The sequence below is a fragment of the Micromonospora zhanjiangensis genome, from assembly GCF_042650605.1.
Classification (GTDB): domain Bacteria; phylum Actinomycetota; class Actinomycetes; order Mycobacteriales; family Micromonosporaceae; genus Micromonospora_J; species Micromonospora_J zhanjiangensis.
Genome location: NZ_JBHSBN010000016.1, coordinates 1 through 57,671, shown reverse-complemented (window position 1 = coordinate 57,671; position 57,671 = coordinate 1). Strand labels below are relative to the sequence as shown.

Here is a 57,671-nt window from a genome sequence, read left to right as displayed (position 1 = left end):
CATCGGAGCATGCGTGTGCGGTGCCCGGATCCGGACACGGCGGAACGTTACGCCGCCGCTCCGCCGATCGGACTTGAGGTTGGTCACTTCTCCCGCCGGGCCCGGCCGCGGCGCGGTGCGCCGCCGGTGGGCATCGACGGATGGTGAGCCTTGGGTATCCTCCGTCTTCGTGACGCACCCCGAACCGCCACCCAACCTGCCCTTCGCCGACCTCGAGTTGGTGCGGGCGGACCCGTCCGTCGAGATCTACCACGGCGTCGGGCAGGACGGCCGGCCGGTCACGGTCGCGGCGTTGACGCCGGCGGCGGCGACCGATCCGGCGGTCCGGTCGGTCTTCTTGGACCTCGCCGGCCGCAGCTCGTTCCCGACCGCACCGGGCCAGGCGCCGGTGCACGCGGCGGACCTCGCCGCCGCGCGGCCGTGGGTGGCGAACCACCGACTCCCCGAGCACACCGGGGTGGAGGCGTGGCCGGACCGGCTACCGGCGCCGGCGGCGACGGCCGACCAGCCGGGCGCGCCGGCGCCCACCGCCCCGCCCACCGCCCCGGGCGCGCCGGCGCCCACCGCCCCGGGCGCGACGACCGGCGGCGACCCGGGTCCGGGGACGACCGCCCGGTCGGAACCGGCCGGACCGGACCGGACCGCCGGCGCGAGCGACGGCGGCGCCGACAGGGACGAATTGGACGCGCCGTCCGAACCGATCGGTGGTGACGCCGTCCCGTGGGGTCCGCCGCCGATGCCGCCGCCCGTCGCCCCGTGGGGCGCCCCGGCGCCCGCGCCGCCGCAGCCGGCCACCCCGTGGGCCGCGCCGCCCGTACCGCCGCCGGCCACCCCGTGGGCGGCGAGCCAGCCGCCGCCCGGGTCGCGGTCCGGCCCCGGGCCGCTCGCGGTGGTCATCGCCGGGGTCTGCGCGGTGGTTCTGCTGCTCGGCACCGCCGCGGTGGTCGCCTACTGGGCCTTCGGCCGGGGTACGCCGCAGGCCGGCCCGACCGGTGCGCCCACGGCGAGCCGCAGCGCCGGTCCCGGTCTCCCGGTCCCGTCCGACGAGCCCTCCGGCGGCGACCCGTCGGCGGCACCGGGCGGCCCCGGCGACCCGGACGCGCGGAAGCCGAAGCTGCGGCAGGTGGCGGCGCGTTCCGTCGTCGGCCCGACGTACGCGGCCGGGGACGACACCTACACGATGGCCTTCAACGGCTGGCCGTTCGCGTTCCGAGCCGGCGGGACCTGGGGGTGCATGGCGGGAAAGGTGCCGGACAAGCTGGCCGGTGCCAAGGTCTGGGTCTGCATCGACGAGCAGAACCCGACCTCCCGGCAGAAGGCGAACGTGTTGCTGCGCCCCTGCCCGACCACCTGCACCCCGGCCGAGCGCAAGGCCCTGGAAGGGGCCTGGTTCGACCAGCCGGCCAAGGCGAAGCCGGTGCTGGACGACCGCACCGTGATGGTGGAGACCGCGCGGGACGCCGACGGCTTCTACACCGTCGACCTGAGCCACTACAGCCCGGCGACCGCGGGCGGGCCGTTGAAGTGGCAGGTGGGGGTGTTCGTCAAGTCGCCGCCGGAGACCCGCGGGGTGGTCCAGAAACTGCTCAACGACGTCGTCACGCAGGCCGGCTGAACCGGCCCGCGCGGCCGGTCAGGCGGGTCGGTCGGGTTCGCGGTCCCGGGGCCGGGCCAGGTCCTCGACGTACGCCCGCCAGTCGGCCAGGGCGGCGGACCGTGGCCCGGTCAGGTCGGCCGGGCCGGTCTGGCTGACGACCAGCCGGGCGCCGTGCCCGGTGCCCTGGACCAGTTGCCAGCGGACCCGGCCCGCGGTCCGGCCGTCGTGCTGCCAGGCGTACTCGACCAGGGTCGGCGGGTCGACCACGGTGACCGCGCCGGCCGGGGCGGAGCCGGTGGTGAAGGCGGCCGGCGGGGGACCACCGACCCGGGGCACGCCGCCGGCCGTGCGTTCCGTCCAGACCGCCTCGGCCGGCCGGGTCAGTTGCCGTTCGAAGCGCACCCGCCACCCGTCGGCGGTCTCCTCCAGCACGCCCTCGTCGAGGCCGAACGCGCGGACGTACCGTTCGTGCAGCTCGGCCGTCGGGGCGGGCACGTCGACCGGCGCGCCGGCCAGGTCGCCGGTCAGCGCGTCCAGGCAGACCCGCCACCCGGCGGCGAAGCTGGCCGCGCCGGCCCGGTCGTCGAAGGTGTGCGTGAAGACCAGCAGGCAGCCGGTCCCGGCCGGGTGCAGCTCGAACCGCAGCAGGTCGTCGCCCCAGGTGAAGGCGAACAGCCGGGGCGGCTCGTACGCGGTGACCGTGCCCTCGGACGCGGGCACGTCCGGCCGGTCCGGCGGGTAGAAGCGGATCGTCCCGCCGTTGGCCGGTTCGAGCCGGACGGTGAACGGGAACCACCGGGCGAGGTGGTCCGGTTCGGTGACGGCCCGCCAGACCTTGGTCGGCGGGTGGTCGAAACGACGCTCGACCCGCAGGGTCGGCCGGCCGTCGACGGTCTCCAGCGTCTCGTTCACCGAAAGTCCTCCTCCTGGTTGTCGGCCGTGGGCCGCGCCGGGCCGCTCCCGGCGGCCGGGTCGGGCCGCTCGTCGGGCATCGCGTCGAGGTGCCCGCCGAGCCGGTCGAACCGGTCGCGCCAGAGCCACCGGTACGGGGCGAGCCAGTCGTCCAGCACCATCAACGGCTCGGGGCGCAGTTCGTACCAGCGGCGTTGGGCGTCGACCCGGACCCGGACCAGGCCGGCCTCGCGCAGCACCCGCAGGTGCTTGGAGGTGCCCGGTTGGCTGAGTCCGAGTTCCCGGGTCAGCTCGCCGACCGACCGGGGACGCTCCCGCAGCAGATCGAGGATCCGGCGCCGGGTCGGTTCGGTCAGCGCGTCGAACGGCGAGGTCACGAGGCCAACATAACCGATCGGTTATTTACCGGAAAGGGCATATAGGGGTCCGTCACGGTCGATCGGCGGGCCGCCCGCCGCAACCGGACGTTCCGGCGCCGGTCGTCTCGCCGAGATGTTCATGTCGGTCCGGGGTGATAGGAATGCGAAACGCCGCGCCCACGGCTGATCCCGCCGGTCCGGTTACAACGGGACCAGCCGGGTATCCAGGGGCACGGCCCGGAGCGGAGGGAGTAGACCTGCCGTGCTGTCGCCAGAAGTGGACAGCCCCGCCGTGCTGCGGGAGCTGTCCGACGCCGAGGGGCACCTGACCACGATCTGCTTCAAGACCGGTCCACCGGAGCTGACCGGAGTCGAACTGGAATGGACCGTCCACGACGCGTCCGATCCGAGCCGCCCGGTCGACCCCGACCGGTTGCGCCGGGCCCTCGGGCCGTACGCCCCGACCACTCTCGACCCCGCCGGCGCTCACCTGGCGCTGGCCCACCAGGGCACGATCACCGTCGAGCCCGGCGGACAGGTGGAGATCTCCACCGTCCCGCACCACTCTCTCGCCGCGCTGTTCGCGGCCACCGGGGACGACACCGACCGGCTGCGCGACCTGCTCCGCACCGCCGGGCTCGTCCTCGGCACCAGCGGCATCGACCCGTACCGGCCGCCGCGTCCCTGTGTCGACACCCCTCGCTACCGCGCCATGCGGCACGCCTTCGACCGGCGTGGCGCGGCCGGCCGGACCATGATGTTCAGCACCGCGGGCCTGCAGCTCTGCCTGGACGCCGGTCGCCCGGACGAGGTCGTCGGGCGCTGGGTGGCGTTGCACGCGTTCGGCCCGCCGCTGCTGGCGACCTTCGCGACGGCCCGCCGGCACGCCGGCCGGGACACCGGCTGGGCGTCGGCCCGGATGGTCGCCTGGCAGGACATCGACCCGGCCCGCACCCGGCCGGTGTGGTCGTCGGCGACCCGGGCGACCGACCCGGTCGCCGCCTGGTCGGCGTACGCGCTGTCGGCGCCGCTGCTCTGCGTCCGCCGCTCCGGCGACGACTGGACGGTCCCGCCCGGGCTCACCTTCGCCGACTGGATGGCCGGAGCGCTGCCCGAGCCGCCCACCGTGGACGACCTGGAATACCACCTCAGCACCCTGTTCCCGCCGGTCCGTCCGCGCGGCTACCTGGAGGTCCGCTACCTGGACGCCCAGCCCGCCGACGAGTGGATCGCGCCGGTCGGGGTGCTCGCCGCGCTGCTGGCCGATCCGACGGCGCTGGACGCGGCCCGGGCCGCCTGCGAACCGGTCGCCGACCGGTGGGCCGAGGCGGCCCGGTGCGGTCTGGCCGACCCGCCGCTGGCCCGGGCCGCCACCGCGGTGCTGGACCTCGCGGTACGGGCGCTGGACCGCACCGACCTCGGACCGACCACCCGCACGGAGATCGGCCGGATCGTGGAACGGCGGCTCGCCGCCGGGAAAGGGGAACACCGGTGACCGACCTCGACCAACAGGACGCCACGGGCGAGCGGCTGCGCGGCCGGATCGCCGCCGAACTGGAGCGCACCCGGGACCGCACCCGCCTGCTCACCGACGCCGTCGACGACGGCGACCTGATGCGCCAGCACTCCACGATCATGTCGCCGCTGGTCTGGGACCTCGCGCACGTCGGTAACCAGGAGGAACTCTGGCTGGTACGCGACGTCGGCGGCCGCCCACCGGTCCGCCAGGACATCGACGACCTGTACGACGCGTTCAAGCAACCCCGCAAGGACCGGCCGTCGTTGCCGCTGCTGCGCCCCGACGAGGCCCGGGCCTACCTGCACACCGTCCGGGACAAGGTGTTCGACCTGCTCGACCACGTCCGGTTCGACCGCCGGCGGTTGGTCACCGACGGGTTCGCCTTCGGCATGATCGTCCAGCACGAGCAGCAGCACGACGAGACGATGCTCGCCACCCACCAGCTGCGGGTCGGCCCGCCGGTGCTGTCCGGCGAACCGACCCCGCCGGCGGTCGTACCGGTCGGGGGTGAGGTGCTGGTGCCCGGCGGGCCGTTCACCATGGGCACCTCCACCGACCCGTGGGCGTTGGACAACGAACGCCCCGGGCACGTGGTGGATCTGCCGCCGTACCTCCTGGACGCCGCGCCGGTGACCAACGACGCCTACCTGGCGTTCGTCGACGCGGGCGGCTACCACGACCCGCGCTGGTGGAGCGAGGCCGGTTGGCGGCACCGGTGCGAGGTGGACCTGAGCGCGCCGATGCACTGGCGCCGGGACGGCTCGGGCTGGGGCTACCTGCGGTTCGGCCGGTTCTCGCCGCTGGTCGGCGCCGAGCCGGTGGTGCACGTCAGCTACTACGAGGCCGAGGCGTACGCGGCCTGGGCCGGCAAGCGGCTGCCGACCGAGGCGGAGTGGGAGAAGGCCGCCCGGTGGGACCCGGCGACCGGCCGGTCCCGCCGCTACCCCTGGGGCGACGAGGACCCCACCGTCGAGCGGGCCAACCTCGGCCAGCGGCACCTCTCGCCGGCGCCGGTCGGCGCCTACCCGGCCGGCGCCTCGCCGCTGGGCGTGCACCAGCTCGTCGGGGACGTGTGGGAGTGGACCTCGACCACCTTCCACGGCTACCCGGGCTTCGCCGCCTTCCCGTACCGGGAGTATTCGGAGGTGTTCTTCGGCGACGCCTACCGGGTGCTGCGCGGCGGCTCGTTCGGCACCGACCGGTCCGCCTGCCGGGGCACGTTCCGCAACTGGGACCTGCCGATCCGCCGACAGATCTTCGCCGGCTTCCGCTGCGCCCGGGACGTTCCCGCCGGGGAGCGCGCCGCGTGAGCCGTACCGCCGCGAGGGCCGCCTGATGTGCCGGCACCTGGCCTATCTGGGGCCCCCGCTGTCCCTGGCCGCCCTGTTGTACGACCCGCCGCACGCGCTGGCCCGGCAGTCCTGGGCGCCGGTGGACATGCGCGGCGGCGGGACGGTCAACGCCGACGGATTCGGCGTCGGCTGGTACCCGGCCGACGGTGGGCCGGTGCGCTACCGCCGGGACGTACCGCTGTGGGCGGACGCGACGCTGCCCGCGCTCGCCGCGGCGACCGTGTCCGGCGCGGTGCTCGCGGCGGTGCGGTCGGCCACCGTGGGCATGCCGGTGGTGGAGACGGCGGCCGCGCCGTTCGTCGAGGGGCGGTGGCTGTTCAGCCACAACGGCGTGGTCCGGGGCTGGCCGGACTCGGTCGTCCCGCTGGCCCGCGGGCTGCCCACCCGGGACCTGCTCACCCTGGACGCGCCCACCGACTCGGCGTTGCTCTGGGCGCTGGTGCGGCACCGGCTGCGGGCCGGCGCCGCGCCCGCCGCGGCGGTCGGCGACACCGTCCGGGCGGTCGGCGAACTCGCCCCGGACTCCCGGCTGAACCTGCTGCTCACCGACGGGCGTACGGCGGTGGCCACCGCCCGCGGGCACGCCCTGTCCACCCGGACCGACGGCCGGAGCGTGCTGATCGCCTCCGAGCCGCTGGACGACGACCCCGCCTGGAAACCGGTGCCGGCCGACCATCTGGTGGTCGCCACCGCCGACGACCTCCGCATCGAACCGATCGAAGGGACCAGTGCCGCATGAGCGAGCGAAGCGAGCGAATCATCAGGCTCGGTGCCCCGGTGCCTCATGACAGCCCGGAGCGCAGCGGAGGGCTGGCATGAGCGTCGAACCGTTGGAGATCTACCTGGAGGAGCGGGAGGTCGCGCGCGGACTGCGGCACGACGTACGGGTGGGGCTGACCGCCCACCCGAAGTGGCTGCCGCCGAAGTGGTTCTACGACGCCCGGGGCAGTGAACTCTTCGAGGAGATCACCCGGTTGCCGGAGTACTACCCGACCCGGGCCGAGCGGGCGGTGCTCGCCGCGCGCGCCGACGAGATCGCCGCGACGTCCGGCGCCAAGACGTTGATCGAACTCGGCTCGGGGTCGTCGGAGAAGACGCGGTTGCTGCTCGACGCCTTCGCCCGCCGCGGTGACCTGGGCACCTTCGTCCCGCTGGACGTGTCGGTCAGCGCGCTGCGCCAGTCCACCGCCGAGATCGCGGCCGACTACCCGGCCCTGCGGGTACGCGGCATCGTCGGCGACTTCACCCGCCAGCTCGACCGGCTGCCGACCGGCGGACGCCGGCTGGTGGTCTTCCTGGGCGGCACGATCGGCAACCTGGCGCCCGACGAGCGGGCCGGCTTCCTCGCGGCGATGCGGGCCGCCCTGGAACCCGGCGACTGGCTGCTGATCGGCACCGACCTGGTCAAGGACCCGGCGGTGCTGGTTCCCGCGTACGACGACGAGGCCGGGGTCACCGCGGAGTTCAACCGCAACGTGCTGCGGGTGATCAACCGGGAGCTGGGCGCGGACTTCGACCCGGAGGCGTTCCGGCACGTGGCGATCTGGGACGCCGAGCGGGAGTGGATCGAGATGCGGTTGCGGGCCACCCGCCCGATGCGGGTCCGGGTGCTCGACCTGGTGGTGGACTTCGCCGAGGGCGAGGAGTTGCGCACCGAGATCTCGGCGAAGTTCCGCCGGGCGGGGATCGAGGCGGAGCTCGGCGCGGCCGGATTCGTCACCCGGCACCTGTGGACCGACGACGACGGCCTGTTCGCCGTGACGTTGGCCCAGGCCGGGTGACCACCGACGGGCCGCACCGGACCCCGACCGGTCCGGGCGGGCGGGCCCGGGTCGGCGGGGTCCGGAAGATCGGTTATGCTCGGTCACGCGAAGGGGAGTAGCCCCCAACGGCGTGGTCGACATACTGGTGCGTTCCGCATCCGGCCACCCGGCCCCACCTCCGGTGGGGCGGGCGAGACCTTCGACTCAGGCTGTCACAGCCGGGTCGAGGTCCCCCGTGCCCTTGCCCGGCCTTGATCGGGAAGGGTCCCATGAACGGTTTTCTCACCGCACTCGCGGTCAGCTTCGGCGTCATCTTCGTGGCCGAGTTGGGCGACAAGTCGCAGTTGATGGCGTTGACCTTCGCCACCCGGTTCCGGCCGTTGCCGGTGCTGATCGGCATCAGCGCGGCCACCGCGGTGGTCCACCTGGCCTCGGTGGCGATCGGCGCGGGTATCGGCGCCGCGCTGCCCACCGGCTGGATCGCCCTGGTCGCCGGGCTGGCCTTCCTCGGCTTCGGCGCCTGGACGCTGCGCGGCGACAAGCTGACCGAGGAGGAGAAACGCAAGGCCGAGCGGACCAGCCGCTCGGCGATCATCGCCGTGTCGGTGGCGTTCTTCCTGGCCGAGCTGGGCGACAAGACCATGCTGGCCACGATCACCCTGGCCACCCGGTACGGCTGGTTCGGCACCTGGCTCGGGTCGACGCTGGGCATGGTCGCGGCGGACGCGCTGGCCATCCTGGTCGGTCGGGCGTTGGGTCGCCGGCTGCCGGAACGGACCATCCGGTACGGCGCGGCGGTGCTGTTCGCCATCTGCGGCCTGTGGCTGATCCTGGACGCGGTCGGGCAGCTGACCTGATCCGGCGCGCCGCGCCCGGAAGGGGCGGGAGCGGAAATGCCGCGAAGCTCCCCGCGTCCGGGTCCGGGCCACCTACGGTGATCCTGCCGAACGGATCCGCCGACCGGCCGGAGGACGGGTGGTTGCGCCAGATGTCCAGACATGACGAGCCGAACGAGTACGGCTTCGCCGGTGAGGGGACCGCTCCGGAGCCGACGAAGCGGGAGCGGCCCGATCCGCGCGCGGCCGCCGAGGAGATCGCGATCCCGGGCGACGACGTGACGGACGAACTGTCCGAGGCGCTCGCGGACGACCACGACGGCCGGAACGAGGACGAGGACCCGGACGTCGGACCCCGTTGACGTCACCGCCCGCCTGTCGGGTCACCGTCAGCCGTCCGCCGGCCGGGTCACCGTCCGCCCTCCACGCCGGTCGCCGTCCCCCGCGACCCGCTCGGCGGCTCGGCGGTGCACGACGTTGCGCCGGGTCAGTACGGCGGCGGCCAGCAGGGCGGCGAGCACCGAGCCGCCCAGTACGGCCGCCTTGACGTGCCCGTCGGCCACGCTGCCGGTGCCGAACGCCAGTTCACCGATCAGCAGCGAGACGGTGAACCCGATCCCGCCGAGCAGTGATACGCCGAGCAGGTCCCGCCAGCTGATCCCGCTGTCGAGCCGGGCCCGGGTGAACCGGGCGACCAGATAGGTGGAGCCGAGGATCCCGACGCTCTTGCCGATCACCAGACCGGCCACCACGCCGAGCACGATCGGGTCGGTCAGCAGTCGTCCGACGTCGGTGCCGCGCAGCGGGACGCCGGCGGCGAAGAACGCGAACACCGGCACCGCGAGGCCGGCCGAGATCGGGCGCCAGCGGTGTTCGAGGTGTTCGGCCAGGTGCGGATGGCTTCCCCGGTTCGTGTGCACCGGGACGGTGAAGCCGAGCAGCACCCCGGCGACGGTGGCGTGCACCCCGGAGGCGTGCATCATGGCCCAGGCCACCGCGGCCAGCGGCAGCAGCGCCCACCACCGGGTCCGGCCGGAGCGGACCAGCGCGCCGAAGGCGACGACCGCCGCCACCGCGCCGAGCAGCGGCAGCGGGTGGACCTGTTCCGAGTAGAAGACCGCGATGATGGTGATGGCGATCAGGTCGTCCACCACGGCGAGGGTGAGCAGGAAGGCCCGCAGCCCCTGCGGCAGGTGCGAGTTGATCACCGCCAGCACGGCGAGGGCGAAGGCGATGTCGGTGGCCGTGGGGATCGCCCAGCCCCGCGGCGCTCCGCCGGATGAGGTGAGGTTGACCGCCGCGTAGACCAGCGCCGGCAGGGCGACCCCGCCGACCGCCGCGACGACGGGCAGTACCGCCTGTCGCGGGTCGTGCAGGTCGCCGGCGACGAACTCCCGCTTGAGTTCCAGCCCGACCACGAAGAAGAAGATCGCCAACAGCCCGTCGGCGGCCCACTGGCCCAGCGTCAGGTCGAGGTGCAGCGAACCGCCACCGGGCCACGGCACGAACCGGCCCAGCTCGACGTACGCCTGTTGCCAGGGCGAGTTCGCCCAGGCCAGCGCCAGGACGGAGGCGACCAGCAGGATTGCTCCGCCGACGGTCTCGGTGCGCAACACGGAGGCGAGGAAGGCGGTGTCCGGCCAACCCGCCGGGGTGAACAGCCGGCGCGCGGGACGCTGTCCGGGTGGGCGCGGGGTCATCGGTGGCGTCGTCCTTCGGGTCGGCGATGGCGAGGGACCTGCTTGCCGACCAGACTTCCCGGCGCTCCGTCGATCACCCTACCAGGGGACTCGTTCCTGGCCGGGGCCGAAACCGGGTCAAGATCCGATCGTTGTAACGGCGACGTCCACAGGATTGCCGTCACTGTGAGTTCCCGATCCTTTACAGTCAGCTAGTGGTGCTGGGTCGACCCCGGTCGACGCTCCGCATCATCGGGGTTGCCGCCGCGGCCCGGCGATCTCGACGGTGATCGGTCGGTCAGCGCCCGAGAAGGGACCCGCTTCATGAACCTGCAGAGCCAACTGACCGCGGTGCGCCGCCGGTGGTGGATCGTCCTCGCCTCGGTGATGGTCGGACTCGCCGCGGCCGGGCTGATCACCGTGAACACCCAGCCGCGCTACGACGCCTCGGTCACCTTCTTCTTCGTGACGACTCCGGCTGACGGCCTGCTGGCCGCGGCTCAGGGCAGCGCCTACGTCCAGCAGCGCACCAAGTCGTACGCGGCGCTGTTGACCAGCGACCGGCTGGCGCAGAGCGTGGCGGCCGAACCGGGGCTCGGAGTCACCGCGGGTGAGGTGCAGGCGCGGCTGACGGCACTGACCCCGGTCAGCAGCGTGCTCGTCGACGCGAGCTTCAGCGACCGGAACCAGGCCCGGGCGCTGCGGGTGGTGGAGGTGGTCGCCGTCCAGTTCGTCAAGCTGGTCCAGTCGATCGAGACGCCCACCGGCGCCAAGAACTCACTGGTCAAGGTCGAAGTGATGAACGGACCCCGGGTCACCCCGGAGCCGGTGGCGCCCGATCCGGCGCGCAATCTCGTCCTCGGCGGCCTGCTCGGGCTGTTCGCCGGTGTCGCGGCGGCGATCGTGCGGGCCATGGTCGACCGGGCCGTGCGGACCGCCGAGGTGCTGTCCCGACTCACCTCGGCGCCCGTCATCGGGGAGATCCCGTACGACAAGTCGATGAAGTCGGCCAAACTGATCGTCGGCGCGTCGGCGAAGTCGCCCCGGGCCGAGGCGATGCGCAAGCTGCGTACCAACCTGCGCTTCGTCGACCTGCAGGAGCCGGCCCGGGTGGTCGCCGTGACCAGCGCCGTGCAGGGCGAGGGGAAGACCACCGCCGCGTGCAACCTCGCGATCGCGCTCTGCGAGGCGGGCTGGCAGGTCCTGCTGGTCGACGCGGACCTGCGCCGCCCGCAGGTGACCGAGTACCTCGGGTTGACCGGCCGGCCGGGGCTCACGGACGTCCTGCTCGGTGAGGTCGAACTGACCGACGCGGTGCAGAGTTGGGGGGACCGGTCGCTGTTGGTGCTGCCCGCCGGGCCGCCCCCGCCGAACCCCAGCGAACTGCTCGGCTCCAAGGGCATGGCCGACCTGCTCGCCTCGCTCCGGGAGTCGGCGGACATCGTCCTCATCGACACGGCCCCGCTGCTCGCCGTCACCGACGGGGTGGTGGTGTCGGTGCAGGCCGACGGCGCGCTGCTGGTGGCGCGGTACGGCTCGACGTCACAGGCCCAACTCACCGCGGCGACCCAGGCGCTACGAGCGGTGGACGCCCGGCTGCTCGGCTGCGTGCTCAACGGTGCTCGCCGGAGCGTGGCCGAGGGGCGCTACTACCCGAGCTACCTGGAGGTCCCGGCCCAACACGCCGTACCCGGGCGGCGGCGGGCGGGCGTCGGGCCGGAAGCGACCGACGTGCCGGCGCAGAACGGCGCCGGCGCCGTCGCGGCGGCGCCGACCGACGCGACGCAGGAATTCAGCCAGGTGACGAAGTGAACCCCCGTCAACCCGCGTTCGCGCGGCCCTCGGCCGGCATCGCCGTCGGACCGCACGGGAAGGTCGAGATGGTTCGATGAGCATGCGGATCGGTATCCTGTCGTACTTCTATCCGCCGGAGCCGGCGTTCATCCCGGGCAGCCTGGCGGAGGAGTTGGCGGCGCGCGGCCACGAGGTCCGGGTGCTGACCGGTTTCCCCAGCTACCCCGCCGGCCGGGTCTACCCCGGCTACCGCCAGCGGTGGAGCGAGGAGATCACCACCGGCGGGCTCACCGTCCGTCGGGTGGCCCGCTATCCGAGCCACGACGCGTCGACCGTACGGCGGATGGCCAGCCATGCCAGCTTCGCGGCCAGCACGTCGCTCGCCGCGCCGCGCTATTTCGCCGGGATCGACGCGCTCTACGTGTACGACGCCCCGGCGACCGCCGTCGCGGCCAACGCGCTGCTGCGGCTGTCCCGGCGTGTACCCACCGTGGTGCACGTGCAGGACGCCTGGCCCCGGTCGATGCAGACGCCGCCGACCAGTGCGACCGCGCCGCCCGGCCGGCTGGCCACCAGCGGGTTCGCCGGCGCGCTGCGGCGCTTCTACCGGTCGACTCACGGGATCGCGGTGAGCGCCCCGTCCATGCGCGAACTGGTGGTCGAGCGGGGGGCCGACGAGCAACGGGTCCGGCTGGTACTCAACTGGACCGACGAGCGGATCTTCCGGCCGGCACGGGCCAGCCGGGAGGCGCGCCGGGCCATCGGCCACCGTGGCCGGTGCACCATCATGTACGCCGGCAACATGGGCCCGTACCAGCGGATCGAGACGGCCCTGCGGGCGGCGGCCACCACCCACTCGCTGTTCGACCTGGTCCTCGTCGGCTCCGGCACGGAGGAGAAGCGCGCCCGCCGGCTGTGCGCGGAACTCGGCGCGACCAACGTGCGGTTCATCGGCCGGCGCCCGGCGGACGAGATGGCCGACCTCTACAACGCGGCCGACTACCAACTGGTCACGATGCGGGACCTGCCGGTGCTGCACGGCACGGTGCCGTCCAAGGTGCCGGCCGCCCTGTCGGCCGGTTCGCCGGTGGTGGCGTCGGCCGGTGGTGACACCGCCGACCTGATCGAGCGGGGTCGGGCCGGACTGTCCTGCCGGCCGGAGGACTGGCGCGCCCTGGCCGACCGGTTCGCGCTGGCCTCGGCCATCCCCGCCCGGGCCCGGCAGGAGATGTCCGAGCGGGCCCGGGAGACCTATCTGCGGGCGATGTCACTGCGGTCCGGGGTGGACCAGATCGAGCAGATGCTCACCGAGGCGGCCCACAGCCGCAGGTGAGGATATGTCGCTTTCATCCCTGTAATTCACTCGGTCGTACCAAATACGACAAACTACGGCTTCCGCGTGCTATATCTATGGTTGTACCAAAGTCAGCACGCCGAGTGACGCTTGACAGGAAGCAGTGGAATGCGACTTGGTCGACTCATTCCCGTTCGTCCGGCCCGAGCCCGCCGCACCCGGCGGACCCGGCGGACCCGGATGCGGCGCGCCCTGCTGACCGCGCTCGTGCTCGTCTCGGCGCTGCTGCTCGGCACCGGCTGGGTCGGGATACGCGGCTGGCAGGCCCGTAACCATCTCGGCAACGCCGTCGGGCTGGCCCGCGCGCTGGCCGAGCAGGTGCTGGCCGGCGACACCGGCCAGGCCCGCCGGACCCTGGCCGCCCTGCAGAGCCAGACCGCCGCGGCGCGGTCCGGGACGGGCGACCCGGGCTGGTGGCTCGGCACCCGTACGCCGCTGGTCGGCGACAGCCTCACCGCCGTACGCCAGGTCGCGGTCGCCGTCGACGACCTGGCCCGGCAGGTCTTCCCGGAGTTGCTCGGGGTGGACTTCGGCGCGCTGCTGCCCCGCGCCGACCGGGTGGACCTCGCGGCGCTGCGTCGGGCCGCCCCCCGGCTGACCGAGGCGGACGGCGCGGTCCGCGCGGTCCGCGACCGGTTCCGGGGTACGCCCTCGGCGGACCTGCTGCCGCAGGTCCGGTCGGCGGTGACCGAACTGCGCCGCCAGATCGACCTGCTGTCGACGCTGACCTCGGCGGCCCGGCGGGGCGCGGCCCTGCTGCCCACGATGCTCGCCGCCAGCGGCTCGCGGACCTATCTGCTCGCCTTCCAGAACCTCGCCGAGAAGCGGGCCACCGGCGGCATGCTCGGCGCCTACGTGACGCTGCGGGTCTCGGACGGTCGGGTCACGGTGCTCCGGCAGGGCAACGCCATCGATCTGCTCGTGACGGGCGTGGTGCCGGTCCTGCCACTGGACCGCGCCACCAGGGCGCTCTACGGCGATCTGATCGGCATCTATCCCGCCGACGTGAACCTCAGCCCGCACTTTCCCACCGCGGCCACCATGTACCGGGAGATGTACCGCAGGCGGTTCGGCGTCGCCGTCGACGGGGTGCTGGCCACCGATCCGGTGGCGGTGTCCTACCTGCTGCGGGCCACCGGGCCGGTACCCGTGCGGGGCGCCGCACCGCTGGCCGCGACCACGGTGGTCCGCACCCTGCTCTCGGACGCCTACCGGTTCCTCCCGGCGTCCACACAGGACGCCTACTACGCCAGTTCGGCGCGGGCCGTCCTCGACGTGCTGCTGAGCCGGACGGTCGACCCGAGGCTGCTGCTGCCCGCGCTGGACCAGGCGCTCACCGAGCGGCGGCTCCTGTTCTGGAGCGCCCACCCCGACGAGCAGGCGGCCATCGCGGAAACCCGGCTGGCCGGGATCCTGCCGGAGCGGGAGGACACCTCCACGGTGGGGGTGTTCCTCAACGACGGCAGCGGCGCGAAACTCGGTTACTACCTCACCCACACGGCCGAGCTGACCGTCGGCGACTGCCGCCCCGACGGCCGGCGCGAACTGCGGCTGCGGGTCACCCTGGGCTCCACCGCACCGCGGTCCGGCCTGTCCCCGTCGGTCCTGGGACTGCGAATGGCCGGGAACCCGTACACGGCGCGGACCCTGGTGAACGTCTTCAGCCCGGCCGGCGGGTCGGTGCTCGACGCCCGCCTCGACGGCGCACCCGTCGGGGTCGGCGGCGGTACGGAACGGGGTCGCCGGGTGGCCGTCGCGACCGTCGACGTACCGGCCGGCCAGGCCCGTGTCCTGGACGTCACGCTGCTCACCCCGGTCACCACGTCCGGGCTCGCCGATCTGCGGGTCACCCCCGGCGTGCAGTCGTGGCCGACCCGGATCACCACCGCGCGAACCTGTGATCGATAGAGAGGACCCACCATGCGGCCAACCCGCATCATCATCATCACCGCCCTCGCGGTCGGCCTGGCCGTACTCGGCGGACCGGCGGCGGGCGCCGCCGCGTCGACCGCCCGATCGTCGGCGAGCGGGCTGGCGCTCCGGGCGGCGCCGGTCACCCCCACCCAGCCGACCGGTACGCCCAGCGTGAGCCCGCCACCGCCGGTGACGTACTCGCCGCAGCCGACGCAGTACGTACCGCTGTCACCGTCGTTGACCGCGGACCGGCTGACCGCGGAACCGGGTCAGCCGGTGACGTTGTCCGGCACGAACTGGCCGGGCAACGGTGCGGTCCGGTTGGCGTTCACGCTGAACCCGGCGTTGTTGCGGCTGCCGGCACCGGCGCCGGCCCCGCCCGGCGGCACCGGTGCGATGGTGCCGGCCGCCGTGCGGTTGCCGGAGCGTGTCGCGGCAGCCATTCCCCCGATCTCGGTCACCGCCGACGGTGCCGGCCGGTTCGCCAAGCCGGTCACCTTCGCCGACGCCGGTACGGTGTTGGTCACCGCCACCAGCCTGGTCGACTCGCGGCAGGCGTCGTTGACCTTGACCATCGTCGACACGTCGGAGCCACCGTCCGGGCCGGGCGGCATGCCGGTCACCGGTAGCCGGCTCGGCCCGCAGTTGGCCGTCGGCGTGGCGGCCATCCTCGCCGGTGCGCTGCTGCTCTGGCTCGCCGTGATCCGCCGGCACCGCGCCACCCGCTCCCGCACCGACCGCTGACCCGGCGCCGCGACGGAGTACCCGGCCCGCCCGACGACGGGCACCGGGTACTCCGTCGGGGGCCGCGCTCGCCGACGGCGGAACGCGGCCGGGTCGGGAGCCGCGCGCCCCGACGCGGCCGACGCCCGTCAGGTTGCCCGCATCCCGTGTGACATGGGAAACGGTCGCCGGGGCCGTCCCGGGCAGCAGCGAGGCGCTACGGTCATGCCGTGCGCGTAGACCTGAGTCGGGCCGGCCAGTCGACGACCCGGCCGGTCCCCCGACCCGACCGGGCGACCTCCTCCCAGCGGTCGCTCAGCCTGATCGCAGGCACTTTCCGGCCGGTGGTGACAGCCTGGCCCGGGGTGGCCGGCGCGCCCCCGTCGCCCGCCTGCCCCGGCCGGCGTACCTCCGCCGAAACGGCTGGTCGATGGAGCTGACGAGTCTGCCGCTGCTGATCGTCGTCTGGTGCGTCACGATCGGTGCGGTCACGGCGCTGGTGCTGTACTGGCGCCGGTTGCGCGGCCGGCTGCTGCCGGTCCGGGTCGTCGCGCTGCTGCTCAGCGAGATCCTGTTGATCTTCGGGGTCGCCCTGGTGGTCAACCGGTCCGGCGAGTTCTATCCGACCTGGTCGGCGCTGCTGAGTTCGGGCGGCGCCGACGACCACTCGACCGAGCGGCACGCCAACCTGGCGCCCTGGCTGCAGAGCAAGGCGGGGGAGGGGTCGCGCTACGGACTGGCCTTCCCGTGGCGGCCGGAGGGCGACGCGGCCTGGGCGCTGGACCGACCGCCGACGATCTTCCTGCCGCCGGCCTACTTCCGGTCGCCGACGCTGAATCTGCCGGTCGTCGTCGTCATCGCGCCGCCCGGCGTCGGCGCCACCCGGGACGGCTGGAACGACCAGGACGTCGCCGCCTTCGGCCGGGCCACCGCCATCCCGGCGGTGCTGGTGTTCATCCGGGCCGACACCCGGATGAAGGTCAAGCGACTGACCGGTGAGCTGCCCACCCGGCTCGCCGCCGACCTGCGGATCGCCCAGCACGGCTGGGGCATGGCCGCGATCGGCGGGGCCGTACCGGACGGCCTGCGGATCTTCGAGGGCGACCCGGACCGGTTCGGCCCGCTCGCGCTGCTGCCGGCCGGTACGCCGCTGGCCGACGGCCAGGTCCAGCGGGCCCAACGGGACGCCGGCAGCCAACTGTTCGTCCCGGGCCGCACGGACCCCACCGGCATCCCGTCGCCGGCCACCACCTCCGGGAAGGCCGCCGCCCCGGGTAAGGCGGCACCGCCGGCGCACCCGGGCACCCACCCGAAGGCCCCGCCCGGCGCCACCCATCCCTCGGCCACCCTCCGGCCCGGCCCGACCACGGCGGCTCCCTCCACGGCCGGGGGAACGCACCACACGTTGACCCCGTTCGGCACCGGCGCGCCGACGCCGAACGGCACCGGATCACCGGAACCGACCGGGAGCCCGGCGTCCCCGCAGCCGGCCGGCGGGCTCGCCACCGCGCTGCGCTGGTTGTTCCAGCACCTGCCGCCGGCGCTCGCCGAACCGCGCGAGTTGCAGCCGCTGCCACTGCCCAGCGCCACCCCCTCCGGATCCGGTGGGGCCGGCCGGCCCGCGTCGCCGCCCCCACGGCAGCGGGGTGCCGCCCGAAACGTCGGCTCCTGACCGGGGAAGGGAACTCGTCCATGGCTCCGGACAGCATCGGTACGCAGATCACCACGATCGTCGTCGCCGTCGTCCTCGTCGTCCTGACCGCCACGCTCTGGGAACGGCCCCGCGGCTGGCTCGCCTGGGTGCTGCGGCCGCTCGCGCTGACCCTCTGCCTGCTCACCGCGCTGGCCGCCGGCGGGGTCGCGGTGAACCGGGAGGTGGAGGTCTACACCACCTGGTCCGCGCTGTTCGGCAAGGCGCCGGGCGAGGCCGCGACACCGACCGACGAGCAGGCGCCCGGTGACGCGCTGCAGCCGGTGCTCGACGCGCCGCGCAGCGCCTCCGGCAGCCGGGTGGTGTCCTTCACCGTCACCGGCAAGGCCAGCGGCATCACCCTGCAGGCGTTCGCCTACCTGCCGCCCGGCTACGACCAGGAGCCGCTGAACGGGCAGCGGTTGCCGGTGATCGAGGCGCTGTCCGGGTTCCCGGGCTCGCCGCAGACCTGGCTGAAGGCGCTGGAGGCGCCCAAGATCCTGGACGAGGAGATCACCTCGGGCCGGATGGCTCCGACCGTCGTGGTGTTCCCGTACCAGGTGTTGTCGAACACCCACGACACCGAGTGCGTCAACGAGGTGAACGGCATCCAGATGGACACCTTCCTCACCACCGACGTACCGGAGGCCGTGCGGCGGCTGTTCCGGGTCCGTACCGATCCCGGCGGGTGGGGTCTGATCGGCTACTCGGCCGGCGCGTTCTGCGCGGTCAACCTGGCCCTGCGGCACCCGGACAAGTACTCGGCGGCGGCCAGCCTGTCCGGGTACTTCCGGGCCATCACCGACAAGACCACCGGCGACCTCTACAAGGGCAACCAGGACGCGCGTAACCAGAACTCACCACTGTGGCGGGTGCAGAACCTGCCGATCCCGCGGGTGGCGCTGTATCTCGCGGCGGCCAAGGACGACACCTTCGAGTACAAGGAACTCGAACAGTTCGTCGCCGTCACCCGGTCGCCGCTGCGGGTGACCACCCAGAGCCTGCCCCAGGGCGGACATACCCGGAAGGTGTGGAAGGCGTTGGAGGCGCCCGCCTTCGACTGGCTCTCCTCCTGGCTGTCCGCCCCGGTCCCGATCAGCTGACCCACCGATCGGGGGGGGGTGACCCGGGACGGCCCCTGCCCGCCGACCGTCGGGACGGATCCGCGCCGCCGCAGGCATGAACCCGGGCCGCGCGGGGTATTGGCGGCCGACGACATCCGGAGGGTGGGCGGACAGATGGACGTGACGGTGGACGAGCGCGGCTGGCCGCTGGTCGTCGGTGCGGACCCGGACACCCGGGCCGCCGTACGCACGGCGTTGCGCGACGGTCGGACCGACGACCCCCGGGTCGACGCCCTGGTCCGCGACTGGCAGTACCGCTGGCGGATCCGCCGCTGGCTGCTGCCGGTGTCGGTGCTCTGCTGCCTCGCCGCGGTGGCCTGGGCCGACGACCCTGGCCTGCAGGCGCTGCTCACCGTCGGCGGGGTGGCCATCGGGTTGGCCGTCTGGCGGGCCGAACGCACCCACCGTCGGCTGTCGCGCTACCAGGGTCTGGACGCCGCCGACCCCGCCGAGACGGAGGCGTAGCCCCGCTCCCGTATGGTCGTCCGATGTCGACGACCACGACGGTCCAGCCGGACTTCTGCCGGCGACAGTGGGCCCGGCTGCGCCCCCGGCTGCCGTACCGGGAACTGGCCGGCCACGACGACGTGCGGGCGGTGGCGGCGGTGCCGCTGCCGGACGGCCGGACGCTGCTCGCCACCGGCGGCGACGACCGGCGGGTCCGGCTCTGGGACCCGACCACCGGCGACCCGTACGGCGATCCGCTCCGGCACCGGGGCAAGGTCACCGCGCTGGCTGCGCTGCCGGTCCCGGACGGTCGCGTGCTGCTCGCCGTCGCCGCCGGCCGGTCGGTCCGGCTCTGGGACCCGGGCACCGGCTCGGCCGTCGGCGCCCTGCTGGCCGGGCACGCCGACACGGTGACGGCCGTCGGGGCCGTCCCACTGCCCGACGGTACGACCCTGCTGGCCACCGGCGGCGCCGCGAAGGACCCCACGGTACGGCTGTGGAATCCCCTCGACGGCTCCCTCGTACGGGAGTTGACCGGTCACCGGGACGGGATGTCCGCGCTGCTGCCGTGGTCGACCAGCGACGGCCGGACCCTGCTGGTCAGCGTCAGCCGTGGCTGGCACGGCTCGATGCGGTGGTGGGACCCGGCCACCGGCGGGTGTCTCGCCGAGGTCGGGGCGGTGACCCACGTGGCGACCGTGCCGCTGCCGGACGGTCGCAGCCTGCTCGCGGCCGAGGGCGGCGGCCGGGTCGTGGACGGCCGGTGGCACACCGTCCTGCGGCTGCACTCGCCGGACACCGGGCAGGTGCACCGCGAACTGTTCGACGGCCCGGACAACGACGCGCACGCGCTGACCGCCCTGCCGCTGCCCGACGGCCGGACCCTGCTGGCCGCCGCCACCGGCCGGTCGGTACGGCTGTGGGACCCGGCCACCGGGGAACGCGCCGGCGAGTTCACGGCCCACCGACACCTGGTCATGGCGCTCACCACGGTCCCGGCGCCGGACGGCCGCGCGCTGCTGGTGTCCGGCGCGGGGCAGCCGACGGTACGACTCTGGGACCTGTCCGACGGGGTGCCGCAACCGTCCGACGATCCGGCCCACCCGGTGGCCGCCATGGTCTTCCTGCCCCGACCGGACGGGTCCGTCCTGCTCGCGAGCGCTGGCGAACGGACGGGTGTGCACCTGTGGGACGCGGACACCGGAGCACCCGCGGGCCGGCTGGCCGACGGCGCCGGCGCGGTCGGCACGTTGGCCGCCGTGCCACTGCCGGACGGTCGCACCCTGCTGGCCGTCGGCGACGAGGCCGACCACTCGGTACGGCTGCACGACCCGACGACCGGCCTGCTCGTGGCCCGGTTCACCGGCCACACCGTCCCGGTCCGGTCGGTCGCCACCGTGCCGCTGCCGAACGGCGGAACGCTGGTCGCCACCGGCAGTCCCCGGGACCGGGACCGTGATCCGGTGCGGTTGTGGGACCCGCTGACCGGGACGCAGGTCGGTGCACCCCTGCACGCGGCCGTCGGACCGGTGGCCGCTCTGCCCATGCCCGACGGTCGTACCCTGCTCGCCGCGCCCGATCAGGACGGCGCGCTGCGGTTGTGGGACCCGGTCGCCCGTGCCGTGGACGGGCGGGCGCTGGACGCACGCCCCGAAGCGGGGCTGGTCCTGGTCCCGGTGCCATCGCCGGACGGCCGCGCACTGCTGGCCGGCCATTCGTACTGGAGCGTCCGGCTGTGGGACGCGGACGCGCGGATGCCGCTCGGCCCGGCCCTGGTCGAGCGGAAGTTGTCGGTGCTGGCGCTGGCGGCCCTGCCCGGACCCGACGGGTCGGCCATGGTCGTCACCGGTGCTGTCGACGGCACTGTGCGGTTCCAGGACGCCGGATCCGGGGCGCTCCGACACCTGCTCCCGGCGGACGAGGAGCCCGTCCTGGCCCTCGCCGCGCACGACGGACGGCTTGCCGTGGGACGTGCGGACGGCATCGCCGTGTACGCGCTGTCGGCCCCGGACGGTCCGACGGTGTCGCCGCCGAACGGTCCGGTACAAGAGAACTGGAAAGAGTAAAAAAATCGTCGTCGGATTGATCCGGGCGCCCGGTTCGCTCGTACTTAACAGTCGGACCGGCGAACGTGACGAGGAGGTCGAGTGGCGGAACGGTCATCCCCGGACGAGCGGGACGCCTCCGCTCGGAGCGGGGCGCCCGGCCCGGTGGTGACGCCCGCGACCGGTCGCCCGCGGGCGGAAGTCACCGGCGACGACGAGAACGGGTCTGCGGCGATCTACCTGGTCATCGAGCCGTCCGCCGAACGGGAACCGGCCTCGGCCGACCTGCCGCGCGCCACGCCACCGCCACCGCCCCCGGCCACGCCACCGTCCCCGTCCCCGTCCCCGGCAACAAGACCATCACCGGCCGAGTCCGCGCCGCCGCCCGCGTTCCGGCCGGCCGGTGTGGTCCCGGACAGCCCGCCGCCGTGGACCGGCCCCGCAACCGCCGCTGCGGGCCGGCGGCGGTTCCCGGGAGAGCCGGACGACCCGTCCGGCGCCGCGTCGTCCGTCGCCGTGGGCGCTCCCGGCCGGGTCCGGACACCCCGGTTCGACGTGCAGGTCGTCGGCACCGAGGCGGTCCGCCGGTTGGTCGAGGCGGCGGCCGGCCACGAACGCGATCCGGAGTTCGAGGGGCCGGTGGCCGGCACCGAGGCGGTCCGCCGGCTGGTCGAGGCGGCCGACCACGAGGAGCCCGCGCCGGATCCGACCCCGCCGACGCCCGCGGCCGAACCGGCTCCGGCGGGCACCGCCCGCGACGCCGACGACGTCCGGGTCGCCGGCCCCGCCGACCGGGTCGCACCCCCGCCGGTACGCCACGAGCCGGTCGTGCCCCCAATCGGACCGCGCCCCGGTCCGGCCGACCGCGTCGAGGCGGGCGAACCGTCGCCGGCCGGCGCGGCAGGGTCAGAAGCGCAGCCGCCGCCGGAAGCCCCGGCCGAGCCGGCACGGGCCGGCTCGGCGGACGGGCCGACGACGCAGGCCGGTTCGCTTGATGCCGCCCCCCGCCCGTCCGGTGACTCCGTGCAGAACGGGCGGGACACGACGGTCTCCGGTGAGCGCCCGAGCCTCTCGGAGCGCATCGCGCTCAGTCGCGAGGTCCCGAAACTGACGGACCTCTGGCCGGATGCCGTGGCGGAGGACGCGCAGTCGAGCGCTCCGTACCCGGTTCGTGAGGAGTCCTCCGCCGGGCAGGACGAGCCGTCCACCGGCCGGGAGCCGGAGCGGGCGGAACCCGCCGCGGACCGCCTCGGACCGGGCGTACCCGTACAACCGGCACCGGGGGTGCCCGACCGGTCGCCCACGACCGGATCGCCGGACCCGGCCGCCGAGGCCGAACTGTGGTTCGGCAGCCCGGCCCGGCCGTCCCAACCCTCGCCGACCCCGTCCGCCCCGACCCCGTCCGCCCCGACCTCGTCCGCCCCGACCCCGCCCGCTCCGACGGCCTCGCCCACGTTCGCCCAGACTGAGCCCACTCCGGTCCGGCCCACGCCAGGCCACCCGGTGGACGAGCCGGCGTCGGCGGCGTCGATGGTGGACGCACCGCGCGTACCGCCGGTGGTACGGCCCGCACCCACGGAGCCGGCCGATAAGCGGCAGCCCGTGGTGGCGAAGATGGAACCCGCTCCCGTCCAGCCCGTGCCGCCGGTCCACCCGCAGCCGGAGGCGTCGGCCGCGCCCCGGTCGGGCCCGTCGGTGGCCGGACCGCCGCAGGCGACGGAGGAACCGCCACGTGCGGTGACCCCGGAACCGCTCGCGCGGCGCACTCCGCGCACGCCGCCCGCCGGACAGGACCCGTCGCCCCCCGTCCGGTACGACGCGACGCCGTCCGCCCGGCCGGATGGACCGTCGTCCGCGCGTCTGGACGGGCCGTCGGTCGCCCGTCAGGACGCGGCGTCGTTCGTGCGTCAGTCCGTGCGGTCGTCCGCGCGCCAGGACGGGCCGTCGTCCGCCGACCAGGAGTCGTCATCGTCGGTCGGGCCGGACACGTCGCCGCCCCCGGCCCGGCCAGATCCGGTGCTCGACCCGGATGGACCGACCGCGGCTGTGCCCGATGCACCGGTCGCCGATCCGCCGGGCGCGGGAGAGTCCAGCCCGGAGCGGGACGATCGGCCGACCGGCCGGCAGAAGGAGGCGGCTGCCGAACCGGAGGAGCCGCGTCGTGGCCGCCGGTGGTTCTTCGGGCGCAAGTCGCGTCGCGAGCGTGCGGCGGTTGACGCCGCCGAGTCGTCGCAGGCGGAGCGGACCCGGGCCGAGCGGGACCAGACCGAACAGCCCCACACCAAGCAGGACCACACCGAGCAAGACGGCACCGAGCAAGACGGCACCAGGCAAGGCCGCACCGAGCAAGGCGGCGCCGAGCAGGCCCGGACCGCGCAGCCCGGCGCCGAATCAGTTGTTGTCGAGCGCGTCCGGGAGGAAAAACCCCGCCAGGAGCAGTCCCCCGCGGAGCGAACCCGGGAGGAGCAAGCCCGTGCGGAGCAGGCGCGGGTAGAGCAGGCGCGGGTGGAGCAGGCGCGGGTGGAGCAGGCGCGCGCCGAGCGGGCCCGGGAGGAACAGGCCCTGGCCGAACGCGCCCGGGCCGAGCAGGCGCGGCTGGAGCAGTTGCGGGCGGAACGGATCCGGGAAGAGCGGCTCCTCGCGGAGCAGGCCCGGGCTGAGCAGGCGCGCCTGGAGCAGTTGCGGGCGGAACGGATCCGCGAGGAGCAGCTCCGGGCCGAGCGAATCCGGGAAGAACAACTGCGAGCGGAACGCGCCCGCGCGGAGCAGGCCCGGGCCGAGCAGGAGCGGTTGGCGCGGGAGCGGGCCGAGCAGGAGCGCTTGGCGCGGGAACGGGCCGAACGGGAGCGGGCCGAACAGCTTCGGGCGGAGCAGCTTCGGGTCGAACAGCTCCGGGCCGAGCAGCTTCGGGCCGAGCGGGAGCGCGCGGAACTGGCCCGTGCGGAGCAGGAGCGGCTGGAACGGGTACGTGCGGAGCAGTTCCGGGCCGACCAGCAGCGCGCGGAGGAGTTCCGGGCCGAGAAGGCCCGCCTGGAGGAGCTTCGCGCCGAGCGGCTCCGCGCCGAGCAGGCCAGGACGGAACCGCCGGGGGACGGGCAGCCCGCCACCGAGGCCGAGCGGGCGGAGCGGCTGCGTGCCGAACGGCTCCGGGCGGAGCGGGCCCGTGCCGAGCGGACCGCCGCGGAGAACAGCGTCTCGCCGGTGCAGGACTACGTACCCACCACCGGGTTCGAGCCGCCCGTCGGCGACCCCGCCGAGTCCGCCCCCGTCGGTCCGGAGCCCGACGCGTGGTCCGACCCCGACCGGCGGCCCGCCGACCAGCGGCCCGTCGAGCGGCAGCCGGCCGAGCAGTGGCTCCCCGCCACGCCGGACCCGGTCGACCGGCCGGTGGACGACCTCCGGACGGACCCCCCGCGGGACGGCCGGCACCGCGACCGGTTCCCGTCCGGCGACGACCTTCGGGCCGACGTTGCGCCGGACGAGCAACCGCCGCCACGGGAGACCTGGCGTCGGGTACCCCGGCCGCCCGGTTCCCCCCGGCCCGAACGCCGGCGCCGGGCCGACGAGCGGGACCGGGCGATCGACTACTCCGTCGACGACCAGCCGCACCGTAGCTACGCCGACGACGAGTTCTACGACGACGGTTACAGCGACGAGGAGTTCCACTACGGACCGTCCGACGACTCGTGGACGCCCCGGGAGGAGGTCGACCCGGACCGGTTCAACCGCAGCCGTTCCGGCTCCGGCCGGTCCCGGCGGCACCGGGAATCCAAGGTCACCTGGTCGAGCCGGCTCGACGCGGCCGACCAGCCGGCCCGTCCGCCGGCCGCATCGGACCCGGGCGGGCGCGGCAACGCGCCGGACGTACCGGAATCGGGGGTTGGTGAACGGGCCCGGCCGGCGGCGGACGGCCGGGACGGCGACGGACGCCATCGGGTCGACGCGCCGCCCGCGGCCGGTGCCGGCACCGGCGACCAGGCGCGGCCCTTCGACGTGCCGGCGGAGGCCGGGTCCGCGCCGGGCGCGGACCCGGGTCCGGACCGCCGCGCCGACCTCTACCCCGACTGGTACGGCGGCGAACGACCCGAACCGGCGGCCCGGCGGCGACACGGCGCCGCGGGGCGCCGCGGCCGGCGTCGCGCCGACGACCCGGTCGCGGACGACCCGCCCGGCCAGGTCGCGGCCGTCGCGACCGGCCCGGCGGGCCGGGACGACGGTGAGCGACCCGCCGGCCGTTCCTGGCTGCGCAACGGGGCCCTGCGGTTCAAACGCGACCGTACGACGCGGGAACCGGCCCGGGACGCCGACGAGGCGGGACCGGCCGGGCCGAACGTCGAGATCGACCTGCAGAGCCCGGCCGGACCGGACACCCCGGGCCGACGCCGGACGCCGACGGCGAAGGCGATCGGCGCGACGATGCTGATGACGGCGCTGCTGGGCGGGGCCGTCATCGTCGCCGCCGTGTACGGGGGAGCCGGCCGGAACGCGTTCGGTGTGGGCGGCGGCGGTACGGCGGCGGACGGGGTCACCGTCTCGGCGCCGCTGGACGGCCGCGACCGGGCCACCCTCGACCTGATCAGCGGCGCCGGTCCGGTCCGGCTGAAGGCGGTGGACCTGGGCGGTGACCTCTACCGGATGACCGTCGGCGGTGGGCAGCCGCCGCGGCCGACGGTGCAGGGCGACCAGGTACGGATGCAACTGCCCGGTGCCGGTGCGGTGGACATCCAGGTCAGCACCCGGGTGCGCTGGCAGGTACGGGTCTCCGGGGGCGCCTCCGAACAGGTCCTCGACCTGGCCGGCGCGCCGCTGTCCGGGTTCGAGCTGCTGGGCGGCTCGCAGCAGGTGGAGGCCTCGCTGCCGCCGGCGGCCGGGACGTTCACCGTGAAGGTCAGCGGCGGGGTCAACCAGGTCAAGATCCGGGTGCCGAAGGGTCGACCGGTCAAGGTACGGGCCGGCGGCGGCGCCGGCACCGTCACCCTGAACGGCACCCGGCACCAGTCGGTCGCGTCGGGTCGGGTGTTCATCCCGCCGGGGTTCGAGTCCACCCCCGACCGGTACGCGGTGGACATGGCCGTCGGCGTCGGCTCGCTCACCGTCGAAGAGCGCTGACCGTCCCGTTCCCACGGCTGCCGGCAGCCGACCGGGACACCCACACCGGCGGCGGTCACCCCGATCGGTGACCGCCGCCCGTCGACCCCCGTCACGACGCGTCGCGCAGCGCGTTCCGCCGTTCCAGCAGCTCGTCCGTGTCGATCTCGCCGCGGGCGTACCGTTCGGCGAGCGTGCGTTCGGCCGCGGCCCGCGCCGACTGCTTCGGCGACCGGCGGTAGAGGACGTAACCGAGCACGGACAGCACGATCACCCAGAACGCGATCGGGAAGACCAACCACCAACCCGGGCTGCCGTCCCAACAGCCCGGTCCCCAGCCGGGCTGGTCCACGGCGTACGCGGAACAGCTCGCCACGTGTGCCAACATCTCGATCTCCCTACGCCGTCGGCCCGCCGCTGCGCGCCGTGTACGCCAAGGGTGTCGATTTCCGGGTCGGCCGCCGTCGGCCCGTCGGCGGCATCCCGGGTACGCCGCGCGCCGCAGCCGGAACGGCACCGGCTACCCCCGTCGGCGTACGGTCCCGGTGGAACGGGCCCCGACGGTTGCCACCGCCGGGGCCCGGTCGGTCACGCCGGTCGACCCGAGGTCACCACCAGGCGCTGCAGCCGCTGCCCAGCGAGTCGCAGGCCCGCAGGTAGAACTTTTTCAGGTGGGAGTAGCTGCCGCTCTTGGCGGCGGTGCTGACCTTCCCGTCCTGGTATTTCTGCACGTAGGTGTACGAGGTGGTGACGCCGACCGACCAGGTGCCCTTGTAGTAGCCGCCGCCCACCGACGTCCAGCTCTTGCAGACGCGGGAGTTGCCGCCGCGACCGTCGTACAGGGTGGTGCAGCCGGAGGCGGCCTGCGCCGCCGTCGGGACGAGCAACATGCCGGTCGCCAACGTCGTGGCGGCCAGCAGCCGGATGATCTGTCGTTTCATCGGATTGTCCTTCCTGTCAGACGAACCACTGCGGATAGCCGTGATCGAGCGACGAGTTGACACTGGTGCAGTACGCGTAGGACCAGCCGCCCCCGTTGCCGACGTACGCGCCGCCGACCGCCCGGCCGTTCTTGCACACCGCGACCGCCCGGTACGCGGCGCCCGGCCGGCCCGTGCAGGACACCCCGTACGTGTTGCGGTCGTGCCATTCCTGGCAACTGCCGGCCGCCAGCGCCGGGCTGGCCACCGTGAGCGCCCCGGCCGTCACCGTGGCGGTGGCGAGCAGGCCGAGAATGCGTTGTAGCAGCATGCTGTCGTCCCCTCCCTGGACGTGAACCGGCGCCAAACGGCCCGGTCACCACCACGGTGGCGGAACGGGGGCCGCGCGGCATCGGCCGTACACGAACGGCGGTTGCCTATTCGCGCACGGCCCGTTCGCGCCGGTAGTCCCGCGGCGGGATGCCGTAGGCGGCCCGGAACGCGCGGCTGAAGTGGGCGGCGTCCGGAAAGCCCCAGCGGGCCGCCAGCGCCCGGATCGACCTGTCCACCAGCAGCGGCTCGGCGAGGGCGCGGCGGCAGTGTTCCAGCCGGCGGTGCCGGATCCACCCGGCCACCGTGTCACCCTCGGCCTGGAACAGCAGTTGCAGGTGTCGCAGGGAGACGCCGTGCGCGGCGGCGACCATGCCGGGGGACAGGTCCGGGTCGCCCAGTCGCCGCTCGATGAACGCCTGAACCCGGGCCAGCAGGACCTGCCGATGACTCTCGGTCGGCACCGACGCGCGCGCGTCGAGCTGGTGGGCGAAGAGCGCGGTCACCAGATCCACCACGATGGTGGCGAGCCGGGGTACGTCCGTCGGCCGGTAGGCGGGCGCCCGCCGGGTGATCTCGGTGAGCGTGGTCGCCACCAGCGCGCCGACGCCGTCACCTGCGCAGATGCGTTCCGCGATCAGCCGGTCGGTCGTCCGCGCGGGCAGCGGCAGGCGGGTCCGGGGGATCTGCAGCAGGAGCTGGCTGGCCGTCTCCCCGTCGTCGGCGGTCCAGCCGTGGAACGGGTGCGACGTGTCGTACAGCACGAAGTTCCGCACCCCCAGCACGGTCTGTCGCCGGGTGACCTCCAGGTTGAGCTGACCGCGCAGGGTGAGGGCGAGGACGAGCTGTTCCGGGTCGGACTGGCGGACCAGCTTCGGGCTGCGGCGGTACCGGATCGACCGGTAGTCGAGCCGAGACAGGTGGATCCCGGCGAGGTCCACCAGCCGGGCGGAGGCCCGGAAGTTGGCCACGTCGTCGCACTCGATCACCGTGGGCACGATCAACTCGCGGGTGCGGTCGTGCCACCAGGTCAACCGTTCGGCGGCGGGCAGGTCGTCGCTGCGGGAATCGACGTAGATCACAGCTACCCCAATCGACGTTGATGGTAAGCCGGAGCGTATTCGGACAAGGCACAGGAATCGCACAGGCGCCGATCGCCTCCCGATCGCCGGCAGGCCCACCCGGAAATGGACGATGAGCTGTGACGTTGACGATTCGGCAGGGATCCGGCGGGATGGTCGTGCAACCCTTGCGGGGTCGCCGGACAAGTGGCCGTGGCCGCCACCGGCCGGCGTGGTTCGGCGCTGCCCCGCTGCGGAAACGGGGGACAGCGGGTCAGTGCCGGCCGAGCCCGTCCAGTTTCGCCCGGACGACGTCCGCGTCCGGATCGTCGAGATCGTCGAGGATGCCCACGGCCGCCCGCCACTGGCGCGCGGCCGCGTCGACGTCACCGGCCGCCGCGTGGGTGTCGCCGAGATGCACGAGCAGTTCCGCCTCGTGCATCCGGTCACCGGCCTGCCGGAACAGCTCCAACGCCCGCCGGTAGCAGTCGGCGGCCTGCTCGTACTGCCCGAGGTGGTGGTGGGCGTAGCCCAGGCTGTCCAGGGTGGCCGCCTCGCCCTGCCGGTGACCGGTGGCCTGGTGCAGGTCGAGTGCCTGCCGGCAGTAGGTCAGGCTCTGCTCGTGGTCACCCAGCTGGGCGTACCGCCAGCCGATGGCGTTGAGCGCGTCGGCCTGCCCCGCCTTGTTCCCGGCCGACCGGTACGCCGCCAGGGCCGCCTCGGCGTGCCCGAGCCCGTCGGCGTGCCGCCCCTGCCGCCCGTACGACCAGGAGATGCTCAGATGGGTGTGCGCCTGGCCGGCATGGTCGCCGAGGTCACCGAACAGGGCCAGCGCGTGCTGGTACTGCGCACGCGCCTCGTCGTGACGGCGCAGCCGGGCCTGTCCCAGACCGAGCAGCCGACGGGTACGCGCCTCGCCCGCCGGGTCGGCCGACCGGCGCGCCGCCGCCAACGCCGCCTCCTGCACGGGCAGCCACTCCTGCCACCGGCCACCCCGGTCGACGTAGGTGGCGTTGGTCGAGACCAACTGCCACACGTGGGTGTCCAGCCCGGCGTCGCCCGCCCGGTCGACGGCCGCCAGCAGGGTCCGCTGCTCGGCGGCGAACCAGGCCAACGCCTGCTCCCGGTCGCCGAGTTCCTCCGGCGTGACACCCGGCTCCGGCGCCGCCAGCGGCAACGGGTCGGCGTGCGGATGCAGCAGCATCGCCGCCGCGTGCCCGGTGTGCAGGTAGTGGTCCAGCAGCCGACGCACTGCCGATTCCCGGTCCGGACCCGGCACGTCGGTGTCGCCGAGTTCGGCGGCGAACGCCCGGAGCAGGTCGTGGAACGTGTACCGGCGCGGTTCGTGCTCGTCCAGCAGGTGCGCGTCGGTCAGCTCGGCCAGCAATGGCCGGACCCGGGCCGACGACACCCCGGCGAGGCTCGCCGCCGCGGGCAGGCCGATGTCCGGACCGGCGTACAACCCCAGCAGCCGGAACAGCCGGGCCGCCGCCGGACTCAACGCGTGCTCGGACCGGGAGAACACCGCCCGCAGGTCGGTGGCCCGGTCCCCGCCGTGCCACGCGTCCAGCCCGCCCCGGGCGTCGCGCAACTCGGCGGCCAGCACCCGCAGCGGCAACCGCGGGTTGGTCGCGGCCCGCGCCGCGAGGATCGCCAACGCCAGCGGCAGCCGGGCACACGCCGCGACGATCTCCCGCACGGCCGCCGGCTCCGCCGCCGCCCGATCCGCGCCGATCCGCGCCGCCAGCAGCCCGCGCGCGTCGTCGTCGGTGAGCAGGTCCAGTCGTACGGGATGGGCGCCCTCACCGGCGACCAGGCTGGTGAGCTGGTTGCGGCTGGTCACCAGCACCAGACAGTCCGGCGAGCCGGGCAGCAACGGGCGGACCTGTTCGGCGTCCCGCGCGTTGTCCAGCACCACCAGGACCCGCCGGCCGGCGAGCAGGCTGCGGTACAGCGCGGTCCGCGCCGACGGGTCGTCGGGCACCCGGTGCGGCGCCACCCCCAGCGCGGCCAGGAACGCCCGCACCGCGTCGCCGGAACTCACCGCCGTGCCGGTCGGATCGAACCCGCGCAGGTTCACGTAGAGCTGACCGTCCGGGAACCGGTCGCGCACCCGATGCGCCCAGTGCACCGCCAGCGTGGTCTTGCCGACCCCGGCCGTGCCGGACAGCACGCAGACCGTCACCGCGGTGGGGCGCGCGGCACCGGCCCGTAGGACCGCGTCGAGCCGGTCGAGTTCCTCGTCCCGACCCAGGAAGCCGGGAATGTCCAACGGAAGCTGCGCCGGCACCGGCTGATGCCGCCCCTGCGGCCCGTGCTGCCCCTGCCGTTCCGGCTCGCCCCGCCGGTCCGTCGCCGGCCCGCCCCGCAGCGCCGCCTGGTACGCCGCCCGCAGCTCGGCGCCCGGGTCGGCGCCGAGCTGGTCGGCCAGCCGGGTCCGCACGGCGGCGTACCGGTCGAGCGCCTCCGCGTCCCGGCCCAGCGCGGACAGGGCCCGCATCAGCACCGCCACGACCGGCTCCGCCAGGGGATATTCGGCGACCGCCTCGGCCAGCGGCGCCAGCACCGCAGCCGGGTTGCCGCGGCGCAGCTCCGCCGCGGCCCAGTCCACCAGCGCGTCGCGGCGCTGCTGGTGGCAGGCCTCGCGGACCCGGGCGGCCCAGTCGCCCGGCAGGTCGGCCAGCGGTACGCCCTGCCACAGGTCGAGCGCCTGCCGCAGCAGCGTCGCCTGCCGCATGGCCGGCTGCTGCCGGTCGCGGGCCTGGTCGAGCAGCCCTCGAAAGCGGAGCAGGTCGACCCGGTCGGGGTCGACGTCGAGCAGATACCCACCCGAGCGCCGGACCAGCCGCGCTTCGCCCCCGGCGGCGTCCCGCCCCGCCCCGCTCCCGGTGGCGTCGGCGTCCCGCCCCGCGCCGCCCTCGGGCGGTTCGAGGACGCGGCGGAGGCGGGACAGGTGGACCTGCAGGGTGTGCCGGGCGCGCTGCGGCGGGCTGTCGCCCCAGACCCGGTCGATCAGGGTGTCCATCTGGACCGGTCGGCCGGCGTCCACGGCGAGCGCCGCCAGCACGCCGCGCTGCCGCGGCGGCCCGGCGTCCACCAGCCGCCCGTCGATCCGGACCTCCACCGGCCCCAGCACCCGAAACTCCAGCACCCTCGCCCCTCGTCCCTCGCCCCTCGCGACCTCCCCGTGACAGACCGTCCACGTCCGATCGATGGCGGCAACCGTCGCATCAACCGTACGTCGTTGATCCGACACTACTGTTTCCGTGCCAGGGTGGAGACCGGCCCCCGTGCCGGACGGAGATCATCGACGGGGCGGCTGCACGAACAGTCAAGAACGCCGCAGCCACTGCCAAGGCGAACGTCGTGATGATTGTCGATCATTGGATTCACGCCGCGCCGCACGAGGCGCGAGTCGCACACCCACCGGAGGTTGACATGCGTAAGGTCGGCACCACCATCGCGGCCGCCGTCATCACCGGACTGTCGGTGGTGGCCGTTCCCGCGACCGCTTCGGCCAGTTCCGCCAGCCCCGCCAGCTCCGTCGCCTCGTGCCGCTACGGCACCCAGCGCATCACCGGCGCCGAGATGGACTGGACCATCTGTGTGGACTCCTCCGGCACCGGAGTCAGCTATTTCGCGTCGGACACCGCCAAGGACGGTCGCCGCGCCGAGGTCTGGCTCAGGTCGCCGGCCACCTCGTCCAGCGGCGTCAAGATCAACGAGGCGACCGGCGGTGTCGGCGACTGGGCCGAGGGCGAGTGGTACGGCTTCTACCAGAGCGGCGTCAGCCTGAGGCTCTGCACCAGCGACGCCAACACCGACCGCCGCTGCGGCAGTTGGCTCTAGTCGTCGTCTCCGGGCCAAAACAACGCCAGCTCCGGTCGCGGCACCCGGCAACTTGGATCTCCTTCACGTCGCTGACCGACGCTGACGTTGTTTTGGCCCGACAACTCTCAAGATCAAGTCGCGGCGCGACGGTCCAGGGTCGCATGGTCGATCTTTCCGTTCGGGTGGGTTGGCAACGCGTCCACTGCCACCAGCCGGGCAGGCAGTGCAGCCGCGGGCAGTGAGCTGAGAATGTGCCGCCGTACCGCGCCCCGGTCGAGCTGGCCGGGTTCGCTCGGCGTCACGTAGCCGACCAGCTGTCCACCCGCGACACCCACCGCCGCGGCGGCGACACCCGGGGCTGTCGCGAGCGCGTGCTCGACCTCGGCCCGCTCCAGCCGCACGCCGCCGAGCTTGAGCTGGTCGTCTTCGCGCCCGAGCCAGTGCAGTACGCCGTCCTCCCGCCGAGTTACCAGGTCACCAGTGCGGTGGTAGGGCACGCCGTCGATGTCGTGCCGCGCGATCGTGTCGAGCTCGGCGAGTCCCGGACCGGTGACGTGCAGCACGTCGTCGACGACGCGGACGGTGGTGCCGGGGATCGGACGACCGATGGGTACGGTACGGCCTTCGGCGTCTGCCGGCGTGCAGGCGTGCATGGTCGTCCACACGGTGTGCTCGGTCGGTCCGTACTCGTTGTACAGGCGGGTCGCGGGAAGGTGCCGGTAGTGTTCGCCGACCAGCGCCGGCGGACATGCCTCCCCCGCGACGATCACAGTGGACAGGCCGGCCAGATCGTCGGCGAGGCCGCCGCGTAGCGCCACCGAGTACAGCGACGGGAGCAGCAGCAGGTGGCTGGGGCGGTGGCGGCGGGCGGCGCGGCCCAGGGCCACCAGGTCAGCCGCCCGGTCGCTGGGGATCACCAACGTCCCCCCGCAGGCCAGCGTCCAGTAGATCCCCGCGACCGAGCTGTCGAACGAGATCGACGAGCAGAGCAGGAATGCCCGTACCGGATCCGGATAGACCGCGATCCGGGCGGCGGTCGAATATGCCAGAGCGGCCGCCGACACCGTGACACCTTTCGGGCGACCGGTGGAGCCGCTGGTGAAGCAGGTGTACGCCAAGTGGCCCCGGCGCGCGACCCGCTCACCCGGTAGGTCGCCCAGATCGACATACGCCAGCCCGGGCAGTCGCTGTGGTAGGCCGGGTTCGGCCACCGCGACTGTGGCGCCGCTGGCCTGGGCCAGGTGCCGCTGGCGGTTGGGTGGGAAGAGCGCGTCGACCGGCACGTACCGCGCTCCGGCTCGCAGCACGCCGAGCATCCCGACCACCGCCCACCGCGACAGCCGGGCATGCACCACGACGGGATCACCCTCACCGATGCCGCGGGCGGCCAGGGCCGCCGCGGTGGCCGCGCTCAGGGTGTCCAGCTCGGCGTACGTAAGCGTGCCGGTACGGTCGAGGATCGCGGTACGGCCGCTGGCGGGAGGTGGCTCGACCAGATCGAGGATGTGCCCGGGGTAGTCGGTCATCGACCGGCCCCGGCGAACGCGGGCAGGACCGCGAGGTACGCCTCGACCAGTCGTTCCACGTGGGAGGCGGTCACCAGTCCCGGATCGTACGCGACTTCCCCGCGGCCGCCGGGGTGGACGGTGACCAGTATTGGCGTACCGAGGATCACCGTAGGCGGCGTCTCGGCGCCCAGCGGCGTCAACGTGAAGCGTGGCTGCTCGATCGGTGGCGTCATGTCCGGCCGGGCGACGTACCGGAAGGCCGGGACAGCCCGAGCGCCGACGAGCACGTCGAGCAGGCCTGGTACCGCGCGTAGCACCGGTACCAGCGGGATATCGTCCGCGTACGCCTGCCGGCAGGCGGCGTCGACCCGGCGGAGCAGGTCGGCCGGGTCCGGGTCGCCGGTCATCGGTATCCGCAGGGTGAGCACGTTGAGTAGGAAGCCGACCGTGTCCCACTCCGACGGGATCCGGCCAGGTGTGATGACCGGCAGCACGGCCTCGGCGGTGTCGCCGGCTGGGCACATCGCCGCGGCGAACGCGGCGAGCAGCAAGGTGAACGGCGTGCTGCGGGCACGCCGGGCAGTGGCCCCGACGGCTCGCCACAGGTCGTCGCCGAGCGCGAAGGTGACCATGGCGAGTGGACAGGCCCGTTCGGCTTCGCCGGACAGCGTTCGCGGGGCGGACGGGCCGAGGCCGCACAGCCGTTCCCGCCACCGCGGGACGACCTCGGCGATGCGTTTCTGCCACTGCGGCGACCGGTCGTCGGCGGCGATGTCGGCGTACTGCATCACCGCCGCGTCCAGGCGTCCGCCGGCGAGCCGAGCGTGGTATGCGGTCACCACGTCACGCGCTAACACGCTGAGAGACCACGGGTCGGCAGCCCCGTGATGAGCGGCGAGGTCGAGCCGCCCGCCGACCAGCCGTGCCCGCAGCGCCGGTACCTGACCGCCGGGCAACGGGCCGTCGAAGCCGCCACCGCCGGTGTCGAGACCGACTGGGACGGGCGGCAGGATCCGCTGCTCGGCGCCGTCACGGACGGTACGCAGCGCCTCGTGTCTCACGACCACATCGTCGAGCGCGGTGGCAAGTACGGCGGGGTCGATCGCACCTGTCACCGTGTACGAGCGTTCGACGGTGAACCGGGGGCCGCGGATCCGGGTCGGGTCGTGCCGCTCGACCTCGTCAAGCAATTCCTGGGCGTACGTGAGGGGGATTGTCATCGATGCCGCCGTGGAGTTACCGGCAGCCGTTTGATCCCGGCGAGGAACGTGGAGCGGACGCGTACCACCGGGCCGGCGGGTTCGAGATCGGCGAACTCGCGGGCCAGCGCCCCGAACAGCAGCCGCAGGGTCAGCCGGGCCAGGTTCGCGCCGATGCAGTAATGCCGGCCGCTGCCGAAAGTCAGGTGCCGGTTGGGGCGCCGGGTGGGGACGAACCGATCCGGGTCGACGAACACGGCCGGGTCGCGGTTGGCCGCGGCGAGCCAGGCCACCACCGCGTCACCTTCGTTGAGGTCCGTGTCGCCGAGTCGGGCCGGGCTGCGCACTTGTCGCATGAAGTGCATCGCCGGGCTGGCATACCGCAACGCCTCTTCCACCGCGTCGTCGAGCAGGTCCGGCTGGTCCGCGAAACCCCGCCAGCGGCCGGTCGCGCCGAGGTGGGCAACCGTGGCGGCCGGCACGCACGGTAGCGTCACCGCAGCGCCCAGCAGCAGGCTGTAGCAGTTGGCCACCACCGCACTGGGCCGCAGCGGCCCGCCATCGAACCGCATCCGCACGAGCACGCTGATCAGGTCGTCGCCGGGAGTGCGCGACCGCTGCCGGACCAGGTCGGCGAAGTAGGCGAACAGTTCCCGGTGGCCGCGGGCCAGGGTCGCCTCGACACCACCGGGCAGCTGCACCTCGGCGTCGTCCTCGGCGGCGCACATGGCGGCCAGCGTCGCCAGCCGGGGCCAGTCCGGGGTGGGCAGGCCGAGCAGCGGGCCGGCCGCGGCAAGCGGGAGGAGACGCAGCACCGGGACGAGGTCGACGACACCCCCGGCGGCCTGTCGTACCGGGTCGAGGACGCGGTCGACGGCAGCGGCCACGTGCGGGACGCAACGCTGGACCGCGCGCGGGCTGAGCGCCTGCTGGAGCGGTGCTCGCATCCGATCGTGGCGTGGCGGGTCGGTGGCGGCGAGTTGGCGGCCGGCCGCCGGGTCCGGGCGGCCGAGCAGGTTGAGGAGGGTACCGCGTTCGCTGGTAAATGTGGCGTGGTCGGACAGCACCCGGTCGACGTCGGTGTACCGGGTGACCGACCAGAAGCCGGGCCGGCCACCGGTCGGCGGCTGCCAGTGCACGGGGTCGCTTGCCCGCAGCCGCCGCCACACAGCATGGGGATCGCCGGTGGCATACAGATCCGGGTCGGCCAGGTCGACGCGCGCCAGCCCGGCGGTCACCAGTGCATCCCAGCGACGTGATCGGTCGCCGGCTGGTCCGGCTGCGCGCCTGCCAGCGCCTCAACGACGGTCGCGGCGAGCTCGGCCACGGTCGGGGTCAGGAACAGCGTCCAGGTCGGTATCTCAACACCGAGCATCCGGTCGATGGCGAGCTGTAGGTCGGCGGCGAGCAGCGAGTCGCCGCCCAGTTCGAAGAAGTCGTCGTGCAGCCCGATCGGCGCGACACCCAGCTTTTGGCTCCACAGGTCGGCCAGGCGCCGTTGCAGGTCGTCGCCCGGCGGCTGGTACGCCGTACTGAGCTTCAACTCCTCGCGCGGCATGCTCATCGCGCCACTGCCGGGGTCGAAGGTAACGGCAGCGGCTCGTGCGGCGCGGCGACGATCCGGTCCAACGCGGTACGGAAGACCGCCGCGACGGCTGCCACAGTGGCTTCGTCGAACATGGCTGGCTGATAGGTGACCCGCACGACGAAGGAGGTGTACGGCTCCATCACCCACAGGAAGTCGACCGGCATCACCGGCTCCTCCCGAACGATCCGCGGCGGTAACGCCAGCCGGCGACAGGTGACGGTGGCAGCCCGCTCGGACCGCGGGATCGGCCGGCACAGCTGCATCGGCGCCGGTACCACGTCCCGCGCGTCGAACGCCGCCTCGGCCAGGTCGGGCAGCTCCTCCAGGACCCGGATCAGCGGTACGTCGTTGGCCAGTGCTTCGGCGTTCGCCCGGTGCACCCGCGCGACCGCCTCGACGCCGGTCGGGTCACCGCCGAGGTCGATCGGCAGCACATGCCCGTTGAGGTAGAACCCGATGCTGTCCCACTCGCTGGCGGACCGGCCGGCGGACAGCACCGGTACCACCACCCGCGGTGCACCGGTACGGCTGGCGAGGGCCGCCGCGTACGCGGTCAGCAGCAGTGTGAAGTCGGTGGTGCGCAACGCCCTGGCCCGCCGGTGCAGTCCGGTCACGGTGGCATCGTCCAGCTCGAAGGTGTACAGGGCCTTGACCGGCGCCGGGCTTCGCGGGTCCCGGGGCCGGTCGGGCGGGATGCCGACCCGGCGGACCCCGGCGAGCCGCTCGTGCCAGTACGGCATGGCGTCGCGCAGCCGCTTCTCCCGCCCGGGCATTGTGGCAGCCAGGGCATGATCGGCGTATTGCGGGACGGGGTCGCCGGTCGGGTCGCTGCCGGAGCGCAGCCGCTCGTACGCCGCCAGCACGTCCCGCATCGCCACCTGCATGGTCCAGCCGTCCGCGACCGTGCGGTGGATGAGCAGGATCAGCGCGGAATCGATCGGGCCGAATCGGACCAGGTGCGCGGCGACCAGCGGAATCCGGTCGGACGGCAGCGGCTGGGTCAGCGCTTCGGCGGTGACTTCGGCGGTGGCGGCAAGCCGCTCGTCCGCGTCGTCGGTCAGCACCTCGTGCACGCTCAGCGGCACCGGCGCGGGCGCGCCCACCCGCTGGTACGGGAAGCCCTCGTCGCGCACCACCACAGTGCGCAGCGCGCCGTGCCGTACCACCAGGGCGTCGAGGGCCCTTCGCAGGTCGGGGAGACGGAGTGGGCCGGCCAACTCGTGCGCGCACCAGTTGACGAAGCCGTCGCCGTACACGCCGCCACCGTCGCGGGCGGCGAACGCGGCGAGCAGCTGCTGGGCGTACGACAAGGGTGCCTCGGTGGTTTCGGTCACGGGGATCCCTTCGGTATGTCAGGGCAGGTTGGCGGCGACCAGGCCGCGCCGCGCGGCGAGGAAGTCCACCGTCGCGGCGAAGGCGGTCGCCAGGTCGGCGGTGGTGGGCGCGGCCACCAGTTCGCCGAGTGTGCTGGGAAACGGCGGCGCCTGGTCGAACAGCGACGCGAGCGACATCAGGTTGTCGAACTTGCGGCGTTGCGGCGACGGCAGCGGATCGATGTACACCGGCCGGACCACGCGGTCGATCAGGGCGGGGCCGACGAACCTGGGCCGGCCAACGGTCAACCCCAGCGCGGTACCCCGCTCGGCGGTCAGACCCACCATGCGCTCAATGGTCAGCGCGGCGTTTCCAGCGGTGAGCCAATGCTCACATGGTGGTGCGGCGGGTGGACCATCGGCGATGGTGAGCATTGCCCGGGCCACCACGTCGCACGGCACTGCGTCGATCGAGGCCTCGGCGGCGAACGGCAGGACCGGCAACAGGTTGCGCAGAACAGCATCTACGGTGGAGTGCAGCCCTTGGAACCGGCTCATCCATCCGGTGCGGGAGTCGCCCATTACCACCGCGATGCGGGCGATGGCCCCGGGCAGCCCGGCGGCCCGGACGATCTGCTCGGCCACGAGCTTGGACTCCAGATACGGGCGGGCCATCCGGGCCGCCGTCGCGTGCCGGGTGACGAACGCGGTGGACGCGAACACCAGTCGCGCCCCGGCGTCAGCGGCGAAGGCCACCACGTGCCGGGTGCCGTCCACGTTGAGCGCCCGTAACTCCTCGGCGGGCGCGGTGAAGTCGGTCGCGCCGGCACAGTGGATAACTGTGTCGACCTCACCGGCGAGGGCGGCGTACGCCGACCGGTCCAGGCCCAGCCGGGTGGCGGTGATATCGCCGGCCACAGTTCGGCCGGCCACCACGCCGCGGTGCGACAGCGCGACGACGCGACCCGCGGGCGCCGCAGCCAGCACAGCGGCGCCGACGGCTCCGCTGGCCCCGGTCAGCAGGATCACACTCATCGCACACTCCCTGGTCGAATGCCGGCCGGTCGGCCGACCCGAGTCGCCGCCCGATTGTCGGCCGCGGATCAACGGCCTGGCTCACACCGGACCGTTCGAGATCGTTCGAGATCGTTCGGACGCGAGCGCACGAAGGTGTGCTCGGTGGGTTAACGGCAATGCCGCTGGCCTGGCGGAAATCCGCCCCGGCCAGGCGACCAGGGCGCCGTCAAGCGCAGCCCGCTCGACAAACTGCCCGATATTGGCGAACGAGACCGGCCGTGCAGCGCGCAACCGGCCTCGTCGATCCACTTTCAGGTCGAGTGACTATCGCCGCATGGCGGGCCGCTTCCGGTGGGTCCACCCGCGCAACGCCCACTCGACGGGGCCGTACCGGAACCGCCGCATCCACCACGCGCTGGCCGCCACCTGCACCGCGAAGATGGACAGTGCGATCAGCACCGTCAGGGCCGCCGAGGCGTGACCGGCCAGGCCCAGCCCGACCCCGGTGAAGACGAGCACGCAGAGGAGCGACTGACTCAGGTAGTTCGTCAGCGCCATCCGTCCCGCGGGCGCCAACGCGTCCGCGATGCGCGACCGCCGGCTGAACAGCCGTAGCAGGGTCGCGGCGTAGGCCGCCGCGAGGAACGGCGCGGTGACGATGCTGACCATCAGGCCGGTGGCATTCGCGGTGCCGCCGCCGATCACGAACATGGTGGCGCCGGCCAGACCGACCGGATAGCCGATCCGTTCGCACCGGCGCAGCAGGTCGTCGTGGCTGTGCACGGCGGCGAGCATCCGGTGCTTGCCGGCGGCGAGCCCGACCAGGAACGCGGCGAAGGCCAACGGTCCCTGCACGACAAGCGCGCCGAACATCCCCGGCAACGTGCGCAGGTGCTCCAGGATGACATCACCGAGCCCGCCGCCCAGGGCCTCCGTCGAACGCGCACCGGCGGCGAGCGCGGCGGCCTCGTCCGGCACCATCGCGGCACCGAGTACCGCGGCCACACCGACCAGGAACGCGATCACGCCCACGATGACCGCCGCGGTGACCAGCGCGGTGCGCGGCTGCATCCGCCGCACGGCGAGGAGCAGCAGACCGAGCAACGCGTACGTGGTGAGAATGTCGCCCTGGAACAGCAGCACCGCGTGCAGCGCCCCGAGCACGAACAAGCCGGACAGCCGGCGCAGGAACGACGGTTTGAAGACCGCCCCACTCCGGGCCGCCGAGTCGAGCTGCAGGGTGAAGCTGTAGCCGAACAGGAAGGAGAACAGCAGGTACGCCTTCATCGCGAACAGCAGTTCCACCACGCCCTCGACCAGCCGGTCGAGCGCACCGTACGCCGGATCGGCGACCAGGTGGAACGTATACCCGGAGCTGAAGAACCAGACGTTGGCCATCAGGATGAGCAGCAGCGCGCTCCCGCGCAACGCGTCCACCACGGTGATCCGGGCGCCGTTGTCGGGTGCGGCGGACACGTGCAGGGCACGGCCCTGTTGATCAGGTCGGAGCGCACTCATGGCATCCCGCCTCGCCGGACCACAGTGGAATGAAAACCAGTCATGCCGTACAGCGTATTTTTCCAGTGGTGTCGCCGATAGTAAGGCTGTCCCCCGTATTTGCCCTCCGGATACCGTCACTGCACTAGTGCAGTTAGGGCGCCGATGAGTTCCGGGCGGTCGGTCGGTCCTACCGCTGGACAACCGACCGTGGAGGAGACTTCCGATGACCTCGATCCAGCCCGTCGTCAGCACGCCCGACCTGCCCCGCCTGCGCGCCTTCTACGAACGGGTACTCGGCGCGACGCAGACCCTCCGGGTGCCCGACGACGGCCCGGAGTTCTTCGTCGAGCTGCGGATCGGCGACACCGCGCTCGGCATCGTGCAGAACGACGCCACCGAGACCGGGTCGCCGGTGCGGATCATCCTCAGCGCCGACGTCGCGGACGTCGACGCGCTGCTGCCGGTGGTCGAGTCGGCCGGCGGCACCGTGCCGGGCAAGCCGAACGACATGCCGTGGGGCCAGCGGGTCGCGCACGTCCTCGACCCGGACGGCAACATGCTCAACCTGACCAGGCCGATCTGACGACCGGCGACGTCACGCGGCCCGCAGGTCGCCGCCGAAACGCCCGCGCTGTGTTTCCATGCCGGGGTGGAGACCATCGAGGAGTTGACCGGGCGGGTACGCGCCTTCGCTGCCGAACGCGACTGGCAGCCGTTCCACACGCCGAAGAACCTGGCCATGGCGCTGGCCGGTGAGGTGGGTGAGCTGCTCGCCGAGCTGCAGTGGCTCACCCCGGAGGAGTCGGCGCGGGTGATGGCCGATCCCGAGCACGGTGCCCGGGTCCGGGCCGAGATCGCCGACGTGACGATCTACCTGGTCCGGCTGGCGGACGTGCTCGGTGTCGACCTGCTCGCGGCGGCGGCCGACAAGTTGGCCGATTCGGCGGTCCGGTATCCGGTCGAACGGGCCCGCGGCTCGGCCGCCAAGGCCCCCCGGGATCAGCCGCCGGTCACGTAGCGAGGACTCGCTGTGGCTCGATCAGCGAGCCACAGCGAGTCCAGGCCGTCGTGCGTATTATGCGACGTAGCCGTTGAACATGTGGACCCCGTCGTTGGAACCGCTCGAATTCGCCCGGTTCGTACTGAAGTACAGCTTGCCGTCGCTGAGTCCGACGCCTTCGATCTCGAATGTCGTGTATGCCGAGGACGTGATGCGGAAGGAGAGGTCGGTGGCCGCGGGTGCGGTTCCCGTCGTCGTCGGAGACACGTTTCGGTAGACGAGCACGATGCTGCGATTGTCCTTGGTCAGCGGATAGTAGAGGACCTTCTTGGTCGCGTCGTAGAAGAATCCCTGGTTGGCGAAGGTCCCCAGATCCGACACCGGGGCGCCGTTGACCAGGGCGCCCTCGACCTGCAGGTCGAACGCCTTGGTCAGGTCGATGGTCCCGGAGGAGGCGCGCAGCGGGAGGCTGCCGTTGTAGACCGTCCGGCCGCTCTTGAACATGAACGTGATCGTGGTGCTGGTGACCGTCACCCGGTTGATCCCGGACGGCGCCGCCACGGCCCCGTTGAGACGCACCTGGTACGACCCGGCGTGGTAGTAGGTGGTGCCGTCGTAGCGCAGCCTCACCAGCTGCGCGCCGGTAGCTTCCATGGTGACGACGAACAGGTGGTGCTGACCGTCGATGTCGACGATCGTCATGTCGTTCGCGTGCCCGAGCCAGGTATTGGTCGTCCCGCCGTTGGTGCCGTTGGTCATCAGTACCCGCTCACCGGTGGTCTTGTTGACCCGGTAGATGACGGCGAGGTCGTCGTAATTGGTGTGGTTCTTGACTGAGTACAGGTAGGTGGATCCGGCGGCGAAGCCCTGTACCCCGGTGCAGCAGCTCGTATTAGGCGTGCTGGCGATGGTGCTGTAGGTGTTGTAATAGGCGGCTTGAGCCGGCTGCCCCGACAGGGCCAGAAGACCGAGCACCAGCCCGGCCACCATCGTCATTCGTCTACGGAATCGCATATTGTCCTCCCCGAATGGTGACGACCCAAGCCCCGTGCCACGGTCATCGACTGCAGGCTATTGCTCAAGGGAAGGGCGGTCAACGCTGTGATCGCCGCTGGCTATGTCATTTCGCGCCTGGAATCGGCATCCGGTTTCAGGCGGCCAGCAGGTCACCACCCAGGTCCACCGCCCGCAGCTCGTTGATCAGCACCCGGGACGGCCCGGTCGGGTCCAGCGGCCCGGTCGACCGGGGACGCAACCCCCACCGACCGTCGCTGACCACGTACGCGTAACCACCGGCCCGGTCCTTCCAGCTCGCGTCGGTGGCCGCGACGAGCGGGCCGGTGGTTCGGGCCCACCGGCCGACCTGGCCGTGGACGCCCCCGGAGCGCGGTTCCAACCGGCGGGTCGTGCAGGGCCGGCGGCATGAACCGCAGGGCTTCGTCGAGCTCGTCGATACGCATGACGCCTCCTTGTGCGGGCTGGGAGGAGCGGACGGCGGACCGGGCCGGTCCCGCCGGCGGTACGGGGGTGGGTCAGGCGGAGCAGGTGACGACGGCGTAGCAGCAGCCAGATCTCGAAGCAGGGGTTCGACCAGGCGAGGCGGACGCGGGATGCCGTGGCCTCCGCGTCTGCCTGCGCGGTCGGAAACTGGTCGACGTCGCAGACCGCCCAGGCCTCGTCGCTGAGCATCTGTTCGTCAAAGGGCCCGGACGGGACGTTGCGCTTTCCGCGAATCCAAACGGGCAGCGCTGGCGGCGGAGTCCGTGTGCGGGGGAGTGGCTGTTCTACGGATGTTCGTACTATCGTAATTGCTGTGGCTGACGATGACCGACTCGCCGCGCTCGAGCAGCGTGTCACCGAGCTCGAGGCCCGGCTCCAGCAGCCGGCAGCTACTGGTCCGAACACCGCACCCGAGTCTGAGGTGCTGTGGGCGTTGGAGGGTCTTCGCGCCCGCGTCGACGAGCCGGGTGCGGTGCTGCTGGTCGGGCATGTGCGTCTGCCGGACGGTCGCAGCGCGCAGTGGCAGGAGGCCGCTGAGACCGAGGATTTGCTGGGTGCCGACTGGGCCGATGGCAGCGACGCGCTGGCCGCCCTGGGGCATCCGGTTCGGCTGCGCCTGCTCCAGCAGGTGCTCTCCGGCGTAGCCACGGTGCACGAGCTCACGCAGACCGAGGGTGTGGGGACGAGCGGACAGGTTTATCACCACCTGCGCCAGCTTGCCTCGGCCGGCTGGTTGCGGGCTCTCGGTGGGGGCCGCTACGAGGTGCCGGTGGCCCGAGTCGTCCCCCTGCTCGCCGTGATCCTGGGAGCCCGGCGATGAGGCGCGCGATCGCCCGGTGGCAGACCTGGTGGGCGCGGCTGTTCGTCCTCGCGATCCCGGCGGGCGTCTTCCTTTCCATCCCGTCCCCGTGGGACCTGGCGCTCATCGTCGTGCCGTTCCTGCTCTTCCTCGTGCGACCACCGGTCTCGGACCGGGCACCGGTCGAGCTGGTCCCGCCCGTGCGCGGGCGGTGGGTGGCGCTCAACAGCCCGGGCTCGGCGGTGCCGAGTCACGGGGTCAAGGCCTACGGGCAGATGTACGCCGTTGACCTGCTCCAGCCCTCGGACGCGGCCGTGTCGGTCGGCTGGGGGCTGCGTGCCCGCCGGCCGGAGTCCTACCCGTCGTTCGGGCAGCCGGTCCTCGCCATGGCGCCCGGGACGGTGGTGCGCGTGCGGGCCTCGCAGCGCGACCAAGGGGCGAGGAACACCTGGCCGTTGGTGGTCTGGATGCTGACGGTGGAGGGATTCCTGCGGGAGCTCGCAGGCGCCTCGCGCGTCCTCGGGAACCACGTGATCGTCCAACACGACGACGGCACCTGTGCCGCCTACGCGCACCTGCGTCGCGGCTCCGCCTCAGTCCGGGCCGGGCAACAGGTCCGAGCAGGGCAACAGCTCGCGCAGGTGGGCAACACCGGCAACACCTCCGAACCCCACCTGCACGTCCAGCTCATGGACCGCGCGCACCCGACGGCCGCCGCGGGACTTCCTATGCACTGGCCGGATCTAGTCATCGACCCCGCCGAGCGCAACCCGCGCTGGACGACTGGTAAGCCCAGGCCCACCGCCCAGCCCGGGTTCCCCGCGAACGGACAGATCTTTCAGGTCAAGTAACACCACACGCCGACATGGACCTAACGGACAGTGGTGGTGGGGAGGCCACGTGACGATCTACCTGGTCCGGCTGGCGGACGTGCTCGGGACCGACCTGCTCGCGGCGGCGGCCGACAAGTTGGCCGATTCGGCCGTCCGGTACCCGGTCGAACGATCCCGCGGTTCGGCCGCCAAGGCGCCCCGCGATCGGCCGCGGGTCCCGTAGCCGTCGGTTGATCTTCTCGCTACAGTCGTGGCAACCACGCGGTCCGACGGGCTTCCGGCGTACGGATATGCCCCCCATCCGCACGATCACTTCGTGCTGCCCGGGGGCAATTCTCGATGTCGGCGTACCGTACGTCCGCTGCTGGTCTGCTCCGCCTCGCCACCGAGGGGTCCCTAATGGACCGGGTCGCCGAACAGGTGCGGATGAGCGGGCACGGCGTCGGGCCGGCCGAGCGCAGATCGTGGGCGGCGAGCCTGCCGGTGCTGGCCCAGGACCTGGCCGACGCGGGTCTGGCCGAGGTGGAGGTGCTGGTCGAGTACCAGTTGCCGCTGACCAGCCGCCGGGTCGACGCGGTGCTGGCCGGGGTGGACCCACGCACCGGCGCCGACTCCTACCTGGTCGTCGAGCTGAAGCAGTGGTCATACGCCACCGCCTACGAGGACTCGGACACCCTGGTCGCCGTCGAACACGCCCGTGGCCCGCGCCTGCACCCCGGCGTCCAGGTGGCCGACTACTGCCAGTACCTCACCGACTTCCTCGGCGCGCTCGGCCGGCAGCCGCAGCCGCTGCGCGGTGCCGCGTACCTGCACAACGCCGTCGACCGGGACGTCGCCGACCTGCTCGACCGGCCGGCCACCGAGCAGAGCCGGCTGTTCACCAAGCAGCGGCGCGGCCAGTGGCTCGACCACCTGCGCCGGCACTTCGCGCCCGCGCCCGGCGCGCCGGCCGCGGACCGCTTCATGACCAGCTCCGTGCGTCCCAGCCGGCAACTTCTGGCGTACGCGGCGCAGGAGCTGAAGGAACGCTCCCACTTCACCCTGCTCGACGAGCAGCACGTGGCGTACGAGTTGGTGATGCGGGCGGTGGAGCGGGCCCGGACCGGTAACCGCAAGCGGGCCGTGGTGGTGGCCGGCGGGCCGGGCAGCGGCAAGAGCGTCATCGCGCTGTCGATGATGGGGGAGTTGGCCCGGCGCGGCCGGCCGGTCATGCACGCCACCGGGTCCCGGTCGTTCACCCAGACCCTGCGCCGCTACGCGGGTCGTGGGTCGACCCGGTTGCAGAGCATGTTCAAGTACTTCAACAGCTTCATGACCGCCGAACCGAACGAGTTCGAGGTGCTCATCTGCGACGAGGCGCACCGGATCCGGGAGACCTCGGTCAACCGCTACACCACCAGGGATCGCCGCGCCGCGGCCCGCCCCCAGATCGAGGAACTGTTCGCGGCGGCCCGGGTGCCGGTGTTCCTGCTCGACGAGCACCAGGTGGTCAAGCCGGGGGAGTTGGGCAACGTCGAGATCATCTCGGCGTACGCGGAGAAGTTGGGCCTGGAGGTCGACCTGGTGTCGCTGCACGACCAGTTCCGGTGCGGCGGCAGCGAGGCGTACGAGCGGTGGGTTCTCGACCTGCTCGGCCTGGACGGCGGCGAACCGACGGTCTGGGCCGGCGACGGCCGGTTCGACCTGCGGCTGGCCGACTCGCCGGAGCAGCTGGAGGCGTTCCTGGCCGGCCGGCAGAAGGTCGCCGGGACGGCCAGGATGTCGGCCGGCTACTGCTGGCCGTGGAGCGACCCGCGCCCGGACGGCACCCTGGTGCCGGACGTGACGGTCGGCGACTGGGCCCGCCCGTGGAACGTCAAGAGCGAACGCCGCGTCGGCGACGCCCCCGGCAGCGCGCTGTGGGCCACCGACCCGGGCGGCTTCGGCCAGGTCGGCTGCGTCTACACCGCGCAGGGCTTCGAGTACGACTGGTCCGGCGTCATCATCGGCCCGGACCTGGTGGCCCGGGACGGCCGGCTGGTGACCCGGCGGTCCGAGTCGAAGGATCCCAACTTCCGCAGTCGCAAGGCGGTCAGCGACGAGGAGGCGGACGGGTTGATCCGCAACACCTACAAGGTGCTGCTGACCCGTGGCATGCGCGGCACGATCCTGTATTCGACGGATCCGGAGACCCGGGATTTCCTGGCCCGCCTGGTCCGCCCGACCCGTCCGCCGGAAACCGTGTACGAAGAGGCGGCCGGATAGCAATCCGTCGCATCGTGTCGTTACAGTGACCGTCAGTTCCGCGGACCGACGGGCTTCCCTTGCTCCTTGAGCGAGGGACATGCCCCCACCGCACGAGTTTCTCGTGCCTCGGGGGCCAGCCTTGTCGGCGTTCCGCACCACTCCACGGAAGATCCTTTCCCTGCACGGGGAAGGTCGATTGGGCATCGACCTGGCGGCCCACCTGATCAGGGCCGGCTACCGGATCGGTCCGCAGGAACGACGTGCGTGGGACAACAGCCTGCCGGCGCTCGCCGAGCATCTGGTACGCGTCGGCCTCGGTGACCTCGACGCGCTGGTCGAATACCAACTGCCCCGCAGCGACAGCCGGATCGACGTGATCCTGGCCGGCATCCATCCCACCACCGCTCGGGAGTCCTACCTGGTGGTGGAACTCAAGCAGTGGAGCGCCGCCCGCCGGCTGGACGACGTGGAGAAGCTTGTCACCGTGCCGATGATGCGGGATCCACAACTGCATCCCGGGGTCCAGGTGGAGGCGTACTGCACGTATCTCGCGGACTTCCTGGCGGTGGTGTGGGACTGGCCGGAGGCCGTGCACGGGGTGGCCTATCTGCACAACGCCGTCAGCGCGTCCGTGGCCGACCTGATCGACCCGGGCCGGTCCCGGCAGGCCCTGATCTACACGACCGACCGCGTGGCGAGGTTCGACGCGTACCTGGCCGGGCGGTTCTCCACCCGCGGCACCGGCGACGCGGCGGACCGCCTGCTCGGTAGCGGCATCCGTCCCAGCCGGCAGTTGCTCGCCCACGCGGCCGACGACCTGCGAGGACGCCGTCACTTCGTCCTGCTGGACGCCCAGCGCACCGCGTACGAGTTGGTGATGCGGGCGGTCAGGCGGGCCCAGCAGGGGCGCCGCAAGCAGGTGGTGATCATTTCCGGTGGGCCGGGCAGCGGCAAGAGCGCGATCGCCCTCACCCTGCTGGCGGACCTCGCCCACGCGGGCCGAATCGTCGCGCACGCCAGCGGCTCGAAGGCGTTCACCGGCAGCCTGCGGCGGTACGCCCGCACCGACCCGCGCGAACCGTTGCGGCGCACCAAGCCGTTGTTCAACTTCTTCCGAGATTTCATGACCGACGAGCGGGACAGTATCGACGTGCTGATCTGCGACGAGGCGCACCGCATCCGGACCCGGTCGAACAGGGGGAGCGTGGTGGGCGAGGTTCCGCAGGTCGAGGAGCTGATCGCCGTCGCCAAGGTGCCGGTGTTCCTGCTCGACGACCATCAGGTGGTGCGCCCGAACGAGGTCGGCCGGGTCGAAATGATCAAAGAGGCGGCCGGACGGATGCACGTGGACGTCGAGATCGTCACGCTGGACGCGCAGTTCCGCTGCGGCGGCAGCCCCGGCTACGAGCGGTGGGTCGAGCACCTGCTCGGCCTGGCCGACGGCAAGCCCTATCCGTGGGACGGTGACGACCGGTTCCGGCTCGGCGTCGTCGGCTCGCCCGAACGGATGGAGGAACTGCTCAGGCAGCGACAGGCCGACGGGGAGACGGCCAGGATCTCCGCGGGTTTCTGCTGGGAGTGGACCCACCAGCCGGTGAACGGCCGGCTCGCGAATGACGTGCGGATCGGATCGTGGGCCAAGCCGTGGAACGCGTATGGCAACCGGCCGCCGCGCGGCATCCCGTCGAGTTCCTACTGGGCGACCGACCCGGCCGGCTTCGGGCAGGTCGGCTGCATCTACACGGCGCAGGGATTCGAGTACGACTGGTCCGGCGTGATCATGGGCCCTGACCTCGTGGTCCGCAACGGTCGGTTGGTCAGCCAACCCGGCGAGTCCAAGGATCCGGAGATCATCGGCCGTCCGGGCCGGCGCAAGCCGGAGAACGCCGACCTGTTGATCCGCAACACGTACAAGGTGCTGCTGACCCGTGGGCTGCGCGGTTGCCTGATCCACTCGGTGGACGAGGAGACGCAGGCGTTCCTCAAGCGCTTGGTGCCGGCGCCCGTGGACCGACTCGGCAATGCCCAGGATGGTGTCTATCGGGTCGGCGGGCGCGCAACGGCAGAACGCGAGGCCAAGGCTTCTGTCAGATATCAGACGGAGACCGCTGGCCGGGAGTAAGCGGATCTCACGAATGAATTCGCAGGTGGGAAGCGTTAGGAACGCGTCAATGGGTCGGACGCTCGGAAATGCCTGTAGATCCTCCCGATCCGCGCGCACTGGGCAGCGCCGGGCCCGCTCGATACCGTGCACGGGACTGGCACACAGCTGAATACCTGGGGAGTGACGGATGGCTGCGCCCGGGCGCGTGATGCGCTATGCGTGAGGACTCGCCGCGCTGGGAGCAGATCAACCCGAGCGAGTTCGAGCACGAGAAGGACGGCCTGCGCGAACTGGCCGCCTACCTGCCGGACGCCGACCCGTTCCACGTCTGGGCCAACGTCGAGTTCGTCGGCCAGGACGGTTCGATCAACGAGGTCGACGCCCTGGTGTTGACCCGCAGCGGACTCTATCTGCTGGAACTCAAGCACTGGCAGGGCGAGGTGAGTGGCGACGGTCAGCAGTGGGTCCGACGCACCCCCGGCGGGCGTCGGCGGCTGGACAATCCGCTGCTGCTGGCCAACCGCAAGGCCAAGCGGTTGCGCAGCGTGCTCCAGCAGTACGCGCCGCCGGGCGCCGCGGTGCCCTGGGTGGGGGCCGCCATCTTCCTGCACGCGACGAACTGCCACTCCACCCTGGACAACCTCGGCCGGCAGCACGTCTACGGCCTGGACGGCGGGAACTCCGGACTGCCCAGCCTGAAGACGTTCCTGCTCACCGCGCCGGACGACTACCGGCAACGGGTGGACGCGGTCCGTGGCCGGCAGATCGTCGACCTGGTCAAGGGAGCCCGGATTCGCCCGTCGGTGGCCGGCCGCCGGGTCAACCAGCTCACCCTGCATCAACGCCTGTTCGCCGAGGGCCTCGGCTGGCAGGACTTCCTCGCCGATCACCCGCTGGACCCCGGCCGCCCCCGCCGGGTCCGGTTCTACCTGACCTCCCGGGCCACCGAGGAGGAGATCCCGGCGATCCGGCGGGCCGCGGAGCGCGAGTTCCGGCTGCTGCAGGGCATCCACCACCCGGGCATCGCCCGGGCGCACGACCTGGTCGAGCACCCGTGGGGCCCGGCGGTCGTCTTCGACCACCAGCCCGACTGGGTACGCCTCGACCAGTGGCTGGCCGACCGGGACGGCAAGCTGCAACTGGCCCAACGCCTGCAACTGGTGCAGGACCTCGCCGAGATCGTCGACTACGCGCACTCCCGCCGGCTGTCGCACCGCTCCCTGCACCCGGGCGTGATCTTCGTGGCCGACCCGGAGTCCGCCCGCCCGACGCTGGTGGTCACCGACTGGCAGACCGGCGGCCGGCAGGCCGGCACCCGACTGACCCGCACCGGCACCCCCACCGACCCGGCCAGCCTGGAACTCTTCTTCGACGACGGGGTACGCCGCTACCAGGCCCCCGAGGCGGCCACCCTGGACGACCTGCCCGGACCGCAACTGGACGTGTTCTCGTTCGGCGCGCTCGCGTACCGGATCTTCGCCGGCGCAGACCCGGCCGCCACCGCCGAGGAGTTGGTCACCGCGGTGGCCGGCGGCGGGCTGCACCTGGACGCGGCCGCCGACGGCATGCCGTACGCGTTGGTGGAGGCCGTCTACGACGCGACCCGCGGCGACCCGGCGCAGCGGATGAAACGGATCGCCGACTTCCTGGCCGCCCTCGACCTGGTCTGGGAGGAGCTGACCGCCCCCGAACCGGAACCGGTGGTCGACCCGTTGCAGGCCCACCGGGGTGACCTGCTCGACGGTGGCCTGACCGTGGTGAAACGGCTCGGCAGCGGCGCCACCGCGACCGCCCTGCTGGTCACCCGCGACGAGCCGACCGGCAAGCGGGAGCTGGTGCTCAAGGTGGCCCGGGACGAGCAGTTCGCCGACCGATTCGCCGCCGAGGCGCGGGCCGTCGACAAGCTGCGCGACGCCCGGGTGGCCGCCCTGGTCGAGGGCCCGATCACGGTCGGCAACCGCACCGCGCTGCTGCTGGAGAGCGCCGGCGACCAGACCCTCGCCGAGGATCTGCGCTCCGGCCGGCTCGCCCTCGACCTGCTGGAACGCTACGGCCGCGACCTGCTGGAGATCGTGTCCTTCCTGGACGGCCAGGGCGTCTGGCACCGGGACATCAAGCCGGCCAACCTGGCGTCCCGGCCCCGGCCGAAGGACAAGCAGCCGCACCTGTGCATCTTCGACTTCTCCCTCGCGGCCGTCCCGGCCGACCAGATCACCGCTGGCACCACCGCCTACCTGGACCCGTTCCTCGGCCCGCCGCGCCGGCTGCGGTTCGACGCCGCCGCCGAACGGTTCTCGGCCGCGGTGACCCTCTACGAGATGGCCACCGGCACCCTGCCCCGCTGGGGCGACGGCGCCAACCCGGCCGTGATCGACGACGAGGTGACCCTCGACCCGGCCGCCTTCGACCCGTCGGTGGCCACCCGCCTGGTCGGCTTCTTCACCAAGGCCCTGGCCCGGGACACCGCGAAGCGGTTCGACACGGTCGACGAGATGACCGACGCGTGGCGGGCCATCTTCCGCGAGGTCCCCGCCTCGGAACCCACCGCCGACCACGACGCGGACCGGGCCGGCCGGCAGGTCACCCTGACCCGCACCACCCCGCTGGAACACACCGAGCTGACCGCGCGGGCCCGCTCGGCGCTGGAACGGCTCGGCATCCTCACCGTCGGCGAGCTGCTGGACGCCGAACCGTCCGCGCTGACCCGGGCCCGTGGCGTCCCGGACGCCACCCGCAAGGAGATCCTGTCCCGAACCCGCGCCCTGCGCGCCCAACTCGACGGCGACGACCGGCCGGCGTCCCCGTCGCCCGGCGTGGACCGCCCGCTGGCCCAGGGCGTCGAGGCGCTCTGCGCCACCCTGCTGCCGGCCGCCACCGGCCGCGCCAACTGGCAGCGGGCCGCGTTGCAGGTGCTACTCGGCCAGACCACCACCGACGCCGGACAGTTCCTGCGCTGGCCGTCGCAGGGCGACGTGGCCCGGGCCACCGGCAAGCTGCAACCGCAGATCTCCACGCTGCTGCGCCGCAACGCCACCCGCGAGTGGCGGGACAACGTCGCGCTGGACCTGGTCCGCGGCGAGATCGTCGCCCTGCTCGACGCCCGCGGCGGGGTGATGTCCGCCGAGGAGATCGCCGAGGCGCTGATCGCCGCCCGCGGCTCCTACACCGCCGAACCGAAACGCACCGCCCAGGCGATCGGTCTGGTCCGCGCCGCCGTGGAGACCGAGCTGGCCCAGGGCGGCGACGCCCGGGTGGCGATCCACCGCTGGCGGGGCAGCGACACCGTCCTGGTCGGCCGGGAACCCGACGACCCGGCCACCGAACGCACCGCCGCCGACCTGCTCGGCTACGTCGTCACCCTCGGCCGGCGGGCCACCGAACTGGTCGCCGCCGACCCGCTGCCCACCCGGCAACGCGCCGTCGAGGAACTGCGCGCCGCGCGGACCCCACCGGCCGGCATGGCCGCCCTGTCCGACCTGCGACTGCTGCAACTGGCCGCCGCCGGCAGCAACGGCGTCGCCGACGTCAACGCCCAGGGCCAGCTCTACCCCGTCGGGATGCCCGCCGAGCGCGCGCTGCGGTTGGCCGCCGGCGCGCTCGTCGGCCAACAGCTCGACCCCGACACGGTACGCGCCAGAGTCCGCGCCCGGTTCCCCCGCGCGCAACACCTGCCGGGCCGCACCGCGCTGGACACCCTGCTGCGCGACGTGCCGCTCACCTGGGACGCCGCCCACGGCCGGTACGCCCCACCGGAGCGGCACTCCTCGCTGACCGGCACCCGGATGGCCAGCACCACCGGCCCGATCCTCGGCCCGGACGCCGACACCGACGCCCAACAACGCCTCACCGGGGCGCTGGCCCGCAAGGGTTTCCTCGCCGTGCTCGCCTCGATCAAACGCCTCGCCCCGGCCCGCCGGGCGCTGCTGGACCGGTTCGACCTGACCGAGGTCGACGTCACCGCGATCCTGCTGGACCGGCTGCGCGCGCAGGGCTTCCCCTGGGAGGCGATCGTCGCCGCCGACAACGGCCGACCCACCGACCCGGACTTCCGCAGCCTGGTCGAACTGGTGCAGCACCACGTCATACCGGCGATCCGGGCCGCCCTGGACGCGGCCGGTGACCGGCCGGTGCTGCTCACCGAGGCGGCGCCGCTGGCCCGCTACCAGCAGCTCGGCCTGATCCAGGAGCTGGCCGACCCGACCCGGCCCCGGCCGGCGGCCCGGCTGCTGCTGGTCGCGGCCCGCAGCGCCGAACCGCCGCTGCTCGACGGCCGGCAACTGCCGCTCACCTCGCCCGCCAGCCAGTCGATGTGGCTGCCGGACCCCTGGACCGCCACCCCCGCCGCCCCGGAGAGGACCACCCGCCGATGATCCCGTTGAAGGCGCTGCAAGCCCAGGTCACCGCCCTCACCGACGACCTGCGCGAGGTGGTCCCGCACGACTCGGAGCTGCTCGCCGACCTGGAGAAGGAGTACGGCCAGGCCAAGGAGGCCCGGCGGACGGCGGCGGCGTTCGAGACGTGGCTGGAGGACATCCTCGACCAGGCCGCGGTGGCCTGGGTGCTGGGGTGCGTGTTCGTCCGCTTCATCGAGGACAACGAGCTGCTGCGACCCGAGCCGGGGGAGTCGCGCCCGACGTTGTGGCTGGGCGGGCCGGACCCGGCCGCGCCGGTGGGCCGGGCGGTGGAGAACCGGCAGCACTACCTGATCGCCAACCCCCGGCACAACGACCGGCACTGGCTGCGGCAGGCATTCGACTACCTGCGCGGGCTGCGCGCCACCGGGAAGATCTTCGACGGGCACAACCCGGTGTGGCGGTTCCCGATCAGCGGGGCGGCGGCCGAACGGCTCTCCGACTTCTTCCGGCGCGGACCCGGGCTGGTGTCGCTGCGCAAGGAGGACCTCGACACCCGGTTCCTCGGTGACCTCTACCAGGACCTGTCGACGCACGCGAAGAAGACGTACGCGCTGCTGCAGACGCCGGACTTCGTCGAGGAGTTCATCCTGGACCGGACGTTCGAACCGGCGGTGCGGGAGTTCGGGTTGCCGGAGACCAAGGTGATCGACCCGACGTGCGGGTCGGGGCACTTCCTGCTGGGGGCGTTCCACCGGCTGGTCCGCAAGTGGCGGGAACGCGAGCCGGAGACGGACGTGCGGGTGCTGGTGGAGCGGGCCCTGGGCCAGGTGACGGGGGTGGACATCAACCCGTTCGCGGTGGCGATCGCCAGGTTCCGCTTGCTGGTCGCCGCGATGACGTTCTGCGGATTCCGTGCGCTCGAACGCACCCCTGCGTGGACGGTTCGCGTGGCAGCGGGGGACTCGCTTCTGAGGTGGGGGCGCGGCGTGGCGGACCAGGGCGACCTCATCGCCACGATCGAAGGGAAGCCGGCATTCACCTACCTGAGCGAGGACGCTGATCTGCTGGGCGACTACCTGACGGAAGGTCAGTACACGGTGGTGGTGGGCAACCCGCCCTACATCACCGTGTCCGACCCGGCCCGGAACCAGCTCTATCGCAGCATCTATTCGAGCATCTGTCACCGGCAGTTCCAACTGACGGTGCCGTTTGCGAAACGCTTCTTCGACCTGGCCAGGCGCTCGGACGAGCATGGCGAGGGCGCTGGACGCGTCGGTCAGATCACCGGAAATGCGTTCATGAAGCGCGAGTTCGGCAAGAGGCTCATCGAGGACTACTTCGCACACAAGGTCGAGCTGACTGAGGTTATCGACACGTCTGGCGCCTACATCCCCGGTCATGGGACACCGACACTCATCCTCGTGGGACGGGCCAACAGTCGTCGGCGGTCGAGCACTGTCCGCACAGTGCTCGGGGTGCGCGGGGAGCCGGGCCAACCCGAAGACCCTGCTATGGGCTTGGTGTGGACGGCCATCGTCCAACAAATTGATACTCCTGGGTCGGAGTCAGGATGGGTCAGCGTGGAGGACAAGCCGCGAGCCCAATTGGCAGCATACCCATGGAGCCTCGCGGGGGGCGGAGCGCAAGCGGTAATGGCGCGCATCGAACGCAAAACACGTCTCGCGCAGGCGGTCGAGGTCATCGGCCGGACAACTGTACTGGGGGAGGACGATGCGTGGATTCTTCCGGACGCTGCTACTGCTCGCCGGCTAAAAGAAGCGGGACGAGTCGAAGTGTTCGTTACTGGAGAGCATGTTCGGGATTACTTGATCAAAGACCCGCTCTTGGTGCGGTCTCCATACAAAGATGCCCGGCATGAGGCGCTGGTCGGCGGCGACGACCCGATTTTGCAACATCTCTGGCCCGTGCGAACGTCGCTAGGTGCGCGACGAATTTTCGGTCGTAGCATGAAGCAGAGTGGTCGACATTGGTATGAACATCTTGAAAATTACAAAGATCGTCTGAAGAATCCACTCTCAATTTCGTTTGTTTTCGTCGCAACACACAACCACTTTGCACTTGACCGGGGCGGAAAGGTCTTCAACCGGCATGCTCCTGTCATCAAGTTGTCAGAGGGTGCGACCGAAGACGATCACCTGTGTCTGCTTGGGATCCTGAGCAGCTCGGCTGCTTGCTTCTGGCTCAAGCAGGTTAGCCACAACAAGGGTAGCCAAGGGGTCAACGAGGGTTTTAAGTCCCAAGAGTGGGAGCGGTTCTACGAGTTCGCTGGGACGAAGCTTCAAGAGTTTCCGTTGCCGGAAGCGTATCCGCTGGGGGTGGCGCGGCTGCTCGACTCGCTGGCGCAGCGGCTCGCGGGCTTGACCCCGGCGGCGGTCGCGGAGTCCGGGATGCCGACGCGGACGCGGTTGCGGGAGGCCCAGGCAGAGTACGAAGCGGTGCGGGCGCGGATGATCGCGTTGCAGGAGGAGTTGGACTGGGAGGTCTACCGGCTCTACGGGCTGCTCGATGACGACCTGACGTGTGCCGAGGCGCCAGAACTCGAGCTGGGGGAGCGGGCGTTCGAGATCGTGCTGGCGCGCAGGATGGCGGCCGGGGAGGTCGAGACGCAGTGGTTCGCGCGGCACGGGTCGACGCCAATCACTGAGCTGCCAGAGCACTGGTCGGACGAGTACCGGGCAGTGGTGCAGCGGCGGATCGAGGCCATCGAGTCCGATCGGAACATCGGGCTGATCGAGCGGCCGGAGTGCAAGCGGCGGTGGGCCACCGAGGGCTGGGACGCCATGCAGACCAAGGCGTTGCGGGACTGGCTGCTCGACCGGTTGGAGACGCCCGAGCTGTGGGGTGCGCGCCCGACGCCGCAGTCCGTGGCGCAGCTCGCCGACAAGGTGCGGCACGACGAGGACTTCCGCGCGGTGCTGGAGTTGTGGGTCGGGCGGGACGACTACGACCTGACCAAGACGTTCGGCAAGCTGGTCGCTGACGAGCACGTGCCCTACCTGCCAGTGCAGCGCTACAAGCCGTCCGGGTTGCGCAAGCGGGCGCAGTGGGAGCGCACCTGGGCGTTGCAGCGGCTGGAGGACGCGGGCGAGGAAGGCATCCGGATCGACGTCCCGCCGAAGTACACCTCGGCCGACTTCGTGAAGTCGTCGTATTGGCGGGCGCGCGGCAAGCTTGACGTGCCGAAGGAGCGCTTCATCTCGTACCCGAAGGCGGGCCGCGATTCGGACGGCACGGAGTTGCTCGGCTGGGCGGGATGGGACCACCTGGCGCAGGCCCAGGCCCTGGCCACCGTCTACCTGGACCGCAAGACGCAGGCCGCGTGGCCCGCAGACCGACTACTGCCGCTGCTCGCCGGCATCGCCGAGCTGGAACCATGGCTGCACCAGTGGTACGCCGACGAGCGTCCCGGCTTCCCTGGCTCGCCAGCCCAGTTCTTTACCGACCTGCTCGACGCCGAAATCTCCCAGCTCGGCGCGGATCGCTCCAGCTTAAACGTCTTCACATGTGCTCAGCGGTTCTCCGCAAGTACCAAATGAAGCAAAATGCGTCCGGCGTGAGGCGCCTGGTAGAACCCCTAAATCGTTTGCATGCTCAACTGGAGGAAGCTCGCTCATGAATGAATTTACGTCAACCATGCTCTGCTGTGTCCTGCCTGTAGCGATTATAGTGATCATGTTTGTGGCGGGGGTCAAAAAGGAGCAGGCTGAGGAGGCTGCGTTGCGGTCGGTGGGTCCAGTTGAAAAGAGGGTGGGGCGATCAGTCGTGCTGCATTCTAATCCATATCGAATTTCCGTCGACACGCCAGGCGGCCGGCAAACTTGGCCTCTGACGGCGGACACCGCTATCTCCGTGGAGACCGCCGGATCGATTACCGCAGTCCGTGGTCGTAACTTGTCGGCTAAGGCTGTCGGTGGTGCGTTGACCGGCGGAGCGGGACTTTTTGTTTTTGGAAATGCGAAGACAAGCGAGGTCGATAACCGAGAGCTTTATATCGTCATCGAGTCCGATACGCTTGCGCACGTGTCGAAAGTTGATCCGAAACTCGGTCAGGAGGCCCGGCAATTTGCAGCATCGGTTAATCTGATAGCTCGACAGATGGGTTCGGATTCGGTATCGAAGGAACCAAAAAATGAAGATCAAGAAGACTGAATTGGCGAATGCGCTGGCTTGGACCACGGTCGGCTGACGAACAGTGCCAGAAAGAGCTGGTTCTGTGGGCGCGATCCCTGGCGTGGCATGCAGGCTCAGCGAAGTTAGCGGGGGTTGAGGTGTCCTCGGGTTCGTCGAGTGGTGGCGCAGCGGGTGCGTAGTCGCTGATTGATGGGGTTGCGGAAGCCGTAGGCGTCGCGGGCGACGGTCTTGATCACTCG

44 protein-coding genes and 1 pseudogene are annotated in these 57,671 nt (G+C 72.5%); 27 read left to right on the top strand and 18 right to left on the bottom strand.

Features of this window, described 5'->3' with window-relative positions:
* Positions 1–169 precede the first annotated feature (169 nt).
* Positions 170–1,615, top strand: a complete 1,446-nt coding sequence (locus ACFOX0_RS21535) for a hypothetical protein (RefSeq protein WP_377548866.1) — start codon at positions 170–172, stop codon at positions 1,613–1,615.
* 18 nt (positions 1,616–1,633) lie between these two features.
* On the opposite strand, the gene ACFOX0_RS21530 is transcribed toward ACFOX0_RS21535, so the two are convergent.
* Positions 1,634–2,509 (bottom strand): SRPBCC family protein, encoded by an 876-nt coding sequence (locus ACFOX0_RS21530; protein ID WP_377548863.1) that lies wholly within the window; start codon positions 2,507–2,509, stop codon positions 1,634–1,636.
* The gene (locus tag ACFOX0_RS21525) at positions 2,506–2,886 is read right to left on the bottom strand and encodes an ArsR/SmtB family transcription factor (RefSeq protein ID WP_377548860.1); all 381 of its coding nucleotides are present in this window, start codon (positions 2,884–2,886) and stop codon (positions 2,506–2,508) included. The genes ACFOX0_RS21530 and ACFOX0_RS21525 overlap by 4 nt, the downstream gene beginning before the upstream one ends.
* Positions 2,887–3,130: 244 nt before the next feature.
* On the opposite strand from ACFOX0_RS21525, the gene egtA reads away from it, so the two are divergent.
* The 6 genes from egtA to ACFOX0_RS21495 all read left to right on the top strand — a co-directional run bounded on the left by egtA (position 3,131) and on the right by ACFOX0_RS21495 (position 8,700).
* The gene (gene egtA / locus ACFOX0_RS21520) at positions 3,131–4,363 is read left to right on the top strand and encodes an ergothioneine biosynthesis glutamate--cysteine ligase EgtA (RefSeq protein ID WP_377548858.1); all 1,233 of its coding nucleotides are present in this window, start codon (positions 3,131–3,133) and stop codon (positions 4,361–4,363) included.
* Entirely contained in the window at positions 4,360–5,697 is a 1,338-nt protein-coding gene (gene egtB / locus ACFOX0_RS21515) for an ergothioneine biosynthesis protein EgtB (RefSeq protein ID WP_377548856.1), read from the top strand. Before egtA ends, egtB begins: the two co-directional genes overlap by 4 nt.
* 25 nt (positions 5,698–5,722) lie before the next feature.
* A complete protein-coding gene (gene egtC, locus ACFOX0_RS21510) occupies positions 5,723–6,478 on the top strand; it encodes an ergothioneine biosynthesis protein EgtC (RefSeq protein ID WP_377548854.1) in 756 nt (251 codons plus the stop codon).
* Positions 6,479–6,554: 76 nt separating this feature from the next.
* On the top strand, positions 6,555–7,520 hold the full coding sequence (egtD, locus tag ACFOX0_RS21505; RefSeq protein WP_377548851.1) for an L-histidine N(alpha)-methyltransferase: 966 nt from the start codon (positions 6,555–6,557) through the stop codon (positions 7,518–7,520).
* A 251-nt stretch (positions 7,521–7,771) separates the two neighbouring features.
* Positions 7,772–8,359, top strand: coding sequence for a TMEM165/GDT1 family protein (locus ACFOX0_RS21500; protein ID WP_377548849.1), 588 nt, complete (start codon positions 7,772–7,774; stop codon positions 8,357–8,359).
* Positions 8,360–8,490: 131 nt separating this feature from the next.
* Complete coding sequence (locus ACFOX0_RS21495) at positions 8,491–8,700, top strand: hypothetical protein (protein ID WP_377548846.1); 210 nt, start codon at positions 8,491–8,493, stop codon at positions 8,698–8,700.
* A 27-nt stretch (positions 8,701–8,727) separates the two neighbouring features.
* On the opposite strand, the gene nhaA is transcribed toward ACFOX0_RS21495, so the two are convergent.
* Positions 8,728–10,038: a Na+/H+ antiporter NhaA gene (gene nhaA / locus ACFOX0_RS21490; protein ID WP_377548844.1), complete on the bottom strand. Its 1,311-nt coding sequence runs from the start codon at positions 10,036–10,038 to the stop codon at positions 8,728–8,730.
* A 303-nt stretch (positions 10,039–10,341) separates the two neighbouring features.
* Here nhaA and ACFOX0_RS21485 point away from each other — a divergent pair, with 303 nt between their 5' ends.
* From ACFOX0_RS21485 to ACFOX0_RS21445, 9 genes are all read left to right on the top strand, one after another.
* Positions 10,342–11,829, top strand: a complete 1,488-nt coding sequence (locus tag ACFOX0_RS21485) for a polysaccharide biosynthesis tyrosine autokinase (protein ID WP_377548842.1) — start codon at positions 10,342–10,344, stop codon at positions 11,827–11,829.
* 82 nt (positions 11,830–11,911) lie between these two features.
* Positions 11,912–13,144: a glycosyltransferase family 4 protein gene (locus ACFOX0_RS21480; RefSeq protein WP_377549094.1), complete on the top strand. Its 1,233-nt coding sequence runs from the start codon at positions 11,912–11,914 to the stop codon at positions 13,142–13,144.
* 201 nt (positions 13,145–13,345) lie between these two features.
* Positions 13,346–15,073, top strand: a complete 1,728-nt coding sequence (locus ACFOX0_RS21475; RefSeq protein ID WP_377548840.1) for a DUF4012 domain-containing protein — start codon at positions 13,346–13,348, stop codon at positions 15,071–15,073.
* A gap of 12 nt (positions 15,074–15,085) precedes the next feature.
* Positions 15,086–15,823, top strand: a complete 738-nt coding sequence (locus ACFOX0_RS21470; protein WP_377548837.1) for a hypothetical protein — start codon at positions 15,086–15,088, stop codon at positions 15,821–15,823.
* Between the two features lie 409 nt (positions 15,824–16,232).
* Positions 16,233–17,474: a hypothetical protein gene (locus tag ACFOX0_RS21465; protein ID WP_377548834.1), complete on the top strand. Its 1,242-nt coding sequence runs from the start codon at positions 16,233–16,235 to the stop codon at positions 17,472–17,474.
* Positions 17,475–17,494: 20 nt separating this feature from the next.
* Positions 17,495–18,595: an alpha/beta hydrolase gene (locus tag ACFOX0_RS21460; protein ID WP_377548831.1), complete on the top strand. Its 1,101-nt coding sequence runs from the start codon at positions 17,495–17,497 to the stop codon at positions 18,593–18,595.
* 135 nt (positions 18,596–18,730) lie between these two features.
* Complete coding sequence (locus ACFOX0_RS21455) at positions 18,731–19,081, top strand: hypothetical protein (protein WP_377548829.1); 351 nt, start codon at positions 18,731–18,733, stop codon at positions 19,079–19,081.
* Between the two features lie 23 nt (positions 19,082–19,104).
* Positions 19,105–21,129, top strand: a complete 2,025-nt coding sequence (locus ACFOX0_RS21450; RefSeq protein WP_377548827.1) for a WD40 repeat domain-containing protein — start codon at positions 19,105–19,107, stop codon at positions 21,127–21,129.
* Positions 21,130–21,210: 81 nt separating this feature from the next.
* Positions 21,211–26,217 (top strand): hypothetical protein, encoded by a 5,007-nt coding sequence (locus ACFOX0_RS21445; RefSeq protein ID WP_377548825.1) that lies wholly within the window; start codon positions 21,211–21,213, stop codon positions 26,215–26,217.
* A gap of 91 nt (positions 26,218–26,308) precedes the next feature.
* Here ACFOX0_RS21445 and ACFOX0_RS21440 read toward each other — a convergent pair whose 3' ends face one another.
* The 5 genes from ACFOX0_RS21440 to ACFOX0_RS21420 form a co-directional block, all read right to left on the bottom strand.
* Positions 26,309–26,584, bottom strand: coding sequence for an SHOCT domain-containing protein (locus tag ACFOX0_RS21440; RefSeq protein ID WP_377548823.1), 276 nt, complete (start codon positions 26,582–26,584; stop codon positions 26,309–26,311).
* A gap of 220 nt (positions 26,585–26,804) precedes the next feature.
* The gene (locus ACFOX0_RS21435) at positions 26,805–27,137 is read right to left on the bottom strand and encodes a hypothetical protein (RefSeq protein ID WP_377548821.1); all 333 of its coding nucleotides are present in this window, start codon (positions 27,135–27,137) and stop codon (positions 26,805–26,807) included.
* Positions 27,138–27,153: 16 nt separating this feature from the next.
* Positions 27,154–27,447, bottom strand: a complete 294-nt coding sequence (locus ACFOX0_RS21430) for a hypothetical protein (RefSeq protein ID WP_377548819.1) — start codon at positions 27,445–27,447, stop codon at positions 27,154–27,156.
* 106 nt (positions 27,448–27,553) lie between these two features.
* Positions 27,554–28,528, bottom strand: coding sequence for an AraC-like ligand-binding domain-containing protein (locus ACFOX0_RS21425; protein ID WP_377548816.1), 975 nt, complete (start codon positions 28,526–28,528; stop codon positions 27,554–27,556).
* Positions 28,529–28,781: 253 nt separating this feature from the next.
* Entirely contained in the window at positions 28,782–31,658 is a 2,877-nt protein-coding gene (locus ACFOX0_RS21420; protein ID WP_377548814.1) for an AfsR/SARP family transcriptional regulator, read from the bottom strand.
* Positions 31,659–31,945: 287 nt separating this feature from the next.
* Between ACFOX0_RS21420 and ACFOX0_RS21415 the strand changes: the two genes are divergently transcribed.
* Positions 31,946–32,356 (top strand): hypothetical protein, encoded by a 411-nt coding sequence (locus ACFOX0_RS21415; RefSeq protein WP_377548812.1) that lies wholly within the window; start codon positions 31,946–31,948, stop codon positions 32,354–32,356.
* Between the two features lie 113 nt (positions 32,357–32,469).
* Here the strand turns inward: ACFOX0_RS21415 and ACFOX0_RS21410 are convergent, their stop codons facing one another.
* From ACFOX0_RS21410 to ACFOX0_RS21380, 7 genes are all read right to left on the bottom strand, one after another.
* The gene (locus ACFOX0_RS21410; protein WP_377548810.1) at positions 32,470–33,864 is read right to left on the bottom strand and encodes an AMP-binding protein; all 1,395 of its coding nucleotides are present in this window, start codon (positions 33,862–33,864) and stop codon (positions 32,470–32,472) included.
* Positions 33,861–35,066 carry a condensation domain-containing protein gene (locus ACFOX0_RS21405; RefSeq protein WP_377548807.1) on the bottom strand — a complete coding sequence of 402 codons (1,206 nt, stop codon included), beginning with the start codon at positions 35,064–35,066 and terminating at the stop codon, positions 33,861–33,863. The genes ACFOX0_RS21410 and ACFOX0_RS21405 overlap by 4 nt, the downstream gene beginning before the upstream one ends.
* Positions 35,063–36,283 (bottom strand): cytochrome P450, encoded by a 1,221-nt coding sequence (locus ACFOX0_RS21400; protein ID WP_377548804.1) that lies wholly within the window; start codon positions 36,281–36,283, stop codon positions 35,063–35,065. Before ACFOX0_RS21400 ends, ACFOX0_RS21405 begins: the two co-directional genes overlap by 4 nt.
* Positions 36,280–36,609, bottom strand: coding sequence for a phosphopantetheine-binding protein (locus ACFOX0_RS21395; RefSeq protein WP_377548801.1), 330 nt, complete (start codon positions 36,607–36,609; stop codon positions 36,280–36,282). The genes ACFOX0_RS21400 and ACFOX0_RS21395 overlap by 4 nt, the downstream gene beginning before the upstream one ends.
* Complete coding sequence (locus tag ACFOX0_RS21390; protein ID WP_377548798.1) at positions 36,606–37,967, bottom strand: condensation domain-containing protein; 1,362 nt, start codon at positions 37,965–37,967, stop codon at positions 36,606–36,608. The genes ACFOX0_RS21395 and ACFOX0_RS21390 overlap by 4 nt, the downstream gene beginning before the upstream one ends.
* Before the next feature lie 18 nt (positions 37,968–37,985).
* Positions 37,986–38,981: an SDR family oxidoreductase gene (locus ACFOX0_RS21385; protein ID WP_377548795.1), complete on the bottom strand. Its 996-nt coding sequence runs from the start codon at positions 38,979–38,981 to the stop codon at positions 37,986–37,988.
* 306 nt (positions 38,982–39,287) lie between these two features.
* A complete protein-coding gene (locus ACFOX0_RS21380; protein WP_377548793.1) occupies positions 39,288–40,481 on the bottom strand; it encodes a DUF418 domain-containing protein in 1,194 nt (397 codons plus the stop codon).
* A gap of 205 nt (positions 40,482–40,686) precedes the next feature.
* Between ACFOX0_RS21380 and ACFOX0_RS21375 the strand changes: the two genes are divergently transcribed.
* Both ACFOX0_RS21375 and ACFOX0_RS21370 read left to right on the top strand, forming a co-directional pair.
* Positions 40,687–41,046, top strand: coding sequence for a VOC family protein (locus tag ACFOX0_RS21375; RefSeq protein ID WP_377548791.1), 360 nt, complete (start codon positions 40,687–40,689; stop codon positions 41,044–41,046).
* A 66-nt stretch (positions 41,047–41,112) separates the two neighbouring features.
* A complete protein-coding gene (locus ACFOX0_RS21370; protein ID WP_377548788.1) occupies positions 41,113–41,481 on the top strand; it encodes a nucleotide pyrophosphohydrolase in 369 nt (122 codons plus the stop codon).
* A gap of 57 nt (positions 41,482–41,538) precedes the next feature.
* On the opposite strand, the gene ACFOX0_RS21365 is transcribed toward ACFOX0_RS21370, so the two are convergent.
* The 3 genes and pseudogenes from ACFOX0_RS21365 to ACFOX0_RS21355 form a co-directional block, all read right to left on the bottom strand.
* Positions 41,539–42,450 (bottom strand): hypothetical protein, encoded by a 912-nt coding sequence (locus ACFOX0_RS21365; RefSeq protein WP_377548786.1) that lies wholly within the window; start codon positions 42,448–42,450, stop codon positions 41,539–41,541.
* 163 nt (positions 42,451–42,613) lie between these two features.
* Positions 42,614–42,859 (bottom strand): hypothetical protein, encoded by a 246-nt coding sequence (locus ACFOX0_RS21360; protein ID WP_377549105.1) that lies wholly within the window; start codon positions 42,857–42,859, stop codon positions 42,614–42,616.
* Positions 42,860–43,032: 173 nt separating this feature from the next.
* Positions 43,033–43,152, bottom strand: a pseudogene (locus tag ACFOX0_RS21355) (RloB domain-containing protein); the annotation flags it as partial.
* 124 nt (positions 43,153–43,276) lie between these two features.
* On the opposite strand from ACFOX0_RS21355, the gene ACFOX0_RS21350 reads away from it, so the two are divergent.
* From ACFOX0_RS21350 to ACFOX0_RS21315, 8 genes are all read left to right on the top strand, one after another.
* The gene (locus ACFOX0_RS21350; RefSeq protein ID WP_377548783.1) at positions 43,277–43,783 is read left to right on the top strand and encodes an ArsR/SmtB family transcription factor; all 507 of its coding nucleotides are present in this window, start codon (positions 43,277–43,279) and stop codon (positions 43,781–43,783) included.
* The gene (locus tag ACFOX0_RS21345; protein ID WP_377548781.1) at positions 43,780–44,613 is read left to right on the top strand and encodes a M23 family metallopeptidase; all 834 of its coding nucleotides are present in this window, start codon (positions 43,780–43,782) and stop codon (positions 44,611–44,613) included. The genes ACFOX0_RS21350 and ACFOX0_RS21345 overlap by 4 nt, the downstream gene beginning before the upstream one ends.
* Positions 44,614–44,662: 49 nt before the next feature.
* Complete coding sequence (locus ACFOX0_RS21340) at positions 44,663–44,818, top strand: hypothetical protein (RefSeq protein WP_377548779.1); 156 nt, start codon at positions 44,663–44,665, stop codon at positions 44,816–44,818.
* 176 nt (positions 44,819–44,994) lie between these two features.
* Positions 44,995–46,839: a DNA/RNA helicase domain-containing protein gene (locus ACFOX0_RS21335; RefSeq protein WP_377548777.1), complete on the top strand. Its 1,845-nt coding sequence runs from the start codon at positions 44,995–44,997 to the stop codon at positions 46,837–46,839.
* A 178-nt stretch (positions 46,840–47,017) separates the two neighbouring features.
* Positions 47,018–48,943: a DNA/RNA helicase domain-containing protein gene (locus ACFOX0_RS21330; protein ID WP_377548775.1), complete on the top strand. Its 1,926-nt coding sequence runs from the start codon at positions 47,018–47,020 to the stop codon at positions 48,941–48,943.
* A 197-nt stretch (positions 48,944–49,140) separates the two neighbouring features.
* Positions 49,141–53,295 carry a BREX system serine/threonine kinase PglW gene (gene pglW / locus ACFOX0_RS21325; RefSeq protein WP_377548773.1) on the top strand — a complete coding sequence of 1,385 codons (4,155 nt, stop codon included), beginning with the start codon at positions 49,141–49,143 and terminating at the stop codon, positions 53,293–53,295.
* On the top strand, positions 53,292–56,837 hold the full coding sequence (gene pglX, locus ACFOX0_RS21320) for a BREX-2 system adenine-specific DNA-methyltransferase PglX (protein WP_377548771.1): 3,546 nt from the start codon (positions 53,292–53,294) through the stop codon (positions 56,835–56,837). The genes pglW and pglX overlap by 4 nt, the downstream gene beginning before the upstream one ends.
* Positions 56,838–56,913: 76 nt before the next feature.
* Complete coding sequence (locus ACFOX0_RS21315; RefSeq protein ID WP_377548768.1) at positions 56,914–57,450, top strand: hypothetical protein; 537 nt, start codon at positions 56,914–56,916, stop codon at positions 57,448–57,450.
* Positions 57,451–57,671: the final 221 nt, after the last annotated feature.

What these genes read in the sequence shown, in the direction of transcription:
- ACFOX0_RS21415 (WP_377548812.1), top strand. Translation starts at nt 31,946, where the DNA reads ATGCGTAAGGTCGGCACCACCATCGCGGCCGCCGTCATCACCGGACTG.
- ACFOX0_RS21500 (WP_377548849.1), top strand. Translation starts at nt 7,772, where the DNA reads ATGAACGGTTTTCTCACCGCACTCGCGGTCAGCTTCGGCGTCATCTTC.
- ACFOX0_RS21315 (WP_377548768.1), top strand. Translation starts at nt 56,914, where the DNA reads ATGAATGAATTTACGTCAACCATGCTCTGCTGTGTCCTGCCTGTAGCG.
- nhaA (WP_377548844.1), bottom strand. Translation starts at nt 10,038, where the DNA reads ATGACCCCGCGCCCACCCGGACAGCGTCCCGCGCGCCGGCTGTTCACC.
- ACFOX0_RS21435 (WP_377548821.1), bottom strand. Translation starts at nt 27,137, where the DNA reads ATGAAACGACAGATCATCCGGCTGCTGGCCGCCACGACGTTGGCGACC.
- ACFOX0_RS21475 (WP_377548840.1), top strand. Translation starts at nt 13,346, where the DNA reads ATGCGGCGCGCCCTGCTGACCGCGCTCGTGCTCGTCTCGGCGCTGCTG.
- egtC (WP_377548854.1), top strand. Translation starts at nt 5,723, where the DNA reads ATGTGCCGGCACCTGGCCTATCTGGGGCCCCCGCTGTCCCTGGCCGCC.
- pglW (WP_377548773.1), top strand. Translation starts at nt 49,141, where the DNA reads ATGCGTGAGGACTCGCCGCGCTGGGAGCAGATCAACCCGAGCGAGTTC.
- pglX (WP_377548771.1), top strand. Translation starts at nt 53,292, where the DNA reads ATGATCCCGTTGAAGGCGCTGCAAGCCCAGGTCACCGCCCTCACCGAC.
- ACFOX0_RS21480 (WP_377549094.1), top strand. Translation starts at nt 11,912, where the DNA reads ATGCGGATCGGTATCCTGTCGTACTTCTATCCGCCGGAGCCGGCGTTC.
- ACFOX0_RS21405 (WP_377548807.1), bottom strand. Translation starts at nt 35,066, where the DNA reads ATGACAATCCCCCTCACGTACGCCCAGGAATTGCTTGACGAGGTCGAG.
- ACFOX0_RS21465 (WP_377548834.1), top strand. Translation starts at nt 16,233, where the DNA reads ATGGAGCTGACGAGTCTGCCGCTGCTGATCGTCGTCTGGTGCGTCACG.
- ACFOX0_RS21385 (WP_377548795.1), bottom strand. Translation starts at nt 38,981, where the DNA reads ATGAGTGTGATCCTGCTGACCGGGGCCAGCGGAGCCGTCGGCGCCGCT.
- ACFOX0_RS21410 (WP_377548810.1), bottom strand. Translation starts at nt 33,864, where the DNA reads ATGACCGACTACCCCGGGCACATCCTCGATCTGGTCGAGCCACCTCCC.
- ACFOX0_RS21460 (WP_377548831.1), top strand. Translation starts at nt 17,495, where the DNA reads ATGGCTCCGGACAGCATCGGTACGCAGATCACCACGATCGTCGTCGCC.
- ACFOX0_RS21455 (WP_377548829.1), top strand. Translation starts at nt 18,731, where the DNA reads ATGGACGTGACGGTGGACGAGCGCGGCTGGCCGCTGGTCGTCGGTGCG.
- ACFOX0_RS21430 (WP_377548819.1), bottom strand. Translation starts at nt 27,447, where the DNA reads ATGCTGCTACAACGCATTCTCGGCCTGCTCGCCACCGCCACGGTGACG.
- egtD (WP_377548851.1), top strand. Translation starts at nt 6,555, where the DNA reads ATGAGCGTCGAACCGTTGGAGATCTACCTGGAGGAGCGGGAGGTCGCG.
- ACFOX0_RS21470 (WP_377548837.1), top strand. Translation starts at nt 15,086, where the DNA reads ATGCGGCCAACCCGCATCATCATCATCACCGCCCTCGCGGTCGGCCTG.
- ACFOX0_RS21485 (WP_377548842.1), top strand. Translation starts at nt 10,342, where the DNA reads ATGAACCTGCAGAGCCAACTGACCGCGGTGCGCCGCCGGTGGTGGATC.
- ACFOX0_RS21375 (WP_377548791.1), top strand. Translation starts at nt 40,687, where the DNA reads ATGACCTCGATCCAGCCCGTCGTCAGCACGCCCGACCTGCCCCGCCTG.
- ACFOX0_RS21345 (WP_377548781.1), top strand. Translation starts at nt 43,780, where the DNA reads ATGAGGCGCGCGATCGCCCGGTGGCAGACCTGGTGGGCGCGGCTGTTC.
- ACFOX0_RS21450 (WP_377548827.1), top strand. Translation starts at nt 19,105, where the DNA reads ATGTCGACGACCACGACGGTCCAGCCGGACTTCTGCCGGCGACAGTGG.
- ACFOX0_RS21380 (WP_377548793.1), bottom strand. Translation starts at nt 40,481, where the DNA reads ATGAGTGCGCTCCGACCTGATCAACAGGGCCGTGCCCTGCACGTGTCC.
- ACFOX0_RS21495 (WP_377548846.1), top strand. Translation starts at nt 8,491, where the DNA reads ATGTCCAGACATGACGAGCCGAACGAGTACGGCTTCGCCGGTGAGGGG.
- ACFOX0_RS21395 (WP_377548801.1), bottom strand. Translation starts at nt 36,609, where the DNA reads ATGAGCATGCCGCGCGAGGAGTTGAAGCTCAGTACGGCGTACCAGCCG.
- ACFOX0_RS21335 (WP_377548777.1), top strand. Translation starts at nt 44,995, where the DNA reads ATGGACCGGGTCGCCGAACAGGTGCGGATGAGCGGGCACGGCGTCGGG.
- ACFOX0_RS21440 (WP_377548823.1), bottom strand. Translation starts at nt 26,584, where the DNA reads ATGTTGGCACACGTGGCGAGCTGTTCCGCGTACGCCGTGGACCAGCCC.